General features: G+C 63.2%; 46 protein-coding genes and 1 tRNA gene (1 of these 47 running past the window's edge). 27 read left to right on the forward strand and 20 right to left on the reverse strand.

The annotated features are described in order from the left end of the window. Positions 1 to 137: 137 nt before the first annotated feature. Positions 138 to 227 (reverse strand) — tRNA-Ser (locus C7G61_RS34840). A 196-nt stretch (positions 228 to 423) separates the two neighbouring features. On the opposite strand from C7G61_RS34840, the gene C7G61_RS34845 reads away from it, so the two are divergent. Next, entirely contained in the window at positions 424 to 771 is a 348-nt protein-coding gene (locus C7G61_RS34845; RefSeq protein WP_108522238.1) for a hypothetical protein, read from the forward strand. 287 nt (positions 772 to 1,058) lie between these two features. On the opposite strand, the gene C7G61_RS34850 is transcribed toward C7G61_RS34845, so the two are convergent. The 3 genes from C7G61_RS34850 to C7G61_RS34860 form a co-directional block, all read right to left on the reverse strand. Then, positions 1,059 to 2,519 carry a trehalose-6-phosphate synthase gene (locus C7G61_RS34850; RefSeq protein WP_190242111.1) on the reverse strand — a complete coding sequence of 487 codons (1,461 nt, stop codon included), beginning with the start codon at positions 2,517 to 2,519 and terminating at the stop codon, positions 1,059 to 1,061. Between the two features lie 197 nt (positions 2,520 to 2,716). Then, positions 2,717 to 3,532 carry a trehalose-phosphatase gene (gene otsB / locus C7G61_RS34855; RefSeq protein WP_420836817.1) on the reverse strand — a complete coding sequence of 272 codons (816 nt, stop codon included), beginning with the start codon at positions 3,530 to 3,532 and terminating at the stop codon, positions 2,717 to 2,719. Positions 3,533 to 3,559: 27 nt separating this feature from the next. Beyond that, entirely contained in the window at positions 3,560 to 5,062 is a 1,503-nt protein-coding gene (locus C7G61_RS34860; RefSeq protein WP_108522241.1) for an MFS transporter, read from the reverse strand. Positions 5,063 to 5,320: 258 nt separating this feature from the next. Between C7G61_RS34860 and C7G61_RS34865 the strand changes: the two genes are divergently transcribed. Then, positions 5,321 to 5,674: a DUF3175 domain-containing protein gene (locus C7G61_RS34865; RefSeq protein ID WP_108522294.1), complete on the forward strand. Its 354-nt coding sequence runs from the start codon at positions 5,321 to 5,323 to the stop codon at positions 5,672 to 5,674. A 15-nt stretch (positions 5,675 to 5,689) separates the two neighbouring features. Here C7G61_RS34865 and C7G61_RS34870 read toward each other — a convergent pair whose 3' ends face one another. Then, a complete protein-coding gene (locus C7G61_RS34870; protein ID WP_108522295.1) occupies positions 5,690 to 7,660 on the reverse strand; it encodes a methyl-accepting chemotaxis protein in 1,971 nt (656 codons plus the stop codon). Between the two features lie 553 nt (positions 7,661 to 8,213). Here C7G61_RS34870 and C7G61_RS34875 point away from each other — a divergent pair. From C7G61_RS34875 to C7G61_RS34890, 4 genes are all read left to right on the forward strand, one after another. Then, positions 8,214 to 8,699, forward strand: coding sequence for a (2Fe-2S)-binding protein (locus tag C7G61_RS34875; protein ID WP_108522242.1), 486 nt, complete (start codon positions 8,214 to 8,216; stop codon positions 8,697 to 8,699). An 84-nt stretch (positions 8,700 to 8,783) separates the two neighbouring features. Continuing rightward, positions 8,784 to 11,123: a xanthine dehydrogenase family protein molybdopterin-binding subunit gene (locus tag C7G61_RS34880; RefSeq protein ID WP_108522243.1), complete on the forward strand. Its 2,340-nt coding sequence runs from the start codon at positions 8,784 to 8,786 to the stop codon at positions 11,121 to 11,123. Between the two features lie 14 nt (positions 11,124 to 11,137). After that, the gene (locus tag C7G61_RS34885) at positions 11,138 to 11,938 is read left to right on the forward strand and encodes an FAD binding domain-containing protein (RefSeq protein ID WP_108522244.1); all 801 of its coding nucleotides are present in this window, start codon (positions 11,138 to 11,140) and stop codon (positions 11,936 to 11,938) included. 161 nt (positions 11,939 to 12,099) lie between these two features. Then, entirely contained in the window at positions 12,100 to 13,212 is a 1,113-nt protein-coding gene (locus C7G61_RS34890; protein ID WP_108522245.1) for a CaiB/BaiF CoA transferase family protein, read from the forward strand. A 146-nt stretch (positions 13,213 to 13,358) separates the two neighbouring features. On the opposite strand, the gene hppD is transcribed toward C7G61_RS34890, so the two are convergent. Next, positions 13,359 to 14,477, reverse strand: coding sequence for a 4-hydroxyphenylpyruvate dioxygenase (gene hppD, locus C7G61_RS34895; RefSeq protein ID WP_108522246.1), 1,119 nt, complete (start codon positions 14,475 to 14,477; stop codon positions 13,359 to 13,361). Between the two features lie 122 nt (positions 14,478 to 14,599). On the opposite strand from hppD, the gene C7G61_RS34900 reads away from it, so the two are divergent. Beyond that, positions 14,600 to 15,067, forward strand: coding sequence for an Lrp/AsnC family transcriptional regulator (locus tag C7G61_RS34900; protein WP_108522296.1), 468 nt, complete (start codon positions 14,600 to 14,602; stop codon positions 15,065 to 15,067). 84 nt (positions 15,068 to 15,151) lie between these two features. Then, complete coding sequence (locus C7G61_RS34905) at positions 15,152 to 15,463, forward strand: DUF1272 domain-containing protein (protein WP_108522247.1); 312 nt, start codon at positions 15,152 to 15,154, stop codon at positions 15,461 to 15,463. Positions 15,464 to 15,589: 126 nt separating this feature from the next. Here C7G61_RS34905 and fahA read toward each other — a convergent pair whose 3' ends face one another. The 5 genes from fahA to C7G61_RS34930 form a co-directional block, all read right to left on the reverse strand. Then, entirely contained in the window at positions 15,590 to 16,864 is a 1,275-nt protein-coding gene (fahA, locus tag C7G61_RS34910) for a fumarylacetoacetase (protein WP_108522248.1), read from the reverse strand. Positions 16,865 to 17,038: 174 nt separating this feature from the next. Next, positions 17,039 to 18,385, reverse strand: coding sequence for a homogentisate 1,2-dioxygenase (hmgA, locus tag C7G61_RS34915; RefSeq protein WP_108522297.1), 1,347 nt, complete (start codon positions 18,383 to 18,385; stop codon positions 17,039 to 17,041). Between the two features lie 2 nt (positions 18,386 to 18,387). Then, positions 18,388 to 19,344, reverse strand: a complete 957-nt coding sequence (locus C7G61_RS34920) for an MBL fold metallo-hydrolase (RefSeq protein ID WP_108522249.1) — start codon at positions 19,342 to 19,344, stop codon at positions 18,388 to 18,390. A 33-nt stretch (positions 19,345 to 19,377) separates the two neighbouring features. After that, on the reverse strand, positions 19,378 to 19,608 hold the full coding sequence (locus C7G61_RS34925) for a DUF2783 domain-containing protein (RefSeq protein ID WP_108522250.1): 231 nt from the start codon (positions 19,606 to 19,608) through the stop codon (positions 19,378 to 19,380). An 8-nt stretch (positions 19,609 to 19,616) separates the two neighbouring features. Then, on the reverse strand, positions 19,617 to 21,230 hold the full coding sequence (locus C7G61_RS34930; RefSeq protein ID WP_108522251.1) for an FAD-dependent oxidoreductase: 1,614 nt from the start codon (positions 21,228 to 21,230) through the stop codon (positions 19,617 to 19,619). A 138-nt stretch (positions 21,231 to 21,368) separates the two neighbouring features. On the opposite strand from C7G61_RS34930, the gene C7G61_RS34935 reads away from it, so the two are divergent. After that, positions 21,369 to 21,884: a MarR family winged helix-turn-helix transcriptional regulator gene (locus C7G61_RS34935; RefSeq protein WP_244608604.1), complete on the forward strand. Its 516-nt coding sequence runs from the start codon at positions 21,369 to 21,371 to the stop codon at positions 21,882 to 21,884. Positions 21,885 to 21,889: 5 nt separating this feature from the next. Here the strand turns inward: C7G61_RS34935 and C7G61_RS34940 are convergent, their stop codons facing one another. From C7G61_RS34940 to C7G61_RS34955, 3 genes are all read right to left on the reverse strand, one after another. After that, positions 21,890 to 22,234 carry a RidA family protein gene (locus tag C7G61_RS34940; protein WP_108522253.1) on the reverse strand — a complete coding sequence of 115 codons (345 nt, stop codon included), beginning with the start codon at positions 22,232 to 22,234 and terminating at the stop codon, positions 21,890 to 21,892. A gap of 169 nt (positions 22,235 to 22,403) precedes the next feature. Next, the gene (locus C7G61_RS34950; RefSeq protein WP_108522298.1) at positions 22,404 to 23,285 is read right to left on the reverse strand and encodes an NAD(P)-dependent oxidoreductase; all 882 of its coding nucleotides are present in this window, start codon (positions 23,283 to 23,285) and stop codon (positions 22,404 to 22,406) included. Positions 23,286 to 23,297: 12 nt separating this feature from the next. Further along, positions 23,298 to 24,104: an N-acyl homoserine lactonase family protein gene (locus C7G61_RS34955; protein WP_190242112.1), complete on the reverse strand. Its 807-nt coding sequence runs from the start codon at positions 24,102 to 24,104 to the stop codon at positions 23,298 to 23,300. A gap of 478 nt (positions 24,105 to 24,582) precedes the next feature. Here C7G61_RS34955 and C7G61_RS34960 point away from each other — a divergent pair, with 478 nt between their 5' ends. From C7G61_RS34960 to C7G61_RS34975, 4 genes are all read left to right on the forward strand, one after another. Then, positions 24,583 to 26,049 (forward strand): caspase family protein, encoded by a 1,467-nt coding sequence (locus C7G61_RS34960; protein WP_108522255.1) that lies wholly within the window; start codon positions 24,583 to 24,585, stop codon positions 26,047 to 26,049. Between the two features lie 151 nt (positions 26,050 to 26,200). Further along, a complete protein-coding gene (locus C7G61_RS34965) occupies positions 26,201 to 26,878 on the forward strand; it encodes an OmpA family protein (protein ID WP_244608602.1) in 678 nt (225 codons plus the stop codon). A 173-nt stretch (positions 26,879 to 27,051) separates the two neighbouring features. Next, positions 27,052 to 27,975 (forward strand): efflux RND transporter periplasmic adaptor subunit, encoded by a 924-nt coding sequence (locus C7G61_RS34970; protein WP_108522257.1) that lies wholly within the window; start codon positions 27,052 to 27,054, stop codon positions 27,973 to 27,975. Beyond that, positions 27,975 to 31,124: an efflux RND transporter permease subunit gene (locus tag C7G61_RS34975; protein WP_108522258.1), complete on the forward strand. Its 3,150-nt coding sequence runs from the start codon at positions 27,975 to 27,977 to the stop codon at positions 31,122 to 31,124. The genes C7G61_RS34970 and C7G61_RS34975 overlap by 1 nt, the downstream gene beginning before the upstream one ends. A 245-nt stretch (positions 31,125 to 31,369) precedes the next feature. Here C7G61_RS34975 and C7G61_RS34985 read toward each other — a convergent pair whose 3' ends face one another. After that, the gene (locus C7G61_RS34985; protein ID WP_108522260.1) at positions 31,370 to 32,044 is read right to left on the reverse strand and encodes a Crp/Fnr family transcriptional regulator; all 675 of its coding nucleotides are present in this window, start codon (positions 32,042 to 32,044) and stop codon (positions 31,370 to 31,372) included. A 220-nt stretch (positions 32,045 to 32,264) separates the two neighbouring features. Here C7G61_RS34985 and C7G61_RS34990 point away from each other — a divergent pair, with 220 nt between their 5' ends. Both C7G61_RS34990 and C7G61_RS34995 read left to right on the forward strand, forming a co-directional pair. Then, the gene (locus tag C7G61_RS34990; RefSeq protein ID WP_108522261.1) at positions 32,265 to 34,310 is read left to right on the forward strand and encodes an AsmA family protein; all 2,046 of its coding nucleotides are present in this window, start codon (positions 32,265 to 32,267) and stop codon (positions 34,308 to 34,310) included. Between the two features lie 241 nt (positions 34,311 to 34,551). Next, positions 34,552 to 37,011 (forward strand): adenylate/guanylate cyclase domain-containing protein, encoded by a 2,460-nt coding sequence (locus C7G61_RS34995; RefSeq protein ID WP_108522262.1) that lies wholly within the window; start codon positions 34,552 to 34,554, stop codon positions 37,009 to 37,011. Positions 37,012 to 37,276: 265 nt separating this feature from the next. Here the strand turns inward: C7G61_RS34995 and C7G61_RS35000 are convergent, their stop codons facing one another. The 3 genes from C7G61_RS35000 to C7G61_RS35010 all read right to left on the reverse strand — a co-directional run bounded on the left by C7G61_RS35000 (position 37,277) and on the right by C7G61_RS35010 (position 39,746). Continuing rightward, on the reverse strand, positions 37,277 to 37,543 hold the full coding sequence (locus C7G61_RS35000; RefSeq protein WP_145963740.1) for a YjiS-like domain-containing protein: 267 nt from the start codon (positions 37,541 to 37,543) through the stop codon (positions 37,277 to 37,279). A 213-nt stretch (positions 37,544 to 37,756) separates the two neighbouring features. Continuing rightward, positions 37,757 to 37,984: a tautomerase family protein gene (locus C7G61_RS35005; RefSeq protein ID WP_108522264.1), complete on the reverse strand. Its 228-nt coding sequence runs from the start codon at positions 37,982 to 37,984 to the stop codon at positions 37,757 to 37,759. 181 nt (positions 37,985 to 38,165) lie between these two features. Continuing rightward, positions 38,166 to 39,746: a winged helix-turn-helix domain-containing protein gene (locus C7G61_RS35010; protein WP_108522265.1), complete on the reverse strand. Its 1,581-nt coding sequence runs from the start codon at positions 39,744 to 39,746 to the stop codon at positions 38,166 to 38,168. Between the two features lie 270 nt (positions 39,747 to 40,016). On the opposite strand from C7G61_RS35010, the gene C7G61_RS35015 reads away from it, so the two are divergent. The 4 genes from C7G61_RS35015 (at position 40,017) to C7G61_RS35030 (ending at position 43,323) form a co-directional block, all read left to right on the forward strand. Next, positions 40,017 to 40,862, forward strand: coding sequence for a class I SAM-dependent methyltransferase (locus C7G61_RS35015; protein ID WP_108522299.1), 846 nt, complete (start codon positions 40,017 to 40,019; stop codon positions 40,860 to 40,862). 81 nt (positions 40,863 to 40,943) lie between these two features. Then, complete coding sequence (locus C7G61_RS35020; RefSeq protein ID WP_108522266.1) at positions 40,944 to 41,822, forward strand: alpha/beta fold hydrolase; 879 nt, start codon at positions 40,944 to 40,946, stop codon at positions 41,820 to 41,822. A 185-nt stretch (positions 41,823 to 42,007) separates the two neighbouring features. Continuing rightward, positions 42,008 to 42,901: an efflux RND transporter periplasmic adaptor subunit gene (locus C7G61_RS35025; protein WP_108522267.1), complete on the forward strand. Its 894-nt coding sequence runs from the start codon at positions 42,008 to 42,010 to the stop codon at positions 42,899 to 42,901. A 140-nt stretch (positions 42,902 to 43,041) separates the two neighbouring features. Then, positions 43,042 to 43,323 carry a GIY-YIG nuclease family protein gene (locus C7G61_RS35030; protein WP_108522268.1) on the forward strand — a complete coding sequence of 94 codons (282 nt, stop codon included), beginning with the start codon at positions 43,042 to 43,044 and terminating at the stop codon, positions 43,321 to 43,323. Between the two features lie 204 nt (positions 43,324 to 43,527). Here the strand turns inward: C7G61_RS35030 and C7G61_RS35035 are convergent, their stop codons facing one another. Beyond that, a complete protein-coding gene (locus C7G61_RS35035) occupies positions 43,528 to 44,367 on the reverse strand; it encodes a caspase family protein (protein ID WP_108522269.1) in 840 nt (279 codons plus the stop codon). A 374-nt stretch (positions 44,368 to 44,741) separates the two neighbouring features. Between C7G61_RS35035 and C7G61_RS35045 the strand changes: the two genes are divergently transcribed. The 8 genes from C7G61_RS35045 (at position 44,742) to C7G61_RS35080 (ending at position 56,257) form a co-directional block, all read left to right on the forward strand. Continuing rightward, positions 44,742 to 46,475: a hypothetical protein gene (locus C7G61_RS35045; RefSeq protein WP_108522271.1), complete on the forward strand. Its 1,734-nt coding sequence runs from the start codon at positions 44,742 to 44,744 to the stop codon at positions 46,473 to 46,475. Positions 46,476 to 46,699: 224 nt separating this feature from the next. Beyond that, a complete protein-coding gene (locus C7G61_RS35050) occupies positions 46,700 to 47,431 on the forward strand; it encodes a thermonuclease family protein (RefSeq protein ID WP_108522272.1) in 732 nt (243 codons plus the stop codon). A 55-nt stretch (positions 47,432 to 47,486) separates the two neighbouring features. Further along, a complete protein-coding gene (locus C7G61_RS35055) occupies positions 47,487 to 48,323 on the forward strand; it encodes an LssY C-terminal domain-containing protein (protein ID WP_108522273.1) in 837 nt (278 codons plus the stop codon). 164 nt (positions 48,324 to 48,487) lie between these two features. Beyond that, positions 48,488 to 49,672, forward strand: a complete 1,185-nt coding sequence (locus tag C7G61_RS35060; RefSeq protein ID WP_108522274.1) for a pyridoxal-phosphate-dependent aminotransferase family protein — start codon at positions 48,488 to 48,490, stop codon at positions 49,670 to 49,672. A gap of 262 nt (positions 49,673 to 49,934) precedes the next feature. Further along, positions 49,935 to 51,005 (forward strand): ABC transporter ATP-binding protein, encoded by a 1,071-nt coding sequence (locus C7G61_RS35065; RefSeq protein WP_244608603.1) that lies wholly within the window; start codon positions 49,935 to 49,937, stop codon positions 51,003 to 51,005. A gap of 24 nt (positions 51,006 to 51,029) precedes the next feature. After that, on the forward strand, positions 51,030 to 52,097 hold the full coding sequence (locus C7G61_RS35070; RefSeq protein WP_108522276.1) for an ABC transporter substrate-binding protein: 1,068 nt from the start codon (positions 51,030 to 51,032) through the stop codon (positions 52,095 to 52,097). 117 nt (positions 52,098 to 52,214) lie between these two features. After that, positions 52,215 to 53,930: an ABC transporter permease gene (locus C7G61_RS35075; RefSeq protein ID WP_108522277.1), complete on the forward strand. Its 1,716-nt coding sequence runs from the start codon at positions 52,215 to 52,217 to the stop codon at positions 53,928 to 53,930. Between the two features lie 209 nt (positions 53,931 to 54,139). Next, positions 54,140 to 56,257, forward strand: a complete 2,118-nt coding sequence (locus C7G61_RS35080; protein ID WP_108522278.1) for a S9 family peptidase — start codon at positions 54,140 to 54,142, stop codon at positions 56,255 to 56,257. A 52-nt stretch (positions 56,258 to 56,309) separates the two neighbouring features. Here C7G61_RS35080 and C7G61_RS35085 read toward each other — a convergent pair whose 3' ends face one another. Then, positions 56,310 to 57,671, reverse strand: partial view of an aldehyde dehydrogenase family protein gene (locus tag C7G61_RS35085; protein WP_108522279.1) — the 3' portion only. The gene runs 81 nt beyond the window's last position; only the last 1,362 of its 1,443 coding nucleotides appear in the window; the start codon falls outside the window, past its right edge; the stop codon is at positions 56,310 to 56,312.

Here is a 57,671-nt window from a genome sequence, read left to right on the forward strand (position 1 = left end):
ATGCACTATGATCTTGGATACTTCGACCTGGAGCAGAAAACCCTGCAACCCCTCGACAACCCGTTCGGCACGAGGTTGTCACCCATGTCTTAGGTACGACCCGTTACCTATGTCTCCGGGCTGGACATCGGGGAAGCTGGCGGAGAGAGTGGGATTCGAACCCACGGTACGGTTTCCCGCACACACGCTTTCCAAGCGTGCGCCTTAAGCCACTCGGCCATCTCTCCGGAGGCCCTCTCTTGAAGGGGCAGGACTGATTTTGCAAGGGAGGCCGGGCGCGGCCGTCAAAATTTCCCCAATTCATTGAATTTACTTGTCAATTTAGATCGATCCGATACCCGATATCGGCGCTCCGGGAGGCCTTGAACCGGAATCCGGCCACGATCGACGACGATATTGGCGCCGCAATCACTGGAGACTGGCATGATGATCACACGGACGCTCCTGCTATCGGTTCTGATCGCGTCATTTGCGGGGGCTGCGGCCGGCCCGGCGATGGCCCAGGCCTGCACCAAGCAGGGCGTGGACGTGAGCTGTGACGACGGCCGGCGCGGCATCTTTGCGGGCGACTCCATCGTGTGGGCTGACGGCTCGAAATCTCGGCTGGCCTCGCCGCATCCGAGCGTCATCATCGGCAACAAGTCGTCGGTCGTGATCGGTCCCGGCGTCTTTGCCGGCAACGGCAAGGGCGGGCACGTGCCGATGGAAAATCCGAGCGCGCCCAGCAAGGCGCGCTGCCCGGTGCTGGATGGCGTGTCGTATTGTTTTTGAGTGATTGTTCAGGCTGAGGCAGCGTCTCAAATCCTGGTGGTGAGGCGCGCGTAGGCGGACGTCACCTCTCCCGCTTGCGGGGGGCGAGACGAGCGAAGCTCGCTGTTATATCAGGCAGTTATCCCCGCGGAGAGACCCCCACCCCGGCCCTCCCCCGCAAGCGGGAGAGGGAGCGCACCTTCTTCCGGGAGGGGGAGAGCGCCTTCTTTGTGGTCGCTGTCGAATCCAGTTTCATCACGCTATGAAGCGCGGCTCCTCGGGATGAGGAGCACCGGAGACCTTCGCGGCTAGTGATACCGCGCGCCGTTATTGGTGGCGGAGCGAAGCGGCCATAGCGCGGGCTCGCTCACCACGGGCGCCAATGCTTCCCTGTCGAGCTGGCATTCGTGCAGCGCGTCGGTGAAGTCGGCGAACCATTGCTGGATCGTATGGCCGCGCAGCTTCGCCATCATCGCTTCCCAGCGCATCCGACGTTCGGTCAGCGGCATCGACAGTGCAATCGCGATGGTGCGCGCCATGCCGTCGATATCGTGCGGATTGACCAGCAGCGCGGTATCGAGTTCGTTGGCGGCACCGGCGAATTTCGACAGCACGAGCACGCCGGGGTCGACCGGGTTTTGCGCGGCGACATATTCCTTGGCGACGAGATTCATCCCGTCCTGCAGCGGCGTCACCACGCCGACCTGCGCGGCGCGATAGAGGCCCGCAAGCACGGCCTGGCCGTAGCCCTTGTTGAGATAGCGGATCGGCGTCCAGTCGACTTCGCCATGTACACCGTTGACGTCGCTGACGAGCTTTGCGACCTCGCTCTGCAGGTTGCCATAAGCCTCGATCGCGCCGCGCGAGGGCGTCGCGATCTGCAGCAGCGACGCCGTGCGCGAAAGCTGCGGATGCAGCGTCCACATCCGGTCGAAAGCCTTGATGCGGTTGATCAGGCCCTTTGAATAATCCAGCCGATCGACGCCGATCGCGAGCTTCTCGCCGTTCAGGCTGCGCCGCAGCCGCGAAACGTCAGGATGGGTGGACGCCTTCGCCGCCAACTGGGCGAATTGCTGCGGATCGATGCCGATCGGAAATACCGCGGCGCGCGTTCGGCCGTAGCGTGAAATGACGACGCCGTCATGCACGACGAGGCCGAGATCGGACTGCGCGTAAGACAGGAAGTTCTCGCAATCCTCCTCGGTCTGGAAACCGATCAGATCATAGGCCAGCATCGCCTCGATCAGTTCGCGATGATGCGGCACGCCTGATATCACCGAACGCGCCGGCCACGGCGTATGCAGGAAGAAGCCGATCGGCTGTGTGACGCCGAGATCGCGCAACTCGGCGCCGAGCGCGAGGAAATGGTAGTCCTGAATCCAGAACGCGGAATCCGTCTTTCGGAATCGCAACAGCGCGCGCGCCATGAAGGCGTTCACTTCGCGATAGCTGAGATAGTCCTCCTGCGTGGCGCGGATCAGATCGGCGCGCGAATGCAGCGCCGGCCACAACGCGGAATTCGCAAAGCCCTCGTAATAGCCGCCGTAATGCGCGGCCGGCAGATCCAGCATCGCCAGCGCGCCGACGCCAAGGGCCTCGATTTCGGCAAATGGTTCCTTCAGGTTCCCGTCGCGGACCCGCCCCGAGGAACCGACCCAGATCGCGCCCGACTTCTCGACGATCGGCAATAACGCCGCGGCGAGTCCCCCCGTCATGGGTTCGTTGGGTTTTCCGCGCGAAACGCGGTTAGAAACGACGACGAGGTTCAAAGGTCCCCTCCCGTTGATGGCGCTCGCGTTAACAACCGTTCATCAATATGGTTCCTGATCACCCTTTCAACGAATTGAAACCAAATTCGGGCTGCGGCGTGCAGGAACTCACCGGAACTCACGAAAAATAAATTTTACCGTGAACCTCGGCATCAAGCGTGAGAATCTGTGGTCGAAAGCCGTCGAGACGACAAACATTATGGCAGTGGTGCGTCCCTTTCGTCATCAAGCAGGTGCGCAAGAAATTCTCTCACGTCGCTTGGTGCATCGAAGTGCCCGGCCACGCCCTTGGCGCGGCGGCCGACCGAGAAGGCGAGGCCATCGAGGTCAGGCATGATCGCAAACACGGTCTCGTCGGTGACGTCGTCGCCGATGAAGAACGGACGGCGGCCCTTGAAAGGTTCGCGTGTCATCAACTCGTGCACGCCGCTCGCCTTGGTGAAGCCGGAATGCTTGATCTCGCAGACGCATTTGCCGGGCAGCACCTCGATCGGCGCGTTGGGAAGATCGGCCCTGATCAGTGACACCGCGGCATAGATCGCCTTCTCGGCGTGCGGCGCGAGGCGATAATGCAGCGCCAGCGAATAGCCCTTGTCTTCCAGCAATATTCCCGGGCTGAGCTTTGCGATCGCGGCCAACCGGCGCTTCAATTCCTTGTCCAGTGGCGGCGCATGGGCGTCTACTGACTCGCTGTCCGGCTCGATCCGCATCTCGGCGCCATGACCGCCGACGGCCGGGAATTGATCAGGCGCGAAAATCAGGTCGATGTCGTTGAGCGAGCGTCCGCTGACCAGCGCCAGCGCGCCGTTGGTCCGCACAAGCAGACGATTCAAGGTCTTCGCCAGGCCCGGCGGCACCCAGACTTCGCGCGGCGTCGGCATCAGATCGAGCAGCGTGCCGTCGATGTCGAGGAGAATTGCGGTCTCGCTCAGATGCGGCACCAGCGAGCGCGGTACCGGAACGGTCTCCGCTACGGCCTCTTCTTCACGGACGATATCATCTTCCAATGGCATTTCCAGCAGATCCTCATTCATCTCATCCTACTCCACAAATGCAAGCGGCCGTGCGACAGATTCGAGCGACTTGCGCTCGGCCGCAATGGCATATTTCCAGGCCACGATGGCGGCCACGATCATCAATGCAGCCCCGAACAGGTAGCCGGCGAAGACGCTGTTGCGCGATCCGGTATCGATCAGGGCGCCGAACAGCGCCGGTCCCGCGACGCCGCCAATGCCCGTGCCGATCGCGTAGAACAGCGCAATTGCCAGCGCGCGCACCTCCAGCGGAAACGTCTCGCTGACGGTGAGATAGGCCGCACTCGCCGCCGGCGAGGCAAAGAAGAAGATCACCATCCAGGCGATGGTCTGGGTCTGCGCCGTCAGCACGCCGATCGAGAACAGATAGCCCGACAGCGCGAGCAGGACACCCGACACGCCATAGGTGGTCGCGATCATCGTGCGCCGGCCAAGGGTATCGAACAACCGTCCGAGCAGCAGCGGTCCGAGGAAATTGCCCGCCGCGAAGGGCAGGATGTACCAGCCGACATCATTTGACGGGATGCCGAAGAAGTCGGTCAGCACCAGCGCGAAGGTGAAGAAGATGGCGTTGTAGAAAAACGCCTGCGACGCCATCAGCACCAAGCCCACCAGCGAACGCCGCCGGTACCTCGTGAACAATGTATGCGCCACTTCTCCGAGCGGCGTGTGGCTGCGCATCTTCAGCCTGATCTTCGGGAAGACCTCATCGGCCGCATGATCCTGATGTCTCGTAGACGCCCTCTCGATATCGTCGACGATTGCGTGCGCCTCCTCGGGGCGGCCGTGGACCATCAGCCAGCGCGGGCTTTCCGGAATCCACATCCGCATTACGAAAACGATCAGGCCGAGCGCGGCGCCGATGAAATAGGCCAGCCGCCAGCCGATATCCGGAGCCAGCAGCTTGGGATCGAGCAGCACGATGGCGGCAACCGCGCCGACCGCAGCCCCGATCCAGAAGCTGCCGTTGATCACCAGATCGGTCCAGCCGCGATAGCGCGCCGGCACCAGTTCCTGGATCGTCGAATTGATCGCGGTATATTCGCCGCCGATGCCCGCCCCGGTCAGGAAGCGAAACAGCGTGTAACTCGCCACGTTCCACGACAGCGCGGTGGCCGCGGTCGCGGAGAGATAAACGGCGAGCGTAATGAAGAACAGTTTCTTGCGCCCGATCCGATCCGTCAGCCAACCGAAACCCAGCGCGCCCAGCACGGCGCCCGCGAGATAGGCGCTGTTGGCGAGACCGACATCGAAATTCGAAAACTGCAGCGTCGGGCTCTCCTTCAGCGCGCCCGACAATGCGCCCGCGAGCGTGACTTCCAGTCCGTCGAGGATCCAGGTGATGCCGAGCGCGGCCACCACGCGGGTATGAAAGCCGCCCCAGCGCAGGCAATCGAGCCGCGCAGGGATACTGGTCTCGACAATGCCCTCGTTATCCTGCTTGGCCGTTGCGGAAATGGAAGCATTCTCACCCACTGCCGCACCGTCCCGTATCGCTTTCGCAACCATCCGATTGGACCAATGAAAAACACCCCGGAACGCCCCAGCCCCAGGGTTTTCACGTCAAATTGCGGCAAACATGATGCCCGACAGAAAGATAACGCCCTCGGAGGATGGGGGTTCCGCGGGCATTGGGTGGCGAAATTGCATAGCTATCGCGATGACGCGCGCATGCGGGGTATTCCGTGCGCTACGTCATTGCGAAACGACAAGGGAACCGAACGATCGGGCGACCGTTTTCGGCAAAAACCGGAAATGGAGTTGACCATGGCCGAACGCCGGAAGACCACACACCCACGGAAGACCGCCGCTCGAAAAAGCAGCCGCACGACAACCGCGAAGAAACCATCGCCAAAGCGATGGTCGCAACGGGTAACCCAGGAAAGCGATGCGCTCGATCTGCAGCGCGGTGTCTTCACGCTGACCAGTGCGAAGAAGATCGCGGCGTCGCTCAAGCGATCCGCAGAGCACAGTACGCGCCGCAAGGCTGGCGCCTATCGCTCGGCGCTGTCGATGCTGACCTTCTATATCAACCGCGCCGGCAAGACCTTGCCGAAAACGCGGCGCGCGCGACTGGAACGCGCGAAGGTCGAGCTGAAGCATCAGTTCGGGAGAGAATAACTCCGTGTCGTCCGATCACGCCGCCCTGATATTCGCCATGAAGCGGTCGAGCTCTTCGCGCAAACGCGTGCTTTCGCTCGACAGCGTGCGCGCCGAATTGAGCACTTCCTCGGAAGCCGAGCCGGTTTCGGTCGCGCCGCGATTGACGTGCATGACATTGGTGGCGGCCTCCTGCGTGCCTTGCGCGACGTTCTGGACGCTGCGCGCGATCTCCTGCGTCGCCGAGCTTTGCTGCTCGACGGCGCTGGCGATCGTCGCGGCGATGTCGGAGATTTTTCCGATGGTGCCGCCGATCTCCTTGATGGCGGCGACCGATTCCTGCGTGGCACCCTGCATGCCCGAGATGTGATTGGAAATCTCGTCGGTCGCTTTCGCGGTCTGGCTGGCGAGCGATTTGACTTCGGACGCCACCACGGCAAAGCCGCGGCCGGCATCGCCCGCGCGGGCGGCCTCGATGGTGGCGTTCAGCGCCAGCAGGTTGGTCTGCTCGGCGATCGCGGTGATCAGCTTGACGACGTCGCCGATCTCCTGCGCGGCGCGCGACAGCTTGCCGATCCGGCCGTCGGTCTGTTCGGCCTGACGGACGGCTGCCTCCGCAATCTGGCTGCTTTCCTTGACGCGCCGCCCGATCTCGTCGACGGACGCTGATAATTCCTCGGTTGCTGATGCCACCGACTGCATGTTGCTGGAGGCTTCTTCCGAGGCGCCGGCAACCTGGCTCGACAGGCTCTGGGTGGTTTCAGCCGTCCGCGTCAACGTGCCTGCGGCGGCTTCAAGCTGCACGGCCGACGACGACACGTTGGCGACGATGGCGCCGACCGCGCTCTCAAATTCGTCGGCGAAGCGAATCAGTTCGGCGCGGCGCGCCTCGCTCGCCGCCTTGTTCTGGGCTTCCTGGGTGGCGGCGTCGCGCTCGGCGCGGGCGATGGCCTGCACCTTGAACTCCTCGACTGCACTCGCCATCTCGCCGAGCTCGTCCTTGCGGCCGAGGCCGGGCAGAACAACTTCGAAATTGCCGGCAGCGAGTTCGCGCATCGCACTGCACATCGCCGTCATCGGCCGGGATATGCCCTTGCCGAGCAGCAGCGCCAGCAGACCGCCAAGCACGAAACCGCCGGCGGCCAGCATCAGGATCAGCCGCTCGGTCTCGCCGATGGTCGCGTCCGACTCGGCTTCGAGTCGCTTCTGGTCGGCCAGCAGATCGGACTTCATCGCCGCCGAGCCCTTGTTGATGGCCGCGGCCGACTCCGTCATTTCCAGGGTCAGTTCGTCGATCTCCTTGGCATTATCGACCAGCTTGGCGAGCGACTTCTGGTATTCCTCCAGGAGAACCGAGATCTCCTGAACCCCCTCACGAATCTTGTCATTGTTCGCCGGAATCGCCTTTAGCGAGTTGCCGAGAAATTTCAGGCGCGCGAGTGCGCTGGATGCGACCGTCTTGTCCGAGTTGATGACGAACGTGTTGGCTAATCCGACCACGGCCTGAAATTCATCGGCGACTTTTTTCGCGCTGAAGGTGACCGCCTGAAGCTCGGATTCATCGGCATTGCTGGGGAGATCGTCGAGCTTGTAATAAAGCGACTGGCCGCTGCGCGTCAGCTGGTTTTGCGCGATCCGGGCGCTCTCGTCCTTGACGTTGAGGATATCGGCGAAAATCTTGGTGAAGGCGCGGAATTCGCGCTCCAGTTTTGCGACCTGTTCGAGCCGGCCCGGGCTGATGGTGCCCTTCATCGAGGCGACGATCGCTTCCTTCAGGTTGGCTTCGGCCGCCAGCGCCGCCTTGCCGTCCTCTTCCTTTCCGGTGACCACGAAATAGCGGGCGAGCGAGCGATAGGAGATCAGTTCGCGATCGATGTCGCGCGACAGATCCGCCTCCTGCACGCTGCGCCGGTAGGAATCCACGCCGGCCGAAACATGTTCGAATCCGAGATAGGCAAAACCCATGCTGGCGGCCGAAATTGCCAGCACGACGGCAAAGCCGAGCATGATCTTGGCGCGGAACCGCAGGGTTGGGAGCTTGAAGGACGAGCCGCCACGTTTCAAAAATCGCACCGCAACCCCCCGTTTTCATTCTGAAAAACAGGCATCGGGAGGCCCAGCCCCCAATCCAGTGCGCAAAGATAAGGCAGAATGGATAAGGCCGCGTAAATCCGGGCAAAGCTGGCAAGGGTGGAGGCGGTGGCCGTCTCTTACCCTCCCCTGGAGGGGTCCGAGACGAGCGGAGCTCGCTCGTGGGTCGGCACGCATGAGCGTAGCGAAATGCGAGACGGGGTGGGGTGATCTCTCAACTCGGGCACTGTTCGCGAGGAGAGACCTTCACCCCACCCCGCCGCTCCTTTCAGGAGCGTCGACCCCCGAGCGAGCTTCGCTCGTCCGGACCCCTCCAGGGGAGGGTAGGAAAAATTCGCATTGAGAGTCTCTGCACGCGCGCTTGCCGCGAATGTCATCACAATGATGGGCCACTCCAAAATCCTAGTTGCAAGTTCCCGCTCCCGTGTTTCTAATTGGAATAATTATAAAACATCGGGAGGTACCACGCGTGTCGACAGTCAAACTGACGGTAAACGGCAAGGCCGTCTCGGCCGAGGTCGAGGACCGAACTCTCCTCGTCCATCTCCTGCGCGAAAATCTGAACCTGACCGGCACCCATGTCGGCTGCGACACCAGCCAGTGCGGCGCCTGCGTCGTCCATATCGACGGCCGGGCGGTAAAATCCTGCACCGTACTGGCCGGCCAGGCGGCCGGCTCGAACGTCACCACCATCGAAGGCATCGCCAAAGGCGACGAACTGCACCCGATGCAGGCGGCGTTCCGCGATAATCACGGCCTGCAGTGCGGTTACTGCACCCCGGGCATGATCATGTCGGCGATCGATATTGTGCACCGCCACAGTGGCCAGCTCGACGAGGAAACCGTCCGGCACGAGCTCGAAGGCAACATCTGCCGCTGCACTGGGTACCACAACATCGTCAAGGCGGTGCTCGATGCGGCCGGGCGCATGAAGGTCGCGCAGGCGGCAGAATAGCAGCCGCCGGCCAGCAATTTCGAATTCAACACCGCGTTTCGAAGGAAATGGCGGGAACAATAACTCCGGTCGGGAGGACAGGACATGGGCGTTGAAGGCATTGGCGCAAGCGTGGTGCGCAAGGAAGATCGCCGTTTCATTACCGGCAAGGGCCGCTACGTCGACGATATCAAGCTGGTGGGAATGACCCACGCACACTTCATCCGCAGCCCGCATGCGCATGCCAGGATCAAGAGCATCGACACGTCGGCGGCAATGAATATGCCGGGCGTGGTCGGGGTGCTGACCGGCCAGCAACTCGTGGACGACAAGATCGGCAATCTGATCTGCGGTTGGGCCATTACCTCCAAGGACGGCACGGGCATGAAGATGGGCGCATGGCCGGCGATGGCGCCGGAAACCGTGCGTTTCGTCGGCCAGGCGGTCGCGGTGGTGGTCGCCGAGACCAAGAACCAGGCCAAGGACGCGGCCGAGGCCGTGGTCGTCAATTACGAAGAGCTGCCCGCCGTTCCGGACATCCGCGCCGCGATCGCGCCGGGCGCACCGCAATTGCACCCGGAGGCGCCGGGCAACGTGATCTACGACTGGACCATCGGCGACGAAGGCGCAACCGATGCCGCCTTCAAGGCGGCGGCCAATGTCGTGTCGCTCGACATCACCAACAACCGGCTGGTGCCGAACGCGATGGAGCCGCGCGCGGCGATCGCCGAATATAACGAGCCGGAAGAGCATTTCACGCTCTACACGACCTCGCAGAATCCGCATGTCGCCCGTCTCGTGCTGTCGGCGTTCTACAACATCGCGCAGGAGCACAAGCTGCGGGTGGTGGCCCCCGACGTCGGCGGCGGTTTCGGCTCGAAAATCTTCATTTACCCTGAGGAGATGGTGGCGCTGTGGGCCTCCAAGAAGGTCGGCCGTCCGGTGAAGTGGACCGGCGACCGCACCGAAGCCTTTTTGACCGACGCCCATGGCCGCGATCACCTCACCAAGGCGGAGATGGCGTTAGACAAGGACAACAAGGTCACCGGCTTGCGGGTCAAAACCTACGCTAATCTCGGCGGCTACATGTCGCTGTTCTCCTCCTCGGTGCCGACCTATCTCTATGCGACGCTGCTGTCGGGCCAGTACAACATCCCGAACATCTTCGCCGAAGTGATCAGCGTCTATACCAACACGGTGCCGGTCGACGCCTATCGCGGCGCAGGCCGCCCAGAAGCCAGCTTCGTGGTGGAACGGCTGATGGAAACCGCGGCGCGGCAGTTGAAGGTCGATCCGGCCGAACTGCGCCGCAAGAACTTCATCACGCAGTTCCCGCATCAGACGCCCGTCATCATGGCCTATGACATCGGCGACTTTAATGCCTCGCTCGATGCGGCGATGAAGGCGATCGATTACGCGGGCTTCCCCGCGCGCAAGGCGAAAGCCAAGTCCGAGGGTAAGCTGCGCGGCATCGGCGTGTCCTGCTACATCGAAGCGTGCGGCATTGCGCCGTCAAAGGCCGTCGGCAGTCTCGGCGCCGGCGTGGGCCTGTGGGAATCCGCCGAAGTACGCGTTAATCCGGTCGGCACCATCGAAGTCCTGACGGGATCGCACAGCCACGGCCAGGGTCATGAGACGAGCTTCTGCCAGCTCGTGGCAGAGCGCCTCGGCATTCCCATCAGCCAGGTCCAGATCGTGCATGGCGACACCGATAAAGTGCAGTTCGGCATGGGCACTTATGGTTCGCGCTCGGCGGCCGTCGGCCTCACCGCGATCCTGAAAGCGATGGAAAAGGTCGAAGCCAAGGCCAAGAAGATCGCAGCCCATCAGCTCGAGGCATCCGAAAACGACATCGTCATCGAGAACGGCGAGTTCAAGGTCACCGGCACCGACAAGTCGATCGCGCTGCCGATGGTCGCGCTCGCCGCCTACACCGCGCACAATCTGCCTGACGGCATGGAGCCGGGCCTCAAGGAAGGCGCGTTCTACGACCCGACCAACTTCACCTTCCCGGCCGGCGCCTATATCTGCGAAATGGAAGTAGATAGCGCCACCGGGAAAACCTCCTTCGTCAACTTCGTGGCGGCGGATGATTTCGGGCGGCTGATCAACCCGATGATCGTCGAAGGCCAGGTCCATGGCGGCCTTGCCCAGGGCATCGGCCAGGCGTTGCTGGAGGGCGTGGTGTATGACGCTTCCGGCCAGCTCGTGACCGCATCGTTCATGGATTACACCATGCCGCGCGCGGACGACCTGCCGTCGTTCAAGCTGTCGCACACGACCACGCTGTGTCCGGGCAATCCACTCGGCGTCAAGGGCTGCGGCGAAGCCGGTGCGATCGGTGCATCGGCTGCCGTGATCAACGCCATCACGGATGCGATCGGCAACAACAACCTCGAAATGCCGGCGACGCCTGATCGCGTCTGGCATGCGATTCACGGCTAAGAGGAGCAAGCACTATGTACCAGACAACTTACCACCGCCCCTCTTCGGTCGACGAGGCAGCAAGCCTGTTCGCCAAGGGTTCGGACGCGAAGTATCTGGCCGGCGGCCATACGCTGATCCCGGTCATGAAACAGCGGCTGGCATCGCCATCCGATGTCATCGATCTCGGCAAGATCAAGGAGCTTGTCGGCATCGAGCCGACCGGTGACGGAATCATGATCAAGGCGGCGACGACCCATTCCGACGTCGCCTCGAGCGACACTGTTCAAAAGGCGATTCCCGCGCTGGCTTACCTCGCCTCGCTGATCGGCGATCCGGCCGTGCGGCATCGCGGCACCATCGGCGGCTCGCTCGCCAACAACGATCCTGCCGCCGATTATCCGGCGGCGGTGCTGGCGCTCGGTGCCACCGTGAAGACCAACAAGCGTTCGATATCGGCGGATGATTTCTTCAAGGGCCTGTTCACCACGGCGCTCGAAGACGGCGAAATCATCACCGCGGTGTCATTCCCGGTTCAGGCCAAAGCGGGATACGCCAAGTTCAACCATCCGGCGTCGCGCTTCGCCCTGACAGGCGTGTTCGTCGCCAAAACCCCGGCAGGCGACGTCCGCGTCGCAGCCACGGGCGCATCGCAAAACGGCGTGATGCGGGTGTCCGCGATCGAGGCGGCGCTGAAGGCGAACTGGTCGGCAGGCGCGATCGACGGCGTCAAGATTTCCGCCGATGGCTTGATGAGCGATATTCACGGAACATCGGACTATCGCGCCAACCTGATCAAGGTAATGGCGCAGCGCGCGGTGACTGCCGCGGGCTAATAACGTCTAAACGCAACTTCCATGCGAGCGGCGCGCAGCAATGCGCGCCGCTTTCGCATTTTGATACGATTCTCGGCAAAAGATGCTTGCCACGCTCTCGCTTCGGCAGGACAATTTAGCTAATCAACTAATTAAGACGCTTCTGTTGGGAGAGAAAACAAGTGCTCGACAAACCAGCCGCCCAATCCGCTACCCGCACCTCCGGCCCGCTCGCCGGTTTCCGCATCGTCGAATTCGCCGGCATCGGCCCGGGCCCGTTCGCCTGCATGCTCCTGGCGGATATGGGCGCAGAGGTCGTTACGCTTGACCGCGTCGGCGCCGGCAAGAACCTGAAGGCCGTCGCGGTACGCGGCCGCAAGGTCATCGAGCTTGATCTGAAGGATAAAGCTGCCATCGCGCAGGTCCTCGACCTGCTTGCCGGTGCGGACGCACTGATCGAAGGCTTCCGCCCCGGCGTGATGGAACGTCTCGGCCTCGGCCCGGACGTCGTGCTCGCGCGCAATCCAAAGCTGGTCTATGGCCGCATGACCGGTTGGGGCCAGGAAGGCCCGCTTGCCAACGCCGCCGGTCACGACATCAACTACATCTCGATCACCGGCGCGCTTGCTGCGATCGGGACGAAGGAAAAGCCGGTGCCGCCGCTCAACCTCGTCGGCGATTTCGGCGGTGGAGCGCTCTACCTGGTGGTCGGCGTGCTTGCCGCCATGCTCGAAGCCTCGAAGTCGGGCAAGGGCCAGGTAGTGGACACCGCGATGTGCGACGGCGCGGCATCGCTGATGTCGATGTTCTTCGACATGAGCGCGATGGGGCGCTGGACCGAGGGCCGCGACCAGAACTTTCTCGATGGCGGCGCGCATTTCTATGGCGTCTATGAATGCTCCTGCGGCAACTTCGTCTCGATCGGCTCGATCGAACCACAATTCTACGCGCTGCTTCGCAAACATGCCGGCCTCACCGAGGCCGACTTCGATGCGCAGATGGACCGCAAGGCCTGGCCGGCGCTGAAGGACAAGCTGACAAAGGTGTTCAAGAGCAAGACCCGCGAGGACTGGTGCAAGATCATGGAAGGCACCGACATCTGCTTCGCGCCGATCCTGACCATGGCGGAAGCGCCGAAGCACCCGCACATGGCGGCACGCAAGGTGTTCGTCGAGCGCCATGGCGTGACCCAACCCGCGCCCGCGCCACGCTTCTCACGCACGCCGTCGGCGATCCGCGAGCCGGTGACGGCGGATATCGGTGAATTGACGAACGCGTGGAAGGCGGGAAGGTAAATTCTCCGTCGTCGTCCCCGCGCACGCGGGGACCCATAACCACAGGATTTGGCTGTTGGACGAAAGTCGTCGAACAGCGGCTTTCAATACAAGCGACACGGCGTATGGGTCCCGGCTCGCGCTTCGCTTGGCCGGGACGACGGGGCCTACGCAGCATTCCCCACCTTCAGGACACCTCTTCGAATCTGATCTTCCTCGATCGATTCGAACAGCGCCTTGAAGTTGCCCTCGCCGAACCCGTCGTCGCCCTTGCGCTGGATGAACTCGAAGAAGATCGGCCCGATCGCGTTCGCCGAGAAAATCTGCAGCAGTACCTTTGTGTGGTCGCCATCGACCACGCCCTCGCCGTCAATGAGAATGCCGTCGCGCTGGAGACGGGCGACGTCCTCGCCATGCTGCGGCAGCCGCGCGTCGATCTTCTCAAAGTAGGTATCGGGCGGCGACGGCATGAACGGCAATCCTGCCTCGCGCAGCGTCTCGACGGTAGCGTAGATATCCCGCGCGCCGCAGGCGATGTGCTGGATGCCCTCGCCGCGATAGATGTTGAGATATTCCTCGATCTGGCCGGAGTCGCCGGCATCCTCGTTGATCGGGATTCGGATCTTGCCGTCCGGGCTGGTCAGGGCGCGCGAGAATAGGCCCGACGCACGGCCCTCGATGTCGAAGAACCGGATCTGGCGGAAGTTGAACAGTTTTTCGTAGAAGCCGGTCCACACATCCATGCGGCCGCGATGGACGTTGTGGGTCAGGTGATCGATGTAATAGAGCCCGGCACCCGCGGGACGCGGGTCCTTCGCGCCAAGCCATTCGAACTCGATGTCGTAGGCTGAGCCTTTGGCGCCGTAGCGATCGACGAAATAAAGCACGCTGCCGCCGATGCCCTTGATGGCGGGAACATCGAGCGTCTTCTGCGCGGAAGAAACATCAGCGGCCTCCGCACCAAGCGAAAGCGCCCGCTCATAGGCCAGCTTCGCATCAACCACGCGAAACGCCATCGACGGCGCGCAGGGCCCATGCGCGGCGACGAAGCCATGGCCGTGGGTGCCGGGCTCCTCGTTGACGAGGTAATTGATGTCGCCCTGGCGATAGACCGTGATCTTCTTGGATTTGTGCCGGGCGATCGGCGCATAGCCCATCAGCGCGAACAGCGCGTGCAGCTCCTCAGGCTTCGGGTGGGCGTATTCGACGAACTCAAACCCATCGGTGCCCATCGGATTGTCGGCGCTGATGGTGGCAGCCGGCGCGTCATGCGGAAACGGACCCATGGAGAATCTCCCGAAAATTGATCTGGATCAATATCGATCGAAACGCGTGCAAAGTGCGTGCAAATGGCGATGCATTTAGCTATAATCGCGCACATATCGTGCATAAAAATGGCAATTTCCGCATGATCTCCGTAGACGCCTTCGACCTCAAAATGCTCGCCGCGCTACAGGACGACGGCCGGCTGACCAACCAGCAGCTCGCCGACCTCGTCGGCCTGTCGGCCTCGCAGTGCTCGCGGCGGCGGATGCGGCTGGAGGAAGAGAAGGTGATCGCGGGCTACCACGCCGATCTCGCCGGCGAAGCCCTCGGCTTCAACCTGATCGCCTTCGTCCACATTACGCTGGCGACGCATTCGCCCGACAACGCCAAAAAATTCCGCGCGCTGGTCAACCGCGTCGACGACATCCAGGAGGCCTACTCGCTGACCGGCGACGCCGATTACGTGCTGAAGGTCGTGCTGCGCGACCTGAAGGACCTCTCCGGCCTCGTCAACGACGTGCTGATGCCGCACCAGAGCGTGGCCCATGTGCGCTCCTCGATCGTGCTGGACCGGCTGAAGGAGAGCGCGAGGTTGCCGCTGAAGTCCTGACGTGGCCCAATTCGAGGGAAATTTGTCATTCGCGTTTTCCAGCCGATTTGCGATGATCGCCCGGAATCACATTGCGAGACGACGATGGCGCTGCAACTCCGCCCGAACTGCGAATATTGCGACAAGGACCTGCCGCCAAGCGCGACGGACGCGCGCATCTGCTCTTATGAATGCACGTTCTGCGCGGATTGCGTGGACAGCAAGCTGCACAATGTCTGCCCGAACTGCGGCGGCGGCTTCGTGCCGCGGCCAATCCGGCCCGCCACCGAGCGGCGGCCCGGCGTGTGCGTCACCAAGCAGTTGCCATCGGATAAGCGGGTTCATTTAAAGTACAGCGTCGAGGATGTCGCCGCGCATTCGGCGCGCTTGCGGAATATTCCAGCTGAGGAGCGCTGACCCCTCCACGTCATTGCGAGCGCAGCGAAGCAATCCATGCCTCCGCTTGTGGCGCTATGGATTGCTTCGTCGCTTCGCTCCTCGCAATGACGGGAGAGAGTCATTCCGTATGACGGGAAGAGAGCGCTACCCCGCTGCCAAAATCGTCCCCTCCACCTCGCCAAATCCGACGCGGTAGCCGTCGCCCTGGCACCAGCCGCGCATCACGAGCGAATCGCCGTCCTCCAGGAACGTCCGTTTCACACCCGCGGCCAACTCCACCGGTTCGGTGCCGTTCCAGCTTATTTCAAGCAGGCTGCCGCGCTGGTCCTTTTCCGGACCCGAGATGGTGCCGCTCCCCAAGAGATCGCCGACATTCATGGCGCAGCCGCTTGACGCATGGTGCACGAGCTGCTGCACCGACGACCAGTACATGTATTTGAAGTTGGTACGGCTGATATTTGCCGGCGCATTCATCTGCGCGGCACGCAAGCCGACCTCGAGCGCCATGTCGTAATTGTTCGGCTGCACCTGCTGAAGATACGGCAACGGCTTCGGATCCTGCTCAGGGCCATGAAGACGGAATGGCTCCAGCGCCTCGCGCGTCACCACCCATGGGCTGATCGAGGTCCCAAACACCTTGGCCTGGAACGGGCCGAGCGGCACATATTCCCATTGCTGGATGTCGCGCGCGCTCCAGTCGTTCAGGATCACAAAGCCGAAGATCATCTCTTCCGCCTGCTTCTCGGTCAGCATTTCGCCCATTACCGATGGCTGGCCGACGACCACGCCCATTTCCAGTTCGAAATCGAGCCGCTTGCAGGGGCCGAAACTCGGCACGTCGGCGGTCGGCGGCTTCAACTGTCCGCGCGGACGGCGCACCGGCGTGCCGCTGACAACGACGGTCGACGCGCGGCCGTTGTAGCCGATCGGCATGTGCAACCAGTTCGGCTGCAGCGCATTGTCCTTGCCGCGGAACATCACGCCGACATTGGTGGCGTGCTCCCTGGACGAATAGAAATCGGTATAGCCGGAGACGGCGAACGGCATGTGCAGCCTGACGTCAGCCATCGGCACCAGCGCGCGCTTGCGCAGTTTCTCATTGTCGCGCAGTTCGGGATGATCGTGCTGCAAAAGCTCGCTGATCCGTGCGCGCGTGCTCGACCAGACTTTTGGCCCCAGCGCCATGAACGGATTGAGTTGAGGTGCTGCGAACACCGCGGGCTCGACGACATCGAAGCGGCAGTCCTGCGCGAGCTGCCAGAGATCGAGCACGTAATCGCCGATCGCAACGCCTATGCGCGGGGCGAGGCCATCCTTGGCGGAGAATACGCCGTAGGGGAGATTTTGGATCGGGAAATGGGAATCGGGCGCGACGTCGATGAAGGAGCGGAGAGAGGGATCGTTGGGGTGAGCTGTCACTTGAGGCTTCGTCCTTTCTTCCTTCTCCCCTTGTGGGAGAAGGTGGCGAAATCGACCGGAGGGAGATTGCGCCGGATGAGGGGTTCTTTCCGCGGGGAAAGACCCCTCACCCGTCTCAATCGCGCGACGCGCGATTGATCCACCCTCTCCCACAAGGGGAGAGGGGAAGAAACATTACGGCTTATTCGGATCGAACCGCTTCTCCAGGCCTTTCCAGCAATCGGCGTAGTCACCCTGCAAGGTCCCCGACTTCGCCGCATGCGCGGTGACGCGCTGCGGGTATCGCGTCTCGAACATGAAGGCCATGGTGCCGGTCAGCTTCACCGGCTTTAATTCGCCGTTGCTGGCGTGATCGAACGCCTGGCGATCCGGGCCATGCGGCAGCATCATGTTGTGCAGCGAGATGCCGCCGGGAACAAAACCTTCCGGCTTGGCGTCGTAGACGCCGTAGATCAGCCCCATGAACTCCGACATGATGTTCATGTGATACCAGGGCGGACGGAAGGTGTTTTCGGCGACCGCCCAGCGTTCCGGGAAAATGACAAAGTCGATATTCGCGGTGCCGGCGGTCTCCGACGGCGACGTCAAAACCGTGAAGATCGAGGGATCGGGATGGTCGAAGCCTATGGCGCCGACCGGCGAGAACGTGCGCAGATCGTATTTGTAGGGCGCGTAATTGCCGTGCCAGGCCACCACGTCGATCGGCGAATGCGGCAAGGTCGTCTTGAACAGCGAGCCACCCCACTTCACGTAGAGTTCGGTCGGCGTGTCCTTGTCCTCGTAAGCCGCTACGGGCGTGAGGAAGTCGCGCGAATTGGCGAGGCAGTTGGCGCCGATCGGCCCCCGTTCGGGCAGCGTGAAGGCGCCGCCATAATTCTCGCAGAGATAGCCGCGCGCGGGCCCTGACGGAATCTCGACGCGGAACTTCACGCCGCGCGGGATCACCGCGATCTCGCCGGGTTCAATGTCGATACGGCCGAATTCGGTGACGAGGCGCAGATTGCCCTGCTGGGCCACGAACATCATCTCGCCGTCGGCATTGTAGAAGTGCTGATCGACCATCGACTTCGTGATGAGATAGACATGCGCCGCCATGCCTGCCTGGGTATTGGCGTCGCCTGCGGTGGTCATGGTCTGCACGCCCTGCAGGAAAGTCATGTCCTCCCCAGGGATCGGCGCCGGGTCCCAGCGCAGCTGTGCGATCGGCAGTTCATATTCGTGACACGGCGCGGTGCGCCACAGCCCGGCATCGGCTTTGGCAAAGCGCCCTGAATGCTTCACCGATGGGCGAATCCGATAAAGCCATGAGCGCTCATTGCTGCCGCGCGGCGCGGTGAACGGCGAGCCGGAAAGCTGCTCGGCATAGAGCCCGTAGGCGCAGCGCTGCGGCGAGTTGCGCCCCATCGGCAGTGCGCCGGGCAACGCCTCGGTCTCAAAACTGTTGCCGAAGCCGGACATGTAGCCCGGCGTCAATTGCCCGGTGCCTCGAACCATCTGATCAGGCGAGGTGTTGATATTCATGGTCATCCTCCTCCTTGCAGGGCGGCCCACATTTCCTGGTCGCGCTTGTCGGTCCAGATCACGGGATCGTCGATCCCCGATGCTTCGTCGAACGCGCGCGAGACGTTGAACGGCAGGCAGTGCTCATAAATGGCGAAGCTGGAGAATTTCGGGTCCATCACCTCGCGGGTCGCGGCCATGGTCTCCTTCAGCGTACGGCCCTTGGCGACCGAGCTCTCTGCCGCGCCGTAGAGCGAGGTGACAAAATCGCGCGTCATCGCAATCGCATCGCGACCGGTCGAAAGACCTTTGAGCGCATCGCCACGGCCCGGCGCGATCGCCTTGGGATTGAAGGCGCGAATTTCATTCAGCGTCGCCGGCCATTCGCGCAAATGCGCGTCGCCGCAATAGCAGGCCGAGTGGTATTCGATGAGGTCGCCGGAGAACATCACTTCGGCATCCGGCACCCAGGCCACGATGTCACCCGAGGTATGCCCCGCGCCGAGTTGCATCAAACGCACCTCGCGTTTGCCCAGATAGATCGACATCTCGCCTTCAAAAGTCAGCGTCGGCCAGGTCAGGCCGGGGATGCTCTGCGCATCCTGGAACAGGCGGGGAAATCGGCCATATTCGGAATCCCAATCCTGCTGGCCGCGCTCCTCGATCAGCCGATGGGTTTCTGCTGACGCCACGATGCCCTGCGCCTTGTAGGCGGAAGCGCCCAGCACGCGCACCGCGTGGTAATGCGACAGCACGACGTACTTGATCGGCTTGTCGGTGACGGTACGTACCCGCTCGATCACTTTATTGGCCATCGCCGGCGTCGCCTGCGCGTCGAACACCAGGCAACCGTCGTCGCCGACGATGATCGCCGAGTTCGGATCGCCCTCGGCGGTGAACGCGTAAAGATCAGTGCCGATTTCGGAGAAGGTGATCTTCTTCTCGACGAGATCCGTGGTGGACGCGAAACCTTTGGCCATCAATTCGATTCCTGACTTCGTTCGAGATGTGAATTATTGCTGCTGTTGTTGTTGCTGTTGCTGGCTCGCATCGAGCATCCGCCGCTTGGCAAGGGCGATGGCCTCGTGCAGAACGGCGATATCGCCGATGTGGTTGGCCAGCACCAGAACCAGCGCCGCGTCGAGATCGGCGCTTTGCGCCTCGCTCAGTCCGCGATGCGCCTCGACGATGGCGCGAAATGCGTCGTCGGGCTTGGCAAAGTTCGAACTGGTCGACAGCGCCATGACAAACCTCAGTTCAGGCCGGACGCGCGCGACAGCGCCGCGTCGACTGCCGATCGTGACGGCTTGCGGAAACGCGCCGCGACGTAGCCATCAGGCCGCAGCAAATAGGCAGAGCCTGATTCGGCATCGTAACGCGCCGCAGCAAGGCCCGCGGCATCGGTCAAGCCGCCATCGCCGCCAATGCGGATGACGCCTACCCCTTCCGGTCCTTCCGCAGCCGCACCATTGCCAAACTCCAGAAGTGTGAACCGCGTTCCACTCTTGATGAAAGCATCCGTCAGGAACATCGGCTCACCGTTTGCGGCGGCGACCGGCGCATCCAGCATCGAGGCCCCGGGTCGAGGGCCGCCGCGCCAGGAATCGCCATCGGCGGTCGAGAGCGGCGTCGTGTAGATCGAGGGCGTCGAGAGACGCCCTCCGTTCACCATGCGCTTGCCGAATTCGGTTTCCTTGGCGAGCGACAGCACCGCCTTGCGCAGCCGCGCCTCCTGCGCCGTCACCGGCGCCATGAAGTCGGTCGAGCGCGTGGACTCGCGGATGTTCTCGTCGGCGGCAGCGCTGCGCTCGGTGTGATAGCTCTCGAGCAGCGCCTCGGGCGATGTTCCCCGCAGCACGCGATCGAGCTTCCACGCAATATTTTCGGCGTCTTCGAGGCCCGAATTGGCGCCGCGGGCGCCGAACGGCGAGACCTGGTGCGCGGCATCGCCGGCAAAAATCACGCGGCCATGGATGAACTTGTTCATCCGCCGGCACTGGAATTTGTACAGCGAGATCCATTCGAAATCGAACTTGTCGTGCCCAAGCATGCGCGCGATCCGCGGCCGCACATTCTCCGGCAGTTTTTCGACAGCGGGATCGGCAAAACGATTGAGCTGCAGATCAATCCGCCAGATGTCGTCGGGCTGCTTGTGCAACAGCGCGGAGCGCCCGGCGTGGAACGGCGGATCGAACCAGAACCAGCGCTCGGTCGGAAACGCGGCTGTCATCTTGACGTCGGCGATCAGGAACTGGTCCTCGAACACCTGGCCCTCAAATTCCGCACCCACCATCTGTCGCAGCGACGAGCGCGCGCCGTCGCAGGCGATGACATACTGCGCATTCAGCCGATACGGACCATCAGGCGTCTGGATCGTCAAAGCCACGTGGTCGTTGCGCGGCTCGAGCCCCGTCACCTTGTTGCGCCAGCGCAGGTCGATTGCGGGAAGCTCGCCGACGCGGTCGACCAGATAGGCCTCGGCATAGAATTGCTGCAGGTTGATAAAAGCCGGCCGCTTGTGCCCCTGCTCGGGCAGCAGATTGAACTGGTAGAGCAGCTGCTCACCGTGAAAGATCTTGCCGACGCTCCACACCACGCCCTTGTCGACCATGCGCTGGCCGATGCCGAGCCGGTCCCAGAATTCGAGCGAGCGTTTTGAGAAGCAGATCGCCCGCGAGCCCTCGCCGATCCGGTCGGCATCGTCGAGCAGCACGACGGATTGCCCGCGCTGCGCCAGATCGATCGCCAGCGACAGCCCCACGGGACCCGCGCCGACCACGACGACGGCGTGCTCGGCCGGATTTGGCCCCGCCCGGTCCTGATCGGGGTGGCGGCGATAGCCGAACTGGGTATTAGTCTGCGCCATGCGGGCTCAATCCCCTGACTAGCCAAGGGCGTGCGACCCTGTTAAATTAGTCGCACTTGCAACTATCTTTAAACCCCGAGCCGGGTCCGGCGTCAACTCAAATCGAGGCTATCTTTGCCGAAAGCGTCTTCAAGCGAAGTGGCCGCCGGTCCGCGTGACGAAAACGCGTCGAAGAGGGACGCCAGGCTGGATCTCTTTGAGTTCGTCCCGTTCCGGCTGAACCGGCTCGCGGCCGAGGTCAGTTCGGCGCTGTCGGCGGAGTATGCGGTCCGCTACGGGCTCGATATTCCGGAATGGCGCGTGCTGGCGACGCTCGGCTTCCGCCACGACGCCTGCAGCGCGCAGTACATCGCCCAATGCACCCGCACCCACAAATCCACCATCAGCCGCGCGGTCACGTCGCTGATGAAGCGGCAGATTGTCGAGCGCGTCGAGAACGAGGACGACCGCCGCGAATTCCGGCTGCGTCTGACGCGCAAGGGCGCAACGCTCTACGAGGAACTGATCCCGCGCCTGTTGCGCAGGGAGCAGGAGATATTGTCATGCCTCTCCGCGCAGGAGCGACGCGATTTCGCGCGGCTGCTGGGCAAGATCGAGCAAAGCCTCGATCTGGTGCAGACCAGCGAAGAGGCGGACGCGAAGGAAGCCTACTGACCGGCTCACTTCACTGCCGTCACCACGATCTCCACGATGTGCGGCGGCTCGAGATCGACGCCGATGCAGGCGCGCATCGGCGGATTTTTGGTATCGACCCATTCGTCCCAGGCGCGGTTCATCTCGCCCTTGCGCTTAATGTCGGTGATATAGACGATGGCCGAGAGGATCTTGCTCTTGTCCGTGCCACACAGCGCGAGGCTTTCGTCGATCCGGGCGAGCGCCTTTGCGCTTTGCTCGTACATCGAGGGACTGACCGGATCGGGCGCGACCGCCACCGTGAAAACCAGGTCTTCGTGAGCGACGGCGCGGCTGCGGGTTGGCGTGAGCCCGGGAAAGCGGCTGATCATGGTTGCCTCCAGTTAGCGACTATCAAAGTGTGGTGTGCACCGTCATTCCGGGGCGATGCGGAGCATCGAACTATGGTGCGCAATTGCGCACCTGAGAATCTCGAGATTCCCCGATGCGCAATTGCGCATCTGAGGTCTGGTCCTTCGGACCATCCCGCAATGACCGCGTTCACAACCGATCAATGTGCTTCGCGATGACAGGGAAATAATTGTCCCCTGAACCGGCGTCGATGGCTTCCTGCAGCACCTTGCCGATCAGTTCCGCGCCGCGAATTCTGATGCCGGCGTCGGACGCCAGCTCCAGCGCATAGGATAGGTCCTTCAGCGCATATTCGGTCGAGAACGCGCGCTCCGGAAAATCACCGGGCACGATCGCCTTCATGCCGTGATTGCGTAGCGCAAAACTGTCGGCCGAGCCCTTTGAAAGCGTATCGAGCAGCAGTTTTGGATCGACGCCATTGTGCTTCGCCACCGCAACCGCCTCGGCCAGCGCGTTGACGGTTTCGAACAGCACCATGTTGTTGAGAATTTTTGTGACCTGCCCCGCGCCGACCTCGCCGCAATGGGTGACGTCGGTCGCAAAGCAGCGGATCAGCGGATCGATCTCGGCGTAAAGCGCGGGCGTTGTTCCGACCATCACGCTGAGCGTGCCGTCCTGCGCCGCCTGTCGCGTGCGCGCAATCGGCGCATCGGCCCAGGCAGCGCCTTTGGCTTGCAATTGATCGGCAAAATCGCGGGTCTGGCTGACCGAGGACGTGCCGAGATCGACCACGACCTGCCCGCTCCGGATGTTCTTGAGAATGCCGTCGCCTTCGAATACCGCGCGCACATGCTTCGCGCTTGGCAGGCACAGGAACAGCAGCTCGCTTTGCTTGATGACGTCGGCAACGGAGGCCGCGACGTCGGTACCGTCGGCCCGCAGCCGCGCCAATGGCTCCGGCGACAGATCAAAGGCGAGGACGCGTTTGCCGCTCTTCTTCACGAGATTGCGGCAGATCGGCTCGCCCATCACGCCGAGGCCGATGAAGCCGATCGTCTTGTACGTTGACATCACAACCATCAGCTATTTTGCGAACGAGCGTGATGGCGCCAGGTGCAGCGCGAACGCATCGACCTTGTCGCTGGCGCGCGGATAGATCTCGCTCACGATCGGATCGTGGCCGGGAATGAAACGGTCGGGATGGCCGGCCAGCCGCTCGACGATTTCCCAGCCCTGCGCCATATCGCCGACATTGTAGACGATCGGAAACGGGCTGCGCTTCTGCAGATTGGCATAGTAATGCGCCGCGTCCGACGCCAGCACCACCGGCCCTCGCGCGGTTTCCACGCGCACCACCTGCAGGCCGTCGGAATGGCCGCCGACGCGATGCACCGTCACGCCGGGCGCGATTTCGCCATCGCCGGAATGAAACGTGACGCGCTCGCCATAGACATGACGCACCATCGTGGTGACGTGCTCGACCGAAAACGGATGCCGCAGCATGCCGTTGCACATGCAGCGTCCGGTCGCGTAGCTCATCTCGCGGTCCTGCAGATGAAACCGCGCGTTCGGGAAGCGATCGAGATTGCCGGCGTGGTCGTAGTGCAAATGGGTGACGATCACGTCGCGAATGGTGTCGGCGGCCACGCCGAAATTCGCCAGCGCGTCGACCGGATTGAGCGTGAGCTTGCGCGCGCGCGCCTTCGCCTCTTCGGCATTGAAGCCGGTATCGACCAGGATGTCGCGGCCGGCGCCGCGGACCAGCCAGACGAAATAATCCAGGTCCTGCGCCGTGGTCTCGTGCGGATCGGGGATCAGAAAATTCAAATGGGGGGTGCGCGGCGACATCGTGGCATAGCGCAGCGCGTAGATTTCGTAGGCATTTCCCATCGGTGTCACTTTTTTCTTGGATGTTTGGATTGGCCGATCACGGCAACAAGCCATTGTCATCCGCAAAGGTCAAACCCGGAAGACGAATGACAGCCGCGCGACCGGGCGGCACGCTATGTGAGAGGGATCACATTACCATCGATGGAGCGCGCGGCGGACTTGATCCCCGCCGAAGCTTGTCATCGGGCTTGCCAAACAGCGAGGCCCGGTGGCGGCGCACGCAGACCGAAAGGAACTCTTCAGATCGCCTTCGTGATCTGTGGCCGACCGTTGCCGGAGCGCCACTTATTCCCTCCATTCGCCTAGTCCCATCGCGGTTAATTGTCGCAATTAGTGACGACATCGCAAGCGGTTGCAAGCGGTTGACGGACTGCGGGCGCGGTTTGATAATGCCGATAGCGTAGAGTAAGGTCGCCGCGGCGCGAGCTGGCATCGGCGCTATTTTGGCTGGACTGCCGTGATCTGGACTGCCGTCATTATGAAAATCCGCCTCGCATTACTCCTCACATTGTTTTTTTCAGTTGCGTCGGTAGCCCCGTCGTTCGCAGCCGGTGAGCGCTATGCGCTCGTGATCGGCAACGCGAAATATCCGGACGCCGAGGCGCCGCTGAAGGAGCCGATCAACGATGCGCGCGACATCGCCGAAGAACTCAAGCGCGACGGTTTCAATGTCGATATCGGCGAGAACCTCACCGGCGAGCAGATGCGCCGCGCTTTCGAGCGTCTGTATGGCAAGATCAAGCCGGGCTCCGTCGCGCTGATTTTCTTCTCCGGCTTTGGCGTCCAGTCGAGCCGGCAGAGCTACATGATCCCCGTCGATGCCCAGATCTGGACCGAGCCGGACGTTCGCCGCGACGGTTTCAGCCTCGAGACCGTGCTGGGGGAGATCAACAGCCGCGGCGCCGGGGTCAAGATCGCGCTGATCGATGCCTCCAGGCGCAATCCGTTCGAGCGCCGGTTCCGCAGCTTTTCCGCAGGCCTTGCGCCGGTGATTGCGCCGAACGGCACGCTGGTGATGTATTCGGCTGCGCTCTCGTCCGTCGTTTCCGACAATGGCAGCGACCGCAGCCTGTTCGTGAAAGAGCTGCTGAAGGAAATCCGCACCCCCGATTTGATGGCGGAGGAAACGCTCAATCGCACCCGTGTCGGCGTGACCCGCGCCTCGCGCCAGGAACAGGTGCCGTGGATTTCGTCGTCGCTCGCCGAGGATTTCTCCTTCATCCCCGGCGGCTCAGGCCCGCGGCCGGCGAGCCCGCCGCAGACTCCGGTGGCCACGGCGCCTGCAGCGCCGCCTGCTCCCTCGCCTGCGCCTGCACCGCCACCGGTGGTGGCCGCACCGGCACCTCCGCCGCCGCCCGCGTCGCCAAAGCCGGTTGAAGCCGCGATTCCTCCACCCCCGCCGCCGGCCAAGCCGGCCGAGAGCCCCAGTCCGACCGCGGTCGCGCTTGCCGACGATCCGACCATCAAGAGCCTGAACGCCAAGCTCAACGAAAATCCGGACGATGCGGCTGCGCTGTACCGGCGCGGGCAAGTCTATGCGAGCAAAGGCGCCTACGAGCTCGCCATCAAGGACTTCAACAATTCGCTGCGGCTGAACCCGAAGGATGTGGAAGCCTTCAACAACCGCTGCTGGGCGCGCACGGTGATCGGCGACCTGCAGGCGGCCCTGAAGGATTGCAACGAAGCGCTTAGGCTGCGACCGAATTTCGTCGATGCACTCGACAGCCGCGGCCTCGTCAACCTGAAGAGCGGCCAGAACAAGAATGCAATCGCTGATTTCGATGCTGCTCTCAAGATCAACCCGAGATTGACGTCGTCGCTGTATGGACGGGGCCTTGCCAAGAAACGCAACGGCTCAATTTCGGAAGGCGACCTGGATATTAACAATGCGAAGGCGATGGACCCCAATATCGTCAAGGAATTCGCCGATTACGGGGTGCAGTGACGATTTTTTTAAATGAAGGCTGGTGGCTCCCTCGAACCCTGTGGCGGGGCGTCCAGACTAAAGCAAAGCAGCCGGCCACGACCCAAGGGTCCGGCAGCTCATTTGGATGACGTTGGAACCGCGTGGGAAGCCCTCAGGAGGGGGACTGGCAATGGCAAACATCTCGGCAGCGAAAACCTTTACCGCAATCGTCTCGGTTGCAACGCTCGGCGTCGCAATTTCCTTTAGCGCGGGAACCGCGCTGGCCCAGGAAAAGAACGTTACCGAGGATCAGATCGTCCGCGCGCTGGCGCCCGAAAAGAAGCCGCTGACCCGCGGCCTTTCGACCGGCCCGCAGACCACCGTCGACCCGGCCGTAACCGCCGCCGAGGGCAAGTTCGTCCAGAGGATCCGCGGCCGCTCCACGCGTTCGCTTTCGAGCGCCGAGCGCGAGGAGATCGCCGCCATCGTCAAGGACAAGCCGAAGATCGATCTGGAGATCAACTTCGACTACAACTCGGCCGATATCAGCGCGAAGTCGCTGCCGTCGGTTCAGGCGCTCGGCCGCGCGCTCACCAACAATGATCTCAAGGGCTCGACCTTCGTGGTCGCCGGCCATACCGACGCTGCCGGCGGCGATGCCTACAACCAGGATCTCTCCGAGCGCCGCGCCGACGCGATCAAGCGCTATCTCGTCGACAAATATGGCATCAACGGCACCGATCTCGTCACCGTCGGATATGGCAAGAGCAAGCTCAAGGATCCGGGCCAGCCGATGGCGGAAGTGAACCGCCGCGTCCAGGTGGTCAACATGGAAAACAAGGCCACGGCGTCGAACGCAGCCAAATAAGGCCTTGCAAATAAGGACCTGCAAGCAAGGGCGTGGCGCCGACCAATAGTTTCCGGCTACAATGCGTCCCGCAGCACCCGTGCGGGACGTATTCGTTTTGGGCTCCATTGCAGGTCGTCGGCCGGCCAAATGCGCCCTGTTTGATTTGACTTCCAGTCTGGATTGATCCGGCGATGAAATTCTCCGAATACCTCAAACCTGCGCTCGGAGTGGCTTTCGTTGCCGTTCTGGCCGTCGGCTATTACTGGTTCGAGCACCGTCCGCGCGCGGAAGAAAAAGACACGCCGGGTCAGGCGCTGGTGGTCGTGACCAAGTCCACCAATGCCTGCTTCTCCGACATGGTGCGGGTCACCGGCTTTATCGTGCCGCGCCGCGAGGCCCAGGTCGGCGTCGACCAGGAAGGCTCCAGGGTCACCGACCTGTTCGTCAAGGAAGGCGATATGGTCACCGAAAATCAGGAACTGGCGCGCCTCACCGCGCCGCCGCAGCAGCCGGGAGCCCCCGGCGGCCGATCCGGGCCGATATCGCTACGCGCACCTGCCGCCGGCCTCGTCACCGAAGTAAGGACCGCGGTCGGCGCTCCCGCCTCGCCGCAGGCCGGCCCGATGTTCCGCATTTCCGTGAACAATGAAATCGAGCTCGAAGCCGAAGTGCCGAGCGTTCATCTGCTCAAGCTCAATCCGGGTGCTACGGTGCGCATCAGCCGTGATGACGCGCCCGATGTTGTCGGCAAGGTCCGGCAGATCTCGCCGCAGATCGACCGCACCACCCAGCTCGGCAAGGTGCGGATTTCGCTGAACAACAATCCCTCCCTCAAGGTCGGCATGTTTGCCCGCGCCAATATCGACGCCAAGCGCTCCTGCGGCGTCGCCGTCCCGCGTACCGCCATCGACCGCCTGACGCTGCAGGTCGTGAAAGGCAACACCATCGAGACGCGAAAAGTGCGCGTCGGCCTGACCTCCGAAACCTCCACCGAAATTCTTGAAGGCCTCGACGTCGGCGAAACCGTCGTGGCCGATGCTGGCACCTCTTTGCATGACGGCGACCAGGTCAAGACCATGTTCGCCGATGAACTCGAGCGCACGCGGGCACGCTAATGGCTTTGAATATCTCGGCATGGTCGATCCGGAACCCGCTGCCTTCGATTGTCTTCTCGATCATCCTGCTGGTGCTGGGCTGGGTCAGCTTCACCAAGCTCGCGGTGACGCGGTTACCCAGCGCCGACATTCCGGTGATCTCGGTCGCGGTAGCGCAATTCGGCGCGGCTCCCGCCGAGCTGGAGAGCCAGGTCACCAAGACCATCGAGGACGGCGTATCCGGCGTCGAGGGCGTGCGGCATATTTCATCCTCGATCACCGACGGCCTGTCGGTGACCACGATCCAGTTCGCGCTGGAGACCAACACCGACCGCGCGCTCAATGACGTCAAGGACGCCGTCACCCGCGTTCGCTCCAACCTGCCGCAAAACGTCAACGAGCCGCTGATCCAGCGCGTCGACGTGATCGGCCTGCCGATCGTCACCTACGCTGCGATCTCGCCCGGCAAGACGCCCGAGCAGCTTTCCTATTTCGTCGACGACGTCGTCAAACGCGCGCTGCAGGGCGTGCGCGGCGTGGCGCAAGTCGAGCGTATCGGCGGTGTCGAGCGCGAGATTCTTGTCTCGCTCGATCCCGACCGGCTGCAGGCCGCGGGGCTGACCGCCGTCAACGTCAGCCAGATTCTGCGCGGCACCAATGTCGATCTCGCCGGCGGCCGTGCTGAAATCGGCAAGAACGACCAGGCAATCCGCACGCTGGCCGGCGCTAAGACGCTGAACGAACTTGCCGGCACCATGATCCCGCTGTTCGGCGGCGGCGAGGTGCGGCTCGACGACCTCGGCACGGTCACCGACACCATTGCCGATCGCCGGACCTTCGCCCGCTTCAACGGCGAGCCGGTGGTGGCGCTCGGCATCAAGCGTTCCAAGGGCGCCAGCGACGTCGTGGTTGCCGCCGCCGTGCAGAAGCGAATCGATGCGCTGAAGGTTGCCTATCCCGATGTCGATCTGAAGCTGATCGATACCTCGGTCGACTTCACCAAGGGCAATTACGATGCGGCGATCTCGACCTTGTTCGAGGGCGCAATCCTTGCGGTGATCGTCGTGCTGCTGTTCCTGCGCGATATCAGAGCCACCATCATCGCTGCGATTTCGCTGCCGCTGTCGATCTTCCCGGCGTTCTGGGCGATGGACCTGCTCGGCTTCTCGCTGAACCTGGTCTCTTTCCTCGCCATCACGCTGTCGACGGGTATTCTGGTCGACGACGCCATCGTCGAGATCGAGAACATCGTGCGCCACATGCGCATGGGCAAATCGCCCTATCGCGCGGCACTCGAAGCCGCCGACGAAATCGGCCTTGCCGTGATCGCGATCTCGCTGACGATTATCGCGATCTTTGCTCCCGCCAGCTTCATGTCCGGGATCGCCGGGCAGTTCTTCAAGCAGTTCGGCATCACCGTGTCGGTGCAGGTGTTCTTCTCGCTGCTTGCCGCGCGCTTCGTCACGCCGGTGCTCGCGGCTTACTTCCTCAAGGATCATCCGCACGAGGACCCGCCGCCCGGACGTATCCTGCAGACCTACACCAAGTTGGTGACCTGGTCGGTGAAGCACTATTTCATCACCGTGTTGATCGGCTTCGGCGTCTTCGCAGCCTCGATCTGGAGCATCACACTGCTGCCGCAGGGCTTCCTGCCGGCGCAAGATACCGCGCGCTCGCTGCTCGCGATGGAGCTGCCGCCGGGCACGCAGCTCGCCTATACCGAGAAGGTGACGGAGGAAATCGTCGCCCGCCTGCGCAAGCGGCCCGAGGTGAAGAGCATCTTCGTCGATGGTGGAAGGGTGCCGCCGGGAACACAGGAAGTGCGCCGCGCCGCGCTGATTATCAATTACACGCCGAAGGCCGATCGCAAGATCACGCAGCGGCAACTCGAGCTCGAGATCGGCCAGGAACTGGAAAACGTTCCGGACATCCGCTTCTGGTTCCTCGACGAGAACGGCCTGCGCGCGATTTCGCTTGTCGTGACCGGGGTCGACAGCAACATCGTCAACAACGTCGCCAGCGAGCTGGCGACGCAGATGAAGCGGATTCCGATCATCGCCAACGTGATTTCGGAAACCTCGCTCGACCGGCCTGAACTGCGTATCCGGCCCCGCGCCGAACTCGCGGCACGTCTCGGCGTCTCCACCGAGAGCCTGTCGCAGACGATCCGTGTCGCCACCATCGGCGACGTCGGTCCGGCCTTGGCGAAATTCGATGCCGGCGACCGTCAGGTGCCGATCCGCGTCCAGCTCGAGGACAATGCGCGCAGCGATCTGCAGATGCTGCAGCAATTGCGGGTGCCGCTCGGCCAGCGCGGCGAACGCGGCGGCGTGCCGCTGTCGGTTGTCGCCGACATCCAACTCGATCAGGGCCCGACCAGCATCAACCGCTACGACCGCGAACGGCAGGCGACGGTGGCCGCCGACCTCGTCGGCAACGCAGCGCTCGGCGACGCCACCAAGATGATCTACGATCTTCCGGTCATGAAGAGCCTGCCGAAGGGCGTGAAGGTCAGCCCGTCGGGCGACGCCGAAAGCCTCAACGAATTGTCGGAAGGGTTTGCCACCGCCATCACCGCCGGCCTGATGATGGTGTACGCGGTGCTGGTGCTGCTGTTCGGCACCTTCCTGCAGCCGATCACCATCCTGTTCTCGCTGCCGCTCTCGATCGGCGGCGCGATTGCAGCCTTGCTGTTGACCGGCAAGCAGCTCACGACGCCGGTATGGATCGGCATTTTGATGCTGATGGGCATCGTCACCAAGAACGCGATCATGCTGGTGGAGTTCGCGGTGGAAGCGATCCGCGAAGGCAAGAAGCGCGACGAGGCCATCATCGACGCCGGCATGAAGCGCGCGCGCCCGATCGTGATGACGACGATCGCGATGGCCGCGGGCATGATGCCGTCAGCACTGGCGTTTGGTGCCGGCGGCGAATTCCGCTCGCCGATGGCCCTCGCCGTAATCGGCGGCCTGATCTTCTCCACCATCCTGTCGCTGGTGTTCGTGCCGGCGATGTTCATGGTGATGGACGATCTCGGCGCCCTGTGCTGGCGGCTGGGCAAGAAGCTGATCGTCTCCAGCGCAGAGACGGAGTCCGCAGGTCACGGATCAGATCATCACAAGGAGCCACCGGCCAAGGGCCCGCCGGCGATGTCGCCTGCGGCGGAGTGAGAGAGCATTCGGTGGTCGATTTCGCCGGTCCCGATATCGCTGAGGATCCTCGCCGTTACGACCACTTTCGGCAGACACGGATTGCCGCGCCGTTTGACGAGGTCAAGGCATGGGTTGCGAGCTGGGGGCCGACAACGAATTGCCCCGGCCGCAACCTCGCAGGATCGGATGATCCTTCGCGATCCGCTTCGGCGCGGCCGACATTCTCTGGCACGGTCGCGAAGCGCGTGTAGCGCCCCCAGCCCCTACTCGTTCCTTGCCACCGCCGTCAGCTTGGTCATGTTCTGCAGCAATATCCGTCCGCGCTGCAGGTCCAGAATGCCGTCCTTGCGCCAGAGTTGCAGTTGACGGTTGACGCTTTCGCGGGCGGCGCCGACGAAGACGCCGAGTTGCTCCTGCGAGATGTGCACTTCGGAGCCGAAGTCGGAGGCGAGTGCGCAGAGCCTTCGCGCCAGGCGGACCGGCAGCGGCTGCAGCACGGATTCTTCCATCCGCTCGCTCTGCCAGCGGATGCGCTGGCACAACAGCATCATGATCTTGATCGCGACCTTGGGCTCGCGCTCGAGGAAGGCGAGGAAATCCTCGCGCCGCAGCACGAACAGTTCCGACGGCTCGCCGGCGGTGGCGTCCGCGGTGCGGCTCTGGCCGTCAAGGACGGCAACCTCGCCGAACAGATCGCCGGGGCCCATGAAATTCAGCGTCAGGCGGCTGCCGTCGGAGGCGCCGGTCTCGATCCGGATCTGGCCGCGCCGGACCCCGTACAGCGCGTCGCCGGCATCGCCCTTTTGGAACAACATCTCGCCAAGGCCGAGCTGCTCGGTGTGGCAAAGGCCGGAGATGCGCTGCAATTCGTCGGCGCCCAGATCCGCAAACATCGGGTTCATTTTCAAAATGACCGCAAATTCGGCCTGTTTGCTCATTGTACTACCTTCCAAAATAAGCCCGGTCCCGCCCCCTCAGGCCGTTAGCAAGATTCCCACACCAACGAGTGTGTCATAAGTCACATAACTTTGCAGTACCCTGGGAATATTTTTGGCTTCTTGGGCCCCATCCTCTTTCCGGGATAAGCTCGCCTGACCGGTTGCGCCCGCGTCTCGCGCCACCGAAATATGTGCCGTTTGCGCGGTCTGGAATGTCGATATGAAAGCATTGAAACTTGCCGGCGTCGCCATTGCCGCCGTGATCGTCGTCATCGCGCTGCTGCTGGTGATCGGCGTCCCGTCCAGCTTCCTGACGGCGCAGATCGAGGAGCGGGTCGAGCGCGAGACCGGCTACAAGCTCGCCATCAATGGCGGTGCCAAGGTCGGCCTGTGGCCATCGCTCAACATCACGCTGAACGATGTCACGCTGCAGAATCAGAAGGACCGCGACATCAACCGCCGCTTCGCGGCCGCAAGCATCGAAGCGGACGTGACCTTCGCCAGCCTGTGGGCCGGCAAGCCGCAGATCACCGAACTCGTCATCATCCGCCCGGTGGTGAACCTGCCGCTGAGGCGCGAGCGCGAGAGGGAGGCCAATCCTGCCTCGAAGCCCGCTGCCGGCAAGACATCTGGCGCTTTCTCGATCGAGCACATCAGCGTCACCGGCGGCACCATCGTGCTCTCCAACCTGCGCGATCGCGTCGAGAACAGGATCGAGACCGTCAATGCCGACATATCAATCGATTCCGATCGCAAGGTCGTGCTGTCGGGCAGCGCCCGCCGCAACGGCTATCCGCTGAAATTCGACATCAAGGCGGCACTGCCCGCAGCCCCGATCGAGCGGCAGAATATCCCGGCCGAGATCAAGATCGACGCGCCCGACCTGTTGCGCGCCCCGCTCACCGCCAAGGCCGAAGCCCGCCTCAACGGCTCGGTCGTGATGATCAACGGCGTCACCGGCGCGCTCGGCGACGCCGTGTTCAACGGCTGGGCCTCGGTCGATCTTTCGAGCAAGCCGCTGGTTAAGCTCGACCTCGATTTCCAGAAGCTCGCCATCGCGACGACGCGCAGCACCGGCGATTCCTCAGGCCAACCCTGGAGCAGTGCGACGATCGACGTCAACGGCCTCAATTATGTCGACCTGCAGGCGCGCATTTCCGCGACCGAGCTCAACATCGGCGATGCGCGTTTCACCCCCGCCGCGATCGACGCCACGCTCATCACCGGCGTGCTGAAGGCCCAGGTTTCCAACCTCGGCGCCTATGAAGGCAACGCCAATGGCGATCTGACCGTCGATGTCTCCACCGCCAATCCGACCTACGCGATGCGGGCCGATCTCACCGGCGTGCGCGCGCTGCCGCTGCTGCAGGGCCTCGCCGATTTCGACAGGATCGACGGCAGGATGCAGGCGAAGGTCAGCGTGCGCTCCTCCGGCACCAGCCAGCGCGCGATCATGTCGAACATGGCCGGCACCGCGTTCGTGGTATTCCAGGACGGCGCCATCAAGGGACTCAATGTCGCGCAGATGATCCGCTCGCTGACGGCGAGCACGCTGTCAGGCTGGCAGGAGGGCGCGGAGAAGGCGACGGACCTTTCGCAATTGTCGGCGTCGTTCAAGATCGACAAGGGACAGGCGCAGACCACCGATCTCAATCTGGTCGGCCCGCTGGTCAAGATGACCGGCGCAGGTACCATCGATCTCGGCACCAAGCAGATCGGGTTCCGCGTCGAGCCGAAGCTCGTGATGACCACCGAAGGCCAGGGCCGCGTCACCGATCCGGTCGGGCTCGGCATCCCCGTGATGATCTCGGGCCCGTGGGGGAGCCCACGGATCTATCCGGAGATGCAGGGCATCCTCGACAATCCCGACGCCGCCTATGCCAAGCTGAAGGAGATGGGCAAGGGCCTGTTCGGCCAGAACGGCGCCGGCCTCGGGGCTGCGATCGGCAACCTGCTTGGCGGACAGCCGGGGGCGACCGGCGGACAACAAGGCGGTGCGGGTGGACAGGGCGCGGCTGGCGGCCAGCTCGGCGAGACCATCGGCAATCTCCTGCAGCAGGGCCTGAGCGGATTGGGCCAGAGCCAAGGCCAGGGCGGCGCGCGGCCGGGCAGCCAGCGCAGCATCCCGAGCCGTACCTCGCCAGCCGAGGCGCCGACCGAAGCCGCTCCGGCCGAGCCCGCTCCCCCTGCGCCGCCGAGCGACACGACCGCCGAGCAGGACAGTCAGCCAATGAACGAGATCATGCGGCAGTTGTTCAACCGGTGACGCTCTCTCGATAGACCGTGCCCCCTTACCAGCCCTCTCCCGCAAGGGAGAGGCGGCGCAGCGCTTTCGCGGCTTTTTGACCCTAATTTGGGCAATAGAACCTCCTAACCATGTCGGCGGGCTCACAGCCCCTCCCCCCAATTCGTGCTAGACAGACCCCACGCCGGGGCTGCCGAGACAGACCGGCGCCAGTGACAAAACGATGCGCGCGCCCAAGCCGTGGGCCGGCACGAGGGTCCGGATGAACGAGGTCAAGGACAGAATAGGGTTCCTGCGCGAAGGCCTGTTCGCCAAATACGTCGTCGCGCTGGTCGGCCTCGTCGTGTTCGTGCTGGCCATCAACGGCGCGATGGAAGTCTGGATCACCTATCGCGGCATCAAGAGTTCGCTCAACGACGGCATGAGCGAGAAGGCGGAGGCAACCGCCAAGCGGATCCAGCAATCCCTGTCCGACCTCGAGCGGCAGATTTCCTGGGTGACGCGCGCCAGCGCCACCAAGATCACCGAAGCCGCAACGCTGGAGCAGCACCGCGAAGACTATGCGCAACTGCTGCGGCAGGTGCCGCAGGTCAGCCAGCTCTCGTTCCTCAACAGCCAGGGCCGTGAGCAACTCCGCCACACGCGCCAGACCGTCACGCTCGGCAGCGACGCCGATTTTTCCCGCAGATTCACCGAGACCATCTCGCGCGGCACCAGTTTTGCGCCGGCTTACTTCCGCGGTGAGCGGCCGTTGATGTCGATCGCGCTGTCGCATGCCGATGGCAGCACCACCGTCGCCGAGATCGACCTTGATTTCCTGTCGGAGTTTTTGATCGATGCCCAGGTTGGCAAGGTGGCGTTTGCCTACATCACCGATTCCAAGGGTGACGTGCTGGCCGCCTCCTCGAACGGGCCTGAAGTCGGCAAGAATCTGTCGGCGCTGCCGCAGGTCGCTGCCGTCAGCAAGCCCGGCGGCGTGGCGCCGGCGTCGGGCAAGGATGCCAATGGCAACGCCGTGCTGACCACATCGAGCCTGGTGCCGAAGCTCGGCTGGCACGTGTTCTTCGAACAGGAGACGGCGCAGGCGCTGACGCCGATCCGCGATCAACTGGTGCGGATCGCGCTTCTGATCGGGCTCGGCCTCGTGGTCGCGATCATCGCCGGCACCATCATGGCGCGCCGCATGCTGGTGCCGATCACGGCGCTGCAGGCCGGCGCGCGGCGTCTTGGCGCCGGCGATTTCGGCCACCGCATCGAGGTGAAGACGTCGGACGAACTGGAGGAACTGGCCAACCAGTTCAACGGCATGGCCGGACAGCTCGCGGAGACGTATTCGAACCTCGAATCCAAGGTGAAGGAGCGGACGCGCGATCTGGCGCAGTCGATCAACGAGCTCAAGGTGCTCGAGGAGGTCGGCCGCGCGGTCGCCTCCTCGCTCGACCTCAACGCCGTGCTGCCGACGGTCGCCGCGCGCGCGCTGGAAATCACCCATGCCGACGCCGTGCTGATCTATGGCTATGACGCCGGCAATCACCAGTTCAACCTGACGGAAGCGATCGGCATCGACCCGTCGGCCGAAGGCAGCCACCGCGCTATCGACGCCGACAACTCGCCGCTCGGCGAAGCCGCAACGAGCGGCGAGCCGATCGCGATACCCCAGCTCGGCGCGACGCCCGAACATCCCTTGCGCGATGTCGTAATCGAAGCCGGATTCCACTCGGTGCTGGTGGTGCCGCTGGTCGACCAGACCGGCATTCTGGGTTCGCTGGTGGTGCTGCGGCGGAACGCCGGCGAATTCTCCGCCAATCTCATCGGGCTGATGAAGACGTTTGCGCACCAGGCGGTGCTGGCGATGCGCAATGCGCGGCTGTTCACCGAGGTGGATCACAAGAGCCGCGAGCTTCTGGCCGCCAACGACATCGTGCGCGAGCAGGCCGACAAGCTGCAGGAGCAGACCGACCAGCTCCGGGACTGGAATCGCTCGCTTGAGGAGCGCGTCGAGACCCAGCTCGGCGAGATCGAGCGCATCCGAAGGCTGGAGCGTTTCCTGGCGCCGCAGGTGGCGCAACTGATCGCCTCCTCCGACGGCCATGAGGGCCTGCTCGACAGCCACCGCCGCGAAGTGACGGTGGTGTTCTGCGATTTGCGCGGGTTTACGGCGTTCACCGAGACCACTGAACCGGAAGAGGCGATGAACGTGCTGCGCGAATACCACGCGGCGCTCGGCGAACTGATTTTCAAGTATGAAGGCACGCTCGACCGCTATGCCGGCGACGGCGTGATGATCCTGTTCAACGCGCCGATCCAGTTCGACGACCATACCGCGCGCGCCGTTCGCATGGCGGTCGAGATGCGCGACACCATCGGCGGGCTGACCGACAAGTGGCGCAACCGCGGCCACAATCTCGGCTTCGGCATCGGCATTGCGCTCGGCTACGCCACGCTCGGCCAGATCGGTTTTGAGCAGCGGCTGGAATACGCCGCGATCGGCAGCGTCACCAATCTTGCGTCGCGGCTGTGCGACGAAGCCAAGGCCAACCAGATCGTGGTGTCGAGGCGCGTCTACGGCATGGTGGAGCCGTGGGTGGAAGGGCGGCCGATCGATGATTTGAATCTGAAGGGATTCAATCATCCGATTTTGGCGGCGGAGATCATGAGCTGGCGCGAGGAAGTAGACAACGTGGTGGATGCTGCGGCCGCACGACGGAAGAAGATGCAGTAGTCGATTCGTAGGGTGGGTAAAGCGAAGCGTGCCCACCATTCAGAGCCGTGATGATGAGAGATGGTGGGCACGCTGCGCTTTGCCCACCCTACGGCTCCGCCTTTGTGTCAAACAGCAGCAAACCTCCCGCGGCGCCACGCGCCCGAGGATTTACATCGTCATCCGCCCCCATAAAATTCAGAGGGCGCAGGGAAGCGTTCGCGAGACGCGACGGATCGCTGCCGCAACTGCGACCGACATGCTGGCAATAGTCCGCGCCCGCCCGTCAGTGCCAACCGGGCTGCTGCATTCGCGCGCGGGTCTGCGCCAGTTCTTCGAGATTGCTGTCGATCTGCGTGCGGTACATGCCGATATCCTTGAGATGGCGATCGTCGAGCTTGCGCAAGGCCTCACGCGCGGCGTGACGCTCGTGGCGCGCGATCACTGCCGCGATAAAGCGGTTGATGGTCCGGCGAACGCGCGCCAGCCAAACTGCAGTTCGCCAGGCAAATGGCCTGGTGGCGGAGGTCGGAATGGTGGTCAGTACGGTCATGGCGATGTTCTTCAAAGAGTAGTTGGAACTCGGTCAAGTTGCCGAGCATGCTTTCTACCGAAGGCCTGCTGCCAGCATGGTGTCAGCAGGCCTCGGCGCGTACGCCTAAAGGCGCGACGGATACCGGACACGACTACGTGAAGATCTGAATGAGGAAGCGATATGCCACACCGCCGGCAGGGCCAGCCCGCCGGCGATGCGAGGCGAAACTCGTCAGGCCACCTTTCGTCCGGCCGCGAGATCCTTGACGGCTTCGGTGGTCAGCGGCTGACCGCCGATGCCCCAATCGCCGCTCGCGACTTCGGAAATCTTGACCCAGGTAACGCCGCGCATGCTCTCGCCTTCGATCGACACCATGGCGTCGGTGAGCTTCCTGATCATCTGGCTCTTCTGCTCGGAATTGAACACGTTCTCGATGACGTGAACCTCTATCAATGGCATGCAATTCTCCTGGCTCTTATTTTTGACGCGTTTTCTTCACGCGAACCGGCATCCACTTCGCTCGAAAACGCTCTGGACCTCGCGGAAGCGAGGGCAGCGTCAACATGCCTGCTACGGCTGGCCAAGACTTTCAGACGGCTGTGATTTATCGTCCAGACGCGCTTGAGATATCGCCGCGAAGCTACTGCAGACCGGCGCGCCGAAACCCTTCCAGGTAATGCGCCTTGTCCGCCTTGTGTTCGAACGGCAATCCGCTGGCGAGCCAGGCGAGCGAGATGTTGGGCTGGGCGCGGCGAAGGCCTTCGAGGGCCGATTTGGCGGCGTCAGTGTCGCCGGCCATGCCGAGGGAGGCGGTCAGCACGCGGTGGGCGCCGACAAAGTCGGTGCGCTGGCGCAACGCTTCGCGCGACAGGCGGATCGCCTCTGCGTAATTTTTGCCGACATACTGGCAATAGGCGGCGACGCCGCAATAGATCGCGGCAAAGGGATCGCGCGGTGAGAATTTCAGCGCCTCGCGCGCGGCGCGATCGCCGTCCTCCCAGCGCCCGCGATAGGACAGCGCAACGCCATAGAGGCCGCGCGCGGGCGAGAAATTGGGATTGAGCCGAAGCGCCAGCTCGAACTCGGCGATGCAATCATCGAAGCGCCGGTTGAACAGATAGACGCTGGCCAGCGCATAATGCGCCCACGCGTCCTCGCTGTCGGCCCGGATCGCCGCCAGCGCCGCCCGCTCCGCCACCGGAACCACTTTGGTGATTTCCTGCCAGCCCATATGGGCGCTGAACGTATGGCAGGCCGCCAGCAGGCTGAGCGCCTGGCCGTAGGCGGGATCGACGCTGATCGCCTTTTCCAGAAGCGCCAGCGCCACCAGATTGTCCTGCCGCGTCACGCGCCAGTAATGCGACAGCGCGCGCATCACCAGATCCCACGCGTCCATATTATCAGGCGTCTTGCGCCGGGCCCGGAAATCCTCAGCCGCATAGAGCTGCGGCTCGATCGCCGCGACGACGGCCTGGGTGATTTCGTCCTGCACGGCGAACACGTCGGCGAGATTGCGGTCGTAGCGCTCGGCCCACAGCTGACTGCCGCTCGCCACGTCGACGAGCTGAGCGTTGATGCGCACATGGTCGCCGTCCTTGCGCACGCTGCCTTCGACGACATAGCCGACGCCGAGCTCCTCGCCGATCTCTTTGTGGTGAACGGATTTTCCCCGGTAGCTGAACGAGGAATTCCGCGCGATCACGTAGAACCAGCGCAGCTTCGACAGCGCGGTGATGATGTCCTCGCTGATGCCTTCGGAAAAATACTCCTGCTCCGGCTCGCCGCTAAGATTGGCAAACGGCATCACGGCGATCGCGGTGCGATTGAGCGCCGGGAGTTGTCGATGCGGCAGCTCGCCGGCGAAACCGGGCGAGGAAGGCGCATCGGCGCGCGACAGGGCGCCGTTCGCGGCTTTCGGCTGCACGTCGCCAACGAAACGAAAACCCTTTCGCGCAATGGTGCGGATCACGGCTTGATCCTTGCCGCTGTCGCCGACCGCCCTGCGCGCGGCGTTGATCCGGCTCGTCAACGTGGATTCGGAGACGATGCGGCCGTCCCATATCGTCTCGATCAGATCGTCCTTGGTGACGACGCGGTCGCGGTTTTCGATCAGGTGAATCAGGAGATCAAACACCTGCGGCTCGACCGCGATGCTCTCGCCGCCGCGGGTCAGCTCACGCAGGTCGACATCAAGTACATGGTTGGAAAAGTGAAATCGCACGGCTTCATCCCGGTTAAATCATCCTAGATCACTTCGTCCCGGCACGCGATTTCCGGTCATTTTGTTTGTCCCGCTCCCGGTGCGAGGTAGACCGAATTTCCCGGCGGGAAAGTGTGGGAAATTTCACAGAAAGAGAAATCTCACTGAAAAATCAGGATCCTCTCAAGGCAAAATCAGCCCGGCATCACAGTCTTTAGGTCCCGACAGGGCCACGTTCGGTTCATCGCGGCTCCCTCCCGTGACCGCATGATCCAGATCAAGGAGACACCGATGGCCGGCCAGACAGCGACCGCAGCGACCCCGATCCCGCCCGCCCCCGACCTCGCAGCCCTGAAGACGCGTCAGCAGGCCGCATGGTCCTCGGGCAACTACGCCATTGTCGGCGCGACGCTGCAGATCGTCGGCGAGGAGCTGTGCGAGGCGCTCGATCTCAAGGCCGGCTCAAAGGTGCTCGATGTCGCCGCCGGCAACGGCATGGCGAGCCTTGCCGCGGCGCGGCGGTGGTGCGACGTCACCTCGACCGACTACGTGCCGGCGTTGCTGGAGCGCGGCCAGGCGCGTGCCGTGGCGGAAGGCATGCAAATCGAATTCAGGGAAGCCGACGCGGAAAACCTGCCGTTCGACGATAACAGCTTTGACACGGTGCTCTCCACCTTCGGCGTCATGTTCACGCCGAACCAGGACCGCGCGGCCGCCGAGCTGATGCGGGTCTGCAAGCCCAAGGGCCAGATCGGCCTCGCGAACTGGACGCCGGAAGGTTTCATCGGACAGGTCTTCAAGACGCTCGGCAAATATCTGCCGCCTCCCGCCGGGGCCAAATCGCCGGCGCTGTGGGGAACGCGCGCGCGGCTGACCGAAATGTTCGACACTGATGCGCGTTCGATCCGAGCGGAATCGCGCCTGTTCAAGTTCCGCTATCGCTCGCCGGCGCACTTCCTCGATGTATTCAAGACCTATTACGGCCCGGTACTGAAAGCCTTCGCCGCCCTCGAGCCGGCGAAACAGGAAGAGCTGCATAACGATCTGAATGCGCTGATTGTTCGCATGAACAGGTCCGGCGACGGCACCATGGTCGTGCCCAGCGAGTATCTCGAGATCGTCATCACCAAGCGGTGAAACGGCGCGCCAGCAAGACTTCGGCGGGGCCATTCGCATGGCCCGCCGGTGGCGTCCCATATAAAAATCAGGAGCATTTCGATGACCAATGTGATTCACATCTCGCGCCGAGAGCGCGAAAAGGCTTGCGTCGTGGCGCTGCATTGCTCGCTCGGCTCGGGGCGCCAATGGAAGACGCTCGCCGATGAACTCGGGCGCGAGCATCCGTTCTTCGCCCCTGACATCTCGGGCTATGGCACCAACAGCTGCTGCGCGGTGGACCTGCCGCTGACGCTCGCGGAGGAAGTTCGATGCCTGAACGGCCAGCTCAACGACGCGGAGGGCCCCATCCATCTCGTCGGCCATTCCTACGGCGGCGCGATTGCGTTCAAGATCGCGACCTGCTCGGCGTTCGCGCATCGCCTGCGCAGCCTGACGCTGATCGAGCCGGTGCTGCCGACGCTTTTGTGCGAGAGCGACGCCGACCGCCGGCTTCACGCGCGTTTCGCCCAGGTCGCGCGTGACGTTTCCGAGGACCTCTGGAACGGATCGGCGCTCGAGGCGATCGACAAGTTCATTGCGTTCTGGAATGGGTCCGGTCCGCAGGATCCGCTGCCAGCAAGCGTGCGCCTTCGCATGATCGAGCGCGCCGACAAGCTTGCATTCGATTTCACCGCGGCGTTCGCCGAAGAGAATGTTGCCACCGCGGCGGCCTCGCTTCGCGTTCCGACGCTGCTGTTTTCGGGCGGGCTATCGCCCTACGTCACCCAACGCATTGTGCAGCGGCTCGGTGCGATCATTGATGGCGCCGAGGTCCGGCATTTGCCGGATGGCGGCCATATGCTCCCGCTCACCCATGCGTCATCAGTCAATCCCGCGATCGCAGGGCATATCGCCCGCGCGGACGAGCTGGCCGGCGTTCCGCTGGCGGCGGAGGCGGCGCCGGCCGAGGCCATCAGCCTGGAGCTCCGTTCCGATTAAATCGGAACGGGGCTCCAGATTCCTGATTTGACGCGTTTTCTTCGCGCGAACCGGCCTCCACCCCCGGATCAAGTCCGAGGGCATGCTTCGCTGGAAACGCTCTGCCGGAGGGGTGACTTCTTGGCGCTTGGCTGCGAGGCGCGCTTTCTGGTATCCAAGACCCTGAATTTGAGAAGGAATTGCCGATGCCCGCCTTTGCTGCGCGCGACCTTGCGCCGAAGCTCACTGCCCTGATTGCCGCGGGCTTGCTCTGCCTTTCCCCCGCCCTCGCCGCCGAAGACCCCGAGCCCGCCCCCAAGGGCGCCGCCGTCACCGTGCTCAAGGCCGCGAAATCCTGCTTCGCCAATATCGTCGAAGTCTCCGGCACCATCATTGCGCGCGAGGAGAACCAGGTGCGGCCCGAGCGGATGGGGCTGAAGGTCGCCGAGGTGATGGTGGATGCGGGCGACAGCGTTACCGCAGGTCAGGCGCTGGCGCGGCTGACCCTCCCCGAGGGCGGGCAGATCACGGTGCAGGCGCCGGTGGCAGGCGTGATCTCGGCCTCGACGGCTTCCGTCGGCGCGATGGCGTCGGCCAAGGGCGAAGCGCTGTTCTCGATCATCGCGCGCAGCGAGTTCGATCTGGTCGGCATGGTGCCGACACGCGACATCGCCAAACTTCAGGTCAACCAGACCGCGCGGATCAAGGTGATCGGCGCCGGCGAGGTCGACGGGCGGGTGCGGCGGCTGTCGACCACCGTCGAGCCGAACAGCCAGCTCGCGCAGGTATTCCTCGGCGTCACCACCAACCGCCGCCTGCTCGTCAATTCCAGCGGCCGCGCGCAGATCAAGACCGGGCAGAGCTGCGGCGTGTCTGTACCGCTCACCGCCATCCTTTATGGCTCCGCCGGCACCGTGGTGCAGGTGGTACGGCGCGCGCGCGTCGAAACGCGGCGGGTGGAGACTGGATTGATGTCGGCCGGACAGGTCGAGATCACCTCCGGGCTGCAGGAAGGCGACATCGTGGTGGCGCGCGCCGGCGCGCTGCTGCGCGAGGGCGATCCGGTGCGGGCGGTGACGGCAAGCGCGGATGTGAAGTAGGCATCCGTCGCCGCTGCGAACGCAGGGGCCCATAACCACCGGCGTTCGTTGTATGGTAAGATATCAGCGACCGCGTTTCACTTGATAGATCACGCGGTATGGGTCCCTGCGTTCGCAGGGACGACAGCAGTATTTCGCGCATGTATTACGTTTACATTCTCGCGAGCCGGCAGCACGGGACCCTGTATATCGGGGTGACCAATTCCCTTTCAAAACGGCTGGAACAGCATCGCAACGGCGAGGGCTCGTCGTTTGTCAAAACCTACGGCGTTTATCGCCTGGTTTACGTCGAGACCTTCGAGCGGCCGGATGAAGCGATTACGCGTGAAAAGCAGCTCAAACGATGGAAACGGGATTGGAAGATCGAGCTGATCGAGCGCGAGAATCTGGAGTGGCGTGATCTCAGCGATCTAATTGTTTGAGGATACCCTCGTCGTCCCTGCGAAAGCAGGGACCCATACGCCGCGGCCGGCGTAATGGGCAGGAGGGAAGATGGCTTCGCTTCAGCAATCTGCAGCGGTAGTTTGGCTAACGCAGAGCGTCTGCGACCGCGCGCTATCGATGAATCACGCGGTATGGGTTCCTGCGTTCGCAGGGACGACCGGGTGGAGGGAGCTGGCCTGCCCCTACCCGCCGATGCGGACGTCTTCCAGCAGCGACGACGACACCTGCGGCACCTGCTCGCCGTCGGAGGCGCGGGAGACGGAGATGCGGGTCTTGTTGAAGGCGCTTGCCGCGCCGGACTGCGAATTCAAATTGTTGAGCAGCTCGGTCACCAGCACGCTGTACTGGCCCTTGCCGTCATCGGCCACCTTGCCCGGCGTCGCCGAGGTCAGGATCAGCGCGTTTTCCGGCGTGGAGATCGGGGCGAGGCCATGGGAGTAGGAGCGGAAGCGGCGCTCATAGGGGTTGCGGCGGGAGGCGTCGACGACAACGAGCTTGGCCTTGGCGCCCTTCTCGGTCATCGCGTCCAGCACCTGTTCGATGGAGACGCCGTCGCGGCGGACGTCGGCTTCCTTCCAGATTGCGGCATCGACCGGGATCATAAAGCTCTCGCGGCCGACCTGGACGCCGTACCCGCCGAAGAACAGCATTGCCACGGTGTCCGGCTGGATCTTGGCCTTCAGGCGAACAATGGCGCGGGCCATGTCGTCCTTGGTGGCGTCCTCGACCACGTCGACGTCAAAACCCTTGGCTCGCAAAGCTGCAGTGAGGCCGCGGGCATCGTTGATGGGCTGGGACAGCGGCGCTGACGCATCCGGATAGTGGCCGTTGCCGATCACCAGCGCCACGCGGCTGGCGGACGTGCCGATCGAGCCGGTTTGTTCGCTCCCGATCGCCTTGGCGGCGTCGAGCGAGCGCTTGTTCAACGCTGCATGGGCGCCGATCGCCAGCGACACCAGGCCTACGAAGGCAACGGCAATGGTGACGGTGCGGCGGGAGATGCGGAGCTGACCGAGGTTCATCAGGTTACCATCCCAAGTTTATTCAAAGGCACCAAACAAGACCGCGCCAGTTAGTCGCGCCAGGACCGTTCAGGTTTGAAGGGGTTGCAAGGTGTGTGCCGTCGAATTGCGATCAATTTGCGGCACCGCAACAACCGGGCTTTTAGCCTGTCGGGCCTTCCCGAACAACCTCATTTGGTGCATGGAACCAATAGCCGCCCAATACTGGCGGAAGGTTAATTCCAGTTAAGTGACCTTGGTCACATTTGTATTTTTCGTGGATTTGTCTAGTTTTCAAGGGCTTGCGGGCCCGATCCGGCCGGCGGTGGCCGCGTTAAGCTGTATGCCATGCTTAACGCGACCCTCCCTTCACCGATCCGGCGGAAAGAAACTGCATGGGCTTCCACACCATCGCCGGCGCCGCATTCCGGGCGCTGACCGCGCGGAAAGACGGCCCCTCGCTGTACGACGTCTGCGATCCCGTGCTGCTGAAATACCGCGGCGGCGACCCCCATCTCGGCAAGTTCTATCGGACGGCGCTGGGCAATCCGGCCTTGCGGCCGCTGCTGCGGCGGGCCGGGCTGCCCGAGCTGCGGGACGAAAAACGACTGGGCGCCTTGCAGGAGGCCCTGATAAGGGCGCGCGACGATGACGAGCCGGACTGGGCCGCGGTCGGCGCCCCGATCGCCGAGCTGATGGCCGATATCGGCGTGCATCACCCGGCCCCGCAGAAGGTGGCGGCCGCCGGCCGGGCGGCCGATGGAAGCGAGATCGACCGGGTGATCCGCCGCTGCGGCGCCCATCTGCTGGGCTCGTTCGCCAAGAACGGCTTCATCCCGACCTATGCGGCCTTCAACCTGATCGGCGACCCCGACATGGGCGGGCGCGAGATGCTGACGGCGCTGACCGGGCTGAACTCGCGCGGCTACAAGAACTCGACGCTCTTGTTCAGCCTGGCGCGGATCTTCATCGCGCATTCGCCGGCCCGCGCGCTGATCAACCCGCCCTGGACGGGAATCGCCGAGCCGATGTGGCAGCCGATGCAGATCCGCCACCGCTCGGCCTATTACGACGCCTTCTTCACCGAGGCGCTGCTGAGCTATGTCGAGAGCGGGCTGGCATCCGCCGATGAGGCCGCGGCGTCGCGGCGCGCGATTTCGGAGATGGTGGATTTCTGCCTGAAGACCTCAGCCGAGGAAGTGTCCTCGCATGACGGCTCGACGGTGCGCGTGATCACCGCGCTGGCACCGCTGCCGCATCCGCGCTTCTCGCGCTTCTTCGCCCAGATCAAGCAGGACCTCGGCTTCGGCATCTACGTCCCGGATTGCGACACCACCGCGTGCTCATTCTCGGCGGCGACGCAAGCCGGCTCGACCGATCCGATCCTCGACCAGCCGCTGCTGGACTTCTACCGCGGCTATCAGGTGCGCGAGGGCGCCAACGAGCCGCGCGTCACCGTGCCGCTCAACGACAACATCGACTACGAGGGTGGCGTCGTCACCTGGATCGACAATCTCGCCGGCGACCGGCCCTACGGCAACGACCTCGATCCCACCCTCAATCTCGACATTCTCGAAGTCTCTTTCCGCAACCTTTCGCGCTGGAAAATTTTGGAGACGGCTTCGCGGCTGGAGACGGTGCATCGTATCATCGGCTTCCAGCGGCGGCTGGTCGAAAGCGGCGCCTTTAGAAATCCGCGTTCGCACATCTATTATTTGCCGGAACTCTACTCCGCCTATTTCGGCCGCTGCCATGCCGCGTTCATGGCGTTGCCATCAGCGGCGCGGCAGGCGATCGATCCCGACGGCACGTTCGCGTTCATCCGCGGCAAGGTGCTGGCCTATGTCGAGGGTGAATTGACCGCGCGCGAGATGAACCCGTTCGACGCCGCGCTGGCGCTGATGGCGCTGGCGCATCTAGGCGCCGATGTTTCGAGCTTCGCGCCGGCGCTCAACTGCATCACGGCCCATCTCGGCGAAGGCGGCAGGCATGGGCCGTACAAGGCCTATGAATGGAACAAGATGAAGACGCCGACGCGGATTCTGGTCGGCGGACCCGAGGTGACGTCGGCGTTTGTGTTGATGGGGCTGACGCTGGCGCGCGGCGTGATGGCGAAAGGTAGAGGCTGATCGTAGCCCGGATGAAGCCAACGGGTCGCGTGAATGCGCGCCCGATGACAGGCTCCGCGAAATCCGGGGCGGTGTCGCAGGCGGACGCGGCTTCCCGGATTGCGCTGCGCTGCATCCGGGCTACGATTCCGCAATGACGGGAAGTTGAAAGCGATGCGACGTTCCGGCGCTGGCAAGACGGCCCCTTTGTCCGCACTATCCGCATCATTTCGCTGAGACTGCCGATGAATTTACGGAAATTGCTGTCCGCCGTTTTGCTGCTGTCGCTCCCCGCCATGGCGCAGGCGGCAGATATCACCGGCGTCCCGAAAATCCGTGAAGGCGATCACCTCCAGATCGGCAATAGCCGCATCCGCCTGGGCGGCATCGACGCGCCGGCCGTCGATCAACTCTGCCTCAACACCAAAAGCGAGCGCTGGGCCTGCGGCGCCGCCGCGCGCGACGAACTGATCAAACGCTTCGGGGGCAAGAGCTGGACCTGCCATACCAGGGCCGTCACCGACCGCCGCGGCCGCATGGTGGCGCGCTGCGAGGCCGACGGCGAGGACATCCAGAAATGGCTGGTGTCAAACGGCTGGGCGCTGGCGGCTACGCGGATCTCGCGCGACTATGAGGCAGATGAGAAAGCCGCGCGCGAGGCCCAGGCGGGGATGTGGCAAGGGGCGTTCATCGCGCCATGGGATTGGCGTGTCCGCAACAAGAAGACGGCGATCCTTGGCGCGGTCAAGCCGCCGGAGAACGCCAGGGCAATCCTGCTGGCGTCGGCATCCGGTTCGGTGGCGCCCTCGCCCGACTGCACCATCAAGGGCAATGTCAACCGCTCCGGCGAATGCATCTATCACCAGCCGACAAGCCGCTGGTATGCGAAGATCGAGATGAAGATCTCAAAGGGCACGCGCTGGTTCTGCTCGGTCGAGGAGGCCGAACTCGCGGGCTGCCGCGAGACCAGACGGTAGCACTACAGCCCAGACGTGCTACCCTTCGGGGGCCTGACATCGCGGAGCGCTGGATGTGACCGACACCGATGGCGCGCAATCCCCGGTCAAACCGAAGCGTTCGCTGTGGAAGCGCGCGGCCTGGATCTTGCTGCTCGTTGTCATCGTCTACGGCGCCGTCGCCTATCTGATACTGCCGTTTTTCTGGACCCATTACGAACATCAAAAAGGCCTCGCCCAATTACCTATGGTGACGCGGACCGGTCAGGGCATTCCCGGCGATCCGATCAATGTCGGGCTGGTCGGCGACACCAAGGACGTCGTCTGCGCGATGCACGCGGCCGGCTGGTACCCGGCCGACCGGATCACGCTGAAATCCTCGATCGAGATCGTCGGCAGCGTGCTGCTCGACCGGCCCTACAAGGAGGCGCCGGTGAGCAATCTCTATTATCTCGGCCGCCGCGAGGATCTCGCCTATGAAAAGCCGATCGGGGCCAGCGCCGACCAGCGCAACCATGTGCGCTACTGGAAGGTGCTGGACAGCGGCGCGGAGAAGCGTCCGGTCTGGCTTGGCGCGGCCACGGAGGATCGCGGCGTCGGCGTCAGCAAATACACCGCTGCGGTCACGCACCACATCGGCCCCGATCTCGACGCCGAGCGCGCGCTGCTTGCGGCTGACCTGGAAAATGCCGGGATGGTCGAGGCGAAATATCAGGTCACCGGCATCGGGCCGACGATTGCGGGCCATAATGGCGGCGGCGACCTCTATTACACCGACGGCGAAATCTGGGTGCTGCGGCTGGTCGAAGCCTGCAAGAAACGCGAGGGGCCTGCGGTGACGATCCCGAGCCCGCCGGCGACCGAATTGAAGGATCAGATCTGGGCTGCCGTCGCCAAGGCGGTCGGGAAATAGCTGTGCTGATTGCCGTCGTTGTGAAGAGCAATGAGTGCAATTTGATCTATTTTGCAGCTCTGGATTGCTTCGCTGCGCTCGCAATGGCGATCTCGATCGAATATTATGCCAGCTGAATCTCACGCGCTCGATTCCGCGTGCTTGCCAATAAGGAAAAACAACAAATGACCGTTCGCGCGGGCCGGGAGTTTCTGGCCATCCCGGGACCTACCACCATGCCCGACGAAGTGCTGCAGGCGATGCATCGCCCGGCGCTCGATATCTATTCCGAACAGATGCTGGAACTGACCGACAGCCTGCTCGCCGATCTCTCAAAACTGTTCGCCACCAAGGGCAAATCCTACATCTACATCGCCAACGGCCACGGCGCATGGGAAGCGACGCTGTCCAACGTATTGTCGCGCGGCGACAAGCTGCTGGTGCTGGAAAGCGGACGCTTTGCGATCGGTTGGGGTCAGGCGGCGGCGGCGATGGGCGTCGAGGTCGAAGTGCTGAAGGGCGACTGGCGCCGCGCGATCCGTCCCGCGGAAGTCGAGGCGCGGCTCAGGCAGGACAAGGATCACACCATCAAGGCGATCGTCGCGGTGCAGGTCGATACTGCGTCCGGCGCCTATAACGACGTCGAAGCGATCGGCAAGGCGATCAAGTCTACTGGCCATCCGGCGCTGTTCATGGTCGACACCGTGGCTTCGCTGGGCTGCATGCCGTTCGAGATGGATAAATGGGGCATCGACGTCGCGATGTCCGGCTCGCAGAAGGGCCTGATGACGCCGCCGGGCCTCGGCTTCGTCGCCGCCAACGACCGCGCCCGCGAAGTGCACAAAAAGGCCAACCTGCGCACGCCCTATTGGGACTGGACCGAGCGCGAAGGAGCCGAGCACTACCGTAAATATGCCGGCACCGCGCCGGTGCATTTGCTGTTCGCGCTGCGCAAGGCGATCGACATGCTCCATGTCGAGGGACTTGAAAACGCCTTTCTGCGTCATCGCCTGCTGGCCGAGGCGGTGCGTCGCGCGGTCGCGGCGTGGTCCGAGGGCCAGGTGCTCGGCTTCAACATTGCGGAGGCCAATGAGCGCTCCAACACGGTGACGACGGTGACGATGAACGGCTTCGATCCGGCCGCGCTGCAACGCTACTGCAAGGACAAATGCGGCGTGGTGCTCGGCACTGGAATTGGCGATCTATCCGGCCAGGCGTTTCGTATCGCCCACATGGGCCATGTGAATGCGCCGATGATTCTGGGCACGCTCGGCGTCATCGAGGTCGGCCTCAATGCGCTCAATATTCCCCACGGCAAGGGCGGAACCGAGGCCGCGATCGAATATCTCGGCGAGAGCGTGGGGGCGTAAGCGCCGACCTGCTTATTTTGTAGGATGGGTAGAGCGAAGCGAAACCCATCATTACAGCCATTGGTCGCGGCTGATGTGTATCGCTTCGCTCCACCCATCCTGCGGCCTGCGTCTCTCACAATGCGAAATCACGCGCCCGTGCGCAATTGCGCACGGGCAGCAACGACATCGCTTCCCAACTCAACTCCCTTTCCCAACCCGTTTTTGTCCGTATACTGGCATACCAAGCCGGGCGCTGATCCGTGCACGAACAAGAGTGGGAGTGAGGCGATTGGCGTCCGTTGATTTGCGCGGCCTGACCAAGCGATTTGGCTCGCTTGCGGTGGTCGATAACGTCTCCTTGAAAATCGACCATGGACAACTGGTCTGCCTGCTCGGCCCCTCCGGCTGCGGCAAGACCACGACGCTGCGGCTGATCGCGGGTTTCCTCGAACCTTCCGACGGCGAGATCCATGTCGGCGAGCGGCTGATGTCGTCGAAGGCGCGCACGCTACCGCCCGAGCAGCGCAACATGTCGATGATTTTTCAGAGCTACGCGCTGTGGCCGCACATGACGGTGACGGAAAACATCGTCTACGGCCTGCGCCTGCGCAAAATGGAGCGCGACACCATCGCGAAGAAACTGGCGGCGATTCTGGCCACGACAAAGCTCGAGGCGCTGGCGCAGCGCTATCCCGGCGAACTCTCCGGCGGACAACAGCAACGCGTGGCGCTGGCGCGGGCGCTGATCGTCGAGCCGCAGACGCTGCTGCTCGACGAGCCGCTCTCCAACCTCGACGCCAATCTGCGCGAGGAGATGCGGTTCGAGATCCGCCGCCTGCACGATGAATATCGCTACACCACCGTCTATGTCACCCATGACCAGTCCGAGGCGATGACCACGGCCGACATGATCGCGGTGATGAACGGGGGCCGGATCGACCAGCTCGGTACGCCCGAAGACATCTATGCCCGCCCGGAGTCCGAATTCGTCGCGCGCTTCATCGGCGCCAGCAATGTCATCAAGGGCACCGCGCGCGATGCCAACCATGTCGCCTTTGCGGGCGCGACGTTGCAGGTGGTCGGCGCGCCGCTCACGGCGGGTGAGGGCGCCGTGGTCGCGATCCGCCAGCACGATATCGCCCTGTCGACGCAGGCGCCGGCTTCGCCCGGGAACGCCATCAAGGCCGTCGTGACGCGGCAGGTCTACCTCGGCGCCGCACGCGACTACATGGTGGAAGTGGCTGACGGCACCAGTCTGCGCGCCACCACCCCGACCGAGACCAACGTACAAAAGGGCAGCGAGGTCTGGTTGACACTGCCGCCCGAGCGCTGCCGGGCGCTGAGCCGCTAAAGAAAAAAGAAACGGGAGGACGCGATGAAGGGACGAAAACTTTCGCGGCGCGACATCCTGCAAGGCGCGGCCACGCTTGCCGCCGGCACCATGTTCGCCTCCCCTGTTTGTGCCCAGGCGCCGGAGCCGGTCGCGATCACGCCTGATCTGGTGGAGGCAGCGAAGAAGGAAGGCAAATTGATCTTCTATTCGTCGATGGACCTGCCGATCGGCGAAAAGCTCGGCAAGGCGTTCGAGGCCGCCTATCCCGGCATCACCATTCAGATCGAGCGTTCCGGCTCGGAGCGGCTGTTTCAGCGGATCGACCAGGAATTCGGTTCAGGCATCCGCGCAGCCGACGTGATCAACACCTCGGATGCGTCGCACATCATCACCTGGAAGCGGAACAATTGGCTGGCGCCATTTGTATCAGAGGATATGGCCCGGCATTTTATTCCTGAATATCGCGACCCCGACGGCATGTCCGCCACCTCGCGGATTTATTTGTCGTCGATTGCCTACAACACCAATCTGGTAAAGCCCGAAGACGCACCGAAGAGCTTTGCCGACCTGCTTGATCCCAAATGGGCAGGCAAGATGGTCAAGGGCCATCCGGCCTATAGCGGCACCATCATGACTGCGACCTTCCAGCTGGTCCGTGAACTGGGCTGGGATTACCTGGAGAGGCTGTCGAAGCAGCGGGTAATGCAGGTACAGTCCTCGACCGATCCGCCGAAAAAGCTTTCGCTTGGCGAACGCGCCGTGATGGCCGACGGCAATGAATACGGCGTCGTGCTGCTGAAGGAAGCCGGCCAACCGGTTGAGCCGATCTATCCGGCCGAAGGCGCGCCGACGATCTCGGGGCCGACCGCTATCTTTGCGTCAGCGCCGCATCCAAATGCCGCGCGGCTGTTCCAGGCCTGGCTGCACACCCGCGAGACACAACAATTCTTCACCGACTTCAGCGCGCAGTATTCGGTTCACGCGCAGGTGCAATCGAAGCCGGGGCGGCGGAAGATTTCGGACATCAAGCTGATGAAGGAAGATGCCGCCGGGGTCGAGAAAATGGCGGAAGAGATCAAGACGCGCTATGCGCGGTTGTTCAGGGTTTAGAACGATGGCTGCCGCGTTTATCCACGCCGTCATTCCGGGATGGTCCGAAGGACCAGACCCGGAATCTCGAGATTCCGGGTTCGCTTCGCGCCCCGGAATGACGGAGAGAGTTTTCGCATGACCACCATCACCACTACCGACGCCCCAAGATCCCACATCGACTGGACAAAACCCGTCCTGTGGCTGTTCGCCGCCTTCATGATCGTGCTCATCGTGCTGCCGATGTCGTGGCTGGCGGTTTTCGCGTTCACGGACAAGGCACGGCATCCGACGCTGCAGAACTTCGTCACGCTGTTCACCGACCCGGCGTTCCTCGATCCGCTGCTGACGACCGCGATCATCGCCACCACCTCGGCCGTGGTCTGCTGCCTGGTCGCAGCTCCGATCGGCTGGCTGGTGTCGCGCACCGACATGCCGGGGCGGCAGACGATCCGCGCGCTGGTGACGGCCTCTTTTGTCACGCCGCCGTTTCTCGGCGCGGTCGCCTGGGAATTGCTGGCAGCGCCCAACAGCGGATTGTTGAACCAGCTCTATCGCTATCTCACCGGCGCCGAAGATCCGCTGTTCGACATTTATTCACTGACCGGACTGATCTTCGTGATCTCCTGCTATACCTTTCCATTCGTGTTCGTGCTGGTCGCCAACGCGCTCGACAACATGCCGGGCGAGTTGGAGGATGCCTCCGCCATCCTTGGCGGCAAGGCCTGGACCACGGCACGGCGCGTCACGATTCCCTTGGCGCTGCCCGCGTTGGTCGCGGGCGCCCTGATCGCTTTCCTGCAGGCGATGACGCTGTTCGGATCGCCCGCGATCCTGGCGCTGCCGGCCGGCTTCCACACCATGACGACAAAGATCTGGAGCCTGTTCCAGTATCCGCCAAAACTCGAACTTGCGGCGGCCGCCGCCGTACCGCTGCTGCTGCTGACGATATTGCTGCTGCAGGGCCAGAAGTTTTTGCTCGGCCGCCGCGGCTTCTCCGTGGTCGGTGGCAAATACGGCGCGCCGCGGCCGATCGAGATGAAGGGATGGCGCTGGGTGGCGCTGGCGTTTTGTCTGCTCGTGCTGCTCAATCCTGTGTTCCTGCCCTATTTCGCGCTGCTCAACGCGGCGTTCTCGCCGAACGCGACCACGCTGGTGACGCCATCGACGGCGACCCTGCACAACATCGTGTTCGTGTTCACCGAATTGTCGTCGACCCAGCTCGCGCTGAAGAACACCGTGATCCTGGGCGCATCGACGGCGACCATCGGCACGCTTCTCGCCCTCGTCGTCGCCTATGTCACGACCCGGCGCGTGATCGCGAGCCATCGCGTGCTCGGCTTTCTCGCGACCGCCCCCGTCGCGGTGCCCGGCATCGTGCTCGGCGTCGGGCTGTTTTTGAGCTACACGCGACCGCCCTTCGTACTCTACGGCACGCTGTGGATCCTGCTGCTGGCGTTCCTTACCATCAATCTGCCGTCGGCCTATCAGCAATTGCAGGCGGCGTTCGCGACCATTCATCCCGAGCTGGAAGACGCCAGCCGCATCCTCGGCGCGACGCGGCTGCAGACGCTACGCCAGATCACCGCGCCGTTGCTGCGCACCGGCGTGATCGCGACCTGGTGCTTCATCTTCATCGGCGTGATGCGGGAGCTATCCGCGGCGATCGTGCTGTTCACCTCGCAGACCAAGGTGCTGTCGGTATTGATTTACGACCTCAACGAAAGCGGCGATCTCGCCGCCATCTCGGTGCTCGGCATCGCGATGCTGGTGATTACATTTGCGGTAGTGCTGGCGGTGAACCGGATTCCGGTGTTCGGCGGCGGCGCCGCGGCGAGGCTGAGGAATAGTTAGGAGCGGCTCTATCGACACGTCGTCCCTGCGAACGCAGGGACCCATAACCACCGCTCTTGATGGTGAAGTAAGCCGTCTCACGTTGTGCCCTTTACGCGGGCCGCGGCGTATGGGTCCCTGCGTTCGTAGGGACGACGGTTAGCGCCTCTGGTAATCCGCCACGTTCGCCCCGATATAAGGCGCACATCATTGAGCCATACGAGGACCGCGTGACCCAAGCCGCCGCCAAAAAGCCTGCCCTATCGCCGCCGATCGCCCCGCGCCGCCCGCACACCTTCACCACGCACGGCATTACGGTGACCGACGACTATGCGTGGCTGAAAGAGGCCAGATGGCAGGAGGTGCTGCGCGATCCCACGATCCTGGACCCGGATATCAGAAAGTATCTGGAAGCCGAGAACGACTACACCGAGAGCCTGCTCGGCCACACGGCGCCTTTGCAGAAGAAGCTGGTCGCGGAAATGCGCGGGCGGATCAAGGAGGATGATTCCAGCGTGCCCGCACCGGATGGCCCATTTGCTTATTTGCGAAAGTTCCGCGAGGGCGGGCAGCATGAACTGTTCGGGCGCACGCCGCGCGATGGCGGCGACGTGCAGATCGTACTCGACGGCGACGCGCTGGCCGCCAGCCACGAGTACTTCAAGTTCGGCAGCGCGCGGCATTCGCATGACCACAAACTGCAGGCGTGGAGCGCCGATACCAAGGGCTCGGAATATTTCTCGATCCGGGTGCGCGACTGGGTTGATGGCAAGGATCGCGACGACCTTGTCGAGGAGACCGACGGCGGCATTGTCTGGAGCAAGGATTGCAACAGCTTCTTTTACGTCAAGCTCGACGACAACCATCGCCCGATGCAGGTCTGGCGTCATAAGCTCGGCACGAAGCAGAGCGACGACACGCTGGTTTATGAGGAACAGGATTCCGGCTGGTTCACCCATCTGCATGAGAGCTCTTCCGGCCGCTTCTGCGTCATCGCCGGCGGCGACCACGAGACCTCGGAGCAGCGGCTGATCGACCTCGAACATCCCGAGGCGCCGCCGCGGCTGGTCGCGGCGCGCGAGGAAGGCGTGCAGTATTCGCTCGCCGACCGCGGCGATGAATTGTTCATTCTCACCAACGCCGACGACGCGATCGACTTCAAGGTCGTGACAGCGCCCCTCGCCGCGCCCGAACGCGCCAACTGGCGCGACCTGATTCCATATCGCGAGGGCGTCTATGTGCTCGACGTCGAGCTCTACGCCGGCCACATGGTGCGACTGGAGCGCGCCAACGCACTGCCCGCGATCATCATCCGCGATCTCGCGACGGGCGAAGAGCACGCCATCGCCTTCGACGAGGCGGCCTACTCGCTCGACACCATGGGCAGCTACGAGTTCGAGACCACCAATTTGCGGTTCTCCTATTCGTCGATGACGACGCCGGCGGAAGTCTATGATTACGACATGGCCACGCGGGCGCGCCTGCTGCGCAAGCGGCAGGAGATTCCGTCCGGCCACAACCCCGCCGACTACGTCACCACGCGCATCATGGCGACCTCGCATGACGGTGCGCTGGTGCCGGTCTCGATCCTGCACCGCAAGGATCTGGTACGCGACGGCAACGCGCCGCTGCTGCTCTACGGCTACGGCTCCTACGGCATGGCGATGCCGGCCTCATTCGCCGCCAACCGGCTGTCGCTGGTCGATCGCGGCTTTGTCTATGCGATCGCGCATATCCGCGGCGGCGCGGATAAAGGCTGGGGCTGGTATCTCGACGGCAAGCGCGAGAAGAAGACGAACTCGTTCGATGATTTCGCAGCTTCAGGCCGCGCGCTGATCGAGGCGAAGTACACCAGCGCAAAGCGCATCGTCGGCCATGGCGGCAGCGCCGGCGGCATGCTGATGGGCGCGGTCGCCAACCGATCAGGTGAATTGTTCGCGGGTATCGTCGCCGAGGTGCCGTTCGTTGATGTGCTCAACACGATGCTCGACGACACGCTGCCGCTGACGCCGCCGGAATGGCCGGAATGGGGCAATCCGATCGAGAGCGAAAAGGACTTTCGCACCATTTTGTCGTACTCGCCCTACGACAACCTCGCGGCAAAGGAGTATCCCGCGATCCTGGCGATGGGTGGACTGACCGATCCGCGCGTCACCTATTGGGAGCCCGCGAAATGGATCGCGCGGCTGCGCCCGACCATGAGCGGCGGCGGCCCGGTGCTGCTGCGCACCAACATGGGCGCCGGCCACGGCGGCGCATCGGGGCGGTTCAACCGGCTTGATGAAGTCGCGATCGCCTATGCGTTCGCGTTGTGGGCGGTGGGGCTGGCTGACAAGGCTGGGGTCTGAGTTGCTCCATCTCCCCCGGCGCTACGCGCCGGGGGAGGGAACCCGCAACTCGTTACGGCATGGTATAAGCCGTCTTGACCGTCGTGTAGAACTCGGCGGCGTAGCGGCCCTGTTCACGGGCGCCGAAGCTGGAGCCCTTTCGGCCACCGAACGGCACGTGGTAATCGACGCCGGCGATCGGCAGGTTCACCATCACCATGCCGGCTTCGGAATTGCGTTTGAAGTCGCTGGCATATTTCAGACTGGTGGTGCAGATGCCGGATGACAGGCCAAAATCGGTGTCGTTCGCGGTCGCCAGGGCTTCGGCATAATCCTTGACCCTGATGACCGCAGCCACCGGCCCGAATATTTCCTCGCGCGCGATCCGCATCGTGTTGGTCACGCCGGTGAACAATGCCGGTTGCAGATAGAAGCCGGGCGTCGCGCGATTGAGACGCTCGCCACCGAAGGCAAGCTTGGCGCCTTCGTCCTTGCCGATGCTGATATATTTGAGATCCTGATCGAGCTGGCTCTGATCTACCACCGGGCCGATATCCGTGCCGGCCGTGACGGCGTCGTCGACCTTCAGGCCGCGCATCCGCTCGGTGAGGGCCTCCACGAATTTGTCGTGGATGCCGGCGGTGACGATCAGCCGCGAGGCGGCCGTGCAACGCTGCCCGGTGGAAAAGAACGCGCTATTGGCGGCACATTCCACCGCGACCTTCAGATCCGCGTCATCCAGAACGACCAGCGGATTCTTGCCGCCCATCTCCAGCTGAAACTTCTTCATCGGCCGCGAAGCAATGCAGGCTGCCGCGACCTTCTGGCCGGTGGCCACCGATCCCGTGAAACTGATGGCCGCCACGTCGGGATGCTCCAGCAAGACCGCGCCGACTTCAGAACCGCGTCCGATCACGAGGTTGAGCACGCCCTTGGGCAAGCCCGCCCGGTGTAAAATATCGACCAGCGCCCAGGTCGAGCCCGGGACGAGATCGGCTGGCTTGATCACCACGGTGTTGCCATAGGCCAGCGCTGGCGCGATCTTCCAGGCCGGAATCGCGATCGGGAAATTCCACGGTGTGATCAGGCCGACAACACCCAGCGCTTCGCGCGTGATCTCGATGTCGATGCCGGGCCGCACGGAAGCGAGTTTCTCGCCCGCCATCCGCAGGCATTCGCCGGCAAAGAACGCAAAGATCTGGCCGGCGCGCGCGACTTCGCCGATGCCTTCCGGCAGCGTCTTTCCTTCTTCGCGTGACAACAGCCGGCCCAGTTCGTCCTTACGCGCAAGGATTTCGTCCGAAGCCTTCTTCAGAACGTCGTAGCGCAGTTGCGGCGTCGATCGCGACCACGTCGGGAATGCGGCCTTTGCAGCGGCAATCGCAGCCTCCGCTTGCGCGCGCGTGCCGCGCACCGCTTGACCTACGATGTCCTT

Origin of the sequence: Bradyrhizobium algeriense (assembly GCF_003062295.1) — a bacterium.
Taxonomy (GTDB): domain Bacteria; phylum Pseudomonadota; class Alphaproteobacteria; order Rhizobiales; family Xanthobacteraceae; genus Bradyrhizobium; species Bradyrhizobium algeriense.

Coding starts and splice junctions, on each gene's coding strand:
- C7G61_RS34845 (WP_108522238.1), top strand. CDS start 424: ATGATGATCACACGGACGCTCCTGCTATCGGTTCTGATCGCGTCATTT.
- otsB (WP_420836817.1), bottom strand. CDS start 3,532: ATGCCATTGGAAGATGATATCGTCCGTGAAGAAGAGGCCGTAGCGGAG.
- C7G61_RS34860 (WP_108522241.1), bottom strand. CDS start 5,062: ATGGTTGCGAAAGCGATACGGGACGGTGCGGCAGTGGGTGAGAATGCT.
- C7G61_RS34865 (WP_108522294.1), top strand. CDS start 5,321: ATGGCCGAACGCCGGAAGACCACACACCCACGGAAGACCGCCGCTCGA.
- C7G61_RS34870 (WP_108522295.1), bottom strand. CDS start 7,660: ATGCTCGGCTTTGCCGTCGTGCTGGCAATTTCGGCCGCCAGCATGGGT.
- C7G61_RS34880 (WP_108522243.1), top strand. CDS start 8,784: ATGGGCGTTGAAGGCATTGGCGCAAGCGTGGTGCGCAAGGAAGATCGC.
- C7G61_RS34885 (WP_108522244.1), top strand. CDS start 11,138: ATGTACCAGACAACTTACCACCGCCCCTCTTCGGTCGACGAGGCAGCA.
- hppD (WP_108522246.1), bottom strand. CDS start 14,477: ATGGGTCCGTTTCCGCATGACGCGCCGGCTGCCACCATCAGCGCCGAC.
- C7G61_RS34900 (WP_108522296.1), top strand. CDS start 14,600: ATGATCTCCGTAGACGCCTTCGACCTCAAAATGCTCGCCGCGCTACAG.
- C7G61_RS34905 (WP_108522247.1), top strand. CDS start 15,152: ATGGCGCTGCAACTCCGCCCGAACTGCGAATATTGCGACAAGGACCTG.
- hmgA (WP_108522297.1), bottom strand. CDS start 18,385: ATGAATATCAACACCTCGCCTGATCAGATGGTTCGAGGCACCGGGCAA.
- C7G61_RS34920 (WP_108522249.1), bottom strand. CDS start 19,344: ATGGCCAAAGGTTTCGCGTCCACCACGGATCTCGTCGAGAAGAAGATC.
- C7G61_RS34925 (WP_108522250.1), bottom strand. CDS start 19,608: ATGGCGCTGTCGACCAGTTCGAACTTTGCCAAGCCCGACGACGCATTT.
- C7G61_RS34930 (WP_108522251.1), bottom strand. CDS start 21,230: ATGGCGCAGACTAATACCCAGTTCGGCTATCGCCGCCACCCCGATCAG.
- C7G61_RS34940 (WP_108522253.1), bottom strand. CDS start 22,234: ATGATCAGCCGCTTTCCCGGGCTCACGCCAACCCGCAGCCGCGCCGTC.
- C7G61_RS34950 (WP_108522298.1), bottom strand. CDS start 23,285: ATGTCAACGTACAAGACGATCGGCTTCATCGGCCTCGGCGTGATGGGC.
- C7G61_RS34955 (WP_190242112.1), bottom strand. CDS start 24,104: ATGGGAAATGCCTACGAAATCTACGCGCTGCGCTATGCCACGATGTCG.
- C7G61_RS34960 (WP_108522255.1), top strand. CDS start 24,583: ATGAAAATCCGCCTCGCATTACTCCTCACATTGTTTTTTTCAGTTGCG.
- C7G61_RS34965 (WP_244608602.1), top strand. CDS start 26,201: ATGGCAAACATCTCGGCAGCGAAAACCTTTACCGCAATCGTCTCGGTT.
- C7G61_RS34970 (WP_108522257.1), top strand. CDS start 27,052: ATGAAATTCTCCGAATACCTCAAACCTGCGCTCGGAGTGGCTTTCGTT.
- C7G61_RS34975 (WP_108522258.1), top strand. CDS start 27,975: ATGGCTTTGAATATCTCGGCATGGTCGATCCGGAACCCGCTGCCTTCG.
- C7G61_RS34985 (WP_108522260.1), bottom strand. CDS start 32,044: ATGAGCAAACAGGCCGAATTTGCGGTCATTTTGAAAATGAACCCGATG.
- C7G61_RS34990 (WP_108522261.1), top strand. CDS start 32,265: ATGAAAGCATTGAAACTTGCCGGCGTCGCCATTGCCGCCGTGATCGTC.
- C7G61_RS34995 (WP_108522262.1), top strand. CDS start 34,552: ATGAACGAGGTCAAGGACAGAATAGGGTTCCTGCGCGAAGGCCTGTTC.
- C7G61_RS35000 (WP_145963740.1), bottom strand. CDS start 37,543: ATGACCGTACTGACCACCATTCCGACCTCCGCCACCAGGCCATTTGCC.
- C7G61_RS35005 (WP_108522264.1), bottom strand. CDS start 37,984: ATGCCATTGATAGAGGTTCACGTCATCGAGAACGTGTTCAATTCCGAG.
- C7G61_RS35015 (WP_108522299.1), top strand. CDS start 40,017: ATGGCCGGCCAGACAGCGACCGCAGCGACCCCGATCCCGCCCGCCCCC.
- C7G61_RS35020 (WP_108522266.1), top strand. CDS start 40,944: ATGACCAATGTGATTCACATCTCGCGCCGAGAGCGCGAAAAGGCTTGC.
- C7G61_RS35025 (WP_108522267.1), top strand. CDS start 42,008: ATGCCCGCCTTTGCTGCGCGCGACCTTGCGCCGAAGCTCACTGCCCTG.
- C7G61_RS35030 (WP_108522268.1), top strand. CDS start 43,042: ATGTATTACGTTTACATTCTCGCGAGCCGGCAGCACGGGACCCTGTAT.
- C7G61_RS35035 (WP_108522269.1), bottom strand. CDS start 44,367: ATGAACCTCGGTCAGCTCCGCATCTCCCGCCGCACCGTCACCATTGCC.
- C7G61_RS35045 (WP_108522271.1), top strand. CDS start 44,742: ATGGGCTTCCACACCATCGCCGGCGCCGCATTCCGGGCGCTGACCGCG.
- C7G61_RS35050 (WP_108522272.1), top strand. CDS start 46,700: ATGAATTTACGGAAATTGCTGTCCGCCGTTTTGCTGCTGTCGCTCCCC.
- C7G61_RS35060 (WP_108522274.1), top strand. CDS start 48,488: ATGACCGTTCGCGCGGGCCGGGAGTTTCTGGCCATCCCGGGACCTACC.
- C7G61_RS35070 (WP_108522276.1), top strand. CDS start 51,030: ATGAAGGGACGAAAACTTTCGCGGCGCGACATCCTGCAAGGCGCGGCC.
- C7G61_RS35075 (WP_108522277.1), top strand. CDS start 52,215: ATGACCACCATCACCACTACCGACGCCCCAAGATCCCACATCGACTGG.